This is a genomic window from Marinococcus sp. LNSP9103-4 (assembly GCF_056034345.1).
Map to the genome: position 1 here is coordinate 1 of NZ_JBQLIA010000010.1, position 57671 is coordinate 57671.

Below are 57671 nucleotides of genomic sequence, written 5' to 3' on the forward strand. Positions count from 1 at the left end.
CAATGAGGGGTGGAAAATAGAAAAAACCCGAATGATGGGCACTTTTTTATCGTGTCCATCATTCGGGTTATAGTTCAGGACGGCGGGTTTTTTTAAATATTGGACAAACGTTATTTTGGCGGACGTCCAGACGAAATAATGCGTTTTACCTGGTCACTGTTCGGATAATCGTTAGCGTCAAATTGTGCTAAAACTTCATCCGTATCATAAGGGACCCGGCGGATTTCCGGAATTATTTCCCCGTCTTCGATGGTCAGAAGAACATATGACGGTGTCGGGTCCCCGTCGAACGGAAGCCCGATACTTCCTGTATTGATTACCCATTTAGCCCCAATCTTTCGAATAGAGGGAGTGTGCACGTGCCCGTACACGTAAATGTCTGCTTCCTGCTTCTGGAAAAATGATTCCTCGAAAACGGAAGCCTCACTATCGACCGGAACCGGGGGAAACAGGTTCCCGGGTACCGCGTGAAAGGCGAACAAACGGAAGCCGTCGTATTCATCGAGAAATGATTCCGGAAGCTCTTCTAAGTATTTAACGTCATTCGCAGAGAGCCGCTCGAGCGCCCAGTCCCGTTCCTGGTTCATGATCGAGCGTTTGGCCTCGGGGACTTCTCCTTCCCGGACGCCACGGACAATCCATTCGTCTGCGTTTCCCTTCAATACTTTTGCAGGCAGGGACTGGACGGTTTCAATCGAATTTTTTGGCTCCGGGCCGCGAAAAGCAAGGTCCCCGAGCATATACATATGGTCTACCGATAAGGCGTGCAGGTCGTTTAAAACAGCTTTTAATGCACGGGCGTTACCGTGTACATCTGAAAGAAGTGCAATTTGCAACGTAATAACCTCCTCATAACTTTTGAAAACAGTCTTTATTACAGTGTATCAGAACAGCGGACTGGTTTGGAATGCAAATGCACAGCCGGTTGGCAGGAGAGGCTTCTCCTGTGCTATAATCAGACGTGCAAATTGGGACGTTATTTTAAAGGAGAGAGATTAATCATGCATATTACATCCATTGAGCCAACACCGAGTCCTCATACGATGAAGCTGAATGTTAACGAATCGCTGCCCGCCGGAACGAGCAGCAATTATAAACCGGAAAATAAAGAAGAAGCACCGGCTCCGATCCAGCAGCTGCTGGAGATCGAAGGCATAAAAGGTGTCTACCACGTTGCCGACTTCATGGCCCTCGAGCGCCACCCTAAAGCCGACTGGGAGCAGTTGCTGCCCCAGGTGCGCCAGGCGTTCGGCGAAAAGGTGGAGCAGCCGGATGAAGAGCCGGAGGAGCCCCAGGAAGCGTTCGGGGAAGTGCAGGCGCAGGTCCAGATGTTTAAAAACATCCCGATGCAGATAAAGCTGCTTTCCGGCGAGGAAGAAAAACGCCAGGGCCTGCCGGAACGTTTTCAGACCGCTGCTTTTGAAGCCCAGCTTGAAGATGACAACATTGTGATGCAGCGTAAATGGGAGGATTACGGGGTCCGTTACGGCCAGGACCTGGAACAGATCGGCAGCGATATGGCAGAGGAAATTGCTGCGGCCTACCCGGAGGAGCGGCTGAAACGGCTGGTACGGATTGCGAATACTCCGGAAGCAGAAAACACTGAGCCAAAATTTAAAAAAGTAACGATGGATATGATGGAGGAGCCGGACTGGAAACAGCGCTATGCAGCCTTTGACCAGATGGATCCTTCCATGGAAGACCTCCCGGTTATACAAAAAGGGCTTGCAGATGAAAAACCGGCCATCCGCCGGCTGGCAGTCGTGTATTTAGGGATGCTTGAAGATCCCCAGGTGCTGCCGGATCTGCAGAAGGCGATGCAGGACCCGTCTGTCACCGTTCGAAGAACAGCGGCAGATACGTATTCTGATCTGGGAGATCCTGCGGGTATCCCGGACATGATTGAAGCGCTGAAGGACAAAAACAAGCTGGTGCGCTGGCGTGCGGCAATGTTTTTATATGAAGTCGGTGACACTTCGGCTGTCGAAGCGTTAAAGGAAGCCAACGGGGACCCGGAGTTTGAAGTGGATCTGCAGATTAAGCTCGCACTGAAACGAATTGAAGGCGGGAAAGAAGCAAAAGGCTCCATCTGGAAGCAGATGAGTGAGAAAATGGAGCAGGAGCGAAAGCCCAGGTCGTAAATGAAAAGGGAAGGAGCCTGAACGATGACGAAAGCAGAAGTACGACAGCAGCTTGAAGAACGAAACATGGAGGAAGTGCTCGAGCTGATTGAAGACGCAGAAAACGGTGATTTAAAAGAGCTTGAACTGGCCGCTTCTCTCGGCCTTCTTCGCGATGAAAAACTGAACGATGCAGTGCTGAAAGTGCTGCAGGATGAAGGAGTCACGATTATTTACGTGGAGGATGAGGAATGAATGACGGCATCCATGAGGAAGAAAATGTAACAAGACCGGCACCGTCACAGCGCATATCTGAAGATGCGCTGACGGTCTGGCGCTTCAAGGGGATGATTGAAATGGCCGTTGTTTCTTTCATCCCTTTTGCTTTACTTGTGCTTGCCTTCTGGTTCGGGTGGTCCGAATGGGTCCGGTGGGCCCTTGGCGCGATTCTGGCATTTTTGGTTTTTTTTTCTGCCTGGTACGCATGGGTGCTGCCGAAATGGCAATGGCAGCGCTGGCGCTACGAGGTGTATGAAACAGAGGTGGAGCTTCAGTACGGTGTGATTATCTCTAAACACGTATTGATCCCAATGGTGCGTATCCAGCACGTGGATACAGCCCAGGGGCCGATATACAAGCGGTACGCGCTCTCCACCGTGACTATTTCCACCGCAGCCGGCATGCATGAGATTCCAGCGCTTAAAGAAGAGACGGCGCCGGAACTGCGCAACCGGATCGCCTTTTTGGCGGGAACGGATGATGACGATGAATGAATGGAGACGGATGCACCCGGCGGCCATTGTCACCGTCTTTTTCCGGCAGCTGAAGGATTTTCTTTTTCCGCTTATTATTACGTTCTTTGCTGGAGGTGCGGCTTCCGGACCGCTTCCAGTCAACTGGATCTTTTTGCTTTTAGTGCTGTTCATCGTCATCAGCAGCATCATGAAATGGATTTTTTTCCGCTACCGTTTGATTGAACGGGAGCTTCAGATCCATTACGGTATTTTTGTGAAAAAAGAACGATTCATCCGCAGCCAGCGCGTTCAATCGGTAGATATCACCGCCGGCATCATTCAGCGGATGTTCGGTCTTGTCCGTCTTAATATTGAAACAGCAGGCGGAGGCGCAGAGGCGGAAGCTTCGATTCAGGCGATCCGCCGGGAAGAGGCAGACATTATTCAGTCGGCTCTGATTCAAAAATCCTCTCATGCAGCTGAGGAAGAATCAGAAGATTTTTCGGGGAACGGCATAGCCGCGGAGCCGGCAGAACCTTCGTTTTCCTGGAAAGTGCCGATGCGTACCATTTTCACGGCGGGACTCACCTCCGGCCGGGCAGGTATTATTTTTGCGGCTCTTGCCGGGCTGTATTCCCAGGTGGGGAACTTTCTTCCCGATGCGTGGGTCGAGCAGTCGATTGGCGTGTTGATCGAGCTCAGCTACTGGTTTATTATCGGGGGCCTCCTAGTGACAGCAATGCTCAGCTGGCTCGTTTCGTCGGCGTGGACGCTTGTGCAGCATGGAAATTTCGAAGTGAACCGCACCGGAAATGATCTTGAGATTACCTGGGGACTTCTCGAACGAAAGCAGATTACACTTCAAATGCACCGCATAACGTGTATTCGTTTTATCAGTAACCCGGTCAGGCAGGCGCTCGGCATGTGGGCGGTTTATATAGACAGCGCCGGTGGAAGCACCGAACGGGGGCAGAATTCGATCATGCTGCTGCCGCTGATCCACCAGAAGCAGCTACATACCTTTATGGAGCAGATCGATGATACGGCATTGATTCCGGAAAAGGTAAACAAACTGCCAAAACGGGCGGCAAGAAGATATATGTTCCGGGCGTCGGTATTTTGGTGGCTGTTGTTTATCCCGGCGGCCATATGGGTGCCGTATGGCTGGGCAGCCGCAGCAGTGCCGCTGTTTTTCACCTGGTGGGGCTGGATATGCTACAAAGGCTCCGGCATGAAAGTGGAAGATAAGCAGCTGATTGTCCGGGAAAGAGCCTGGAGTGCCATTTATAATTTTGTACCTAAACGACGGATTCAATATTTGGAAAACACGCAGTCCTTTTTCCAGCGGAGACGAAGACTGTATACGATCTCGGCTTCGGTTATCAGCAGCGTTACCGGGCGGACGGTTTACTTAAGGGACGTGGATGAAAAGGACGAAGCTGCTTATTTTTCCTGGTATCAGAAAACATGGGATCATGATGCCAAATCACAAAAAAAAGGCTTTTGAACCGAGGTTCAAAAGCCTTTTTGTATACCATGCGGTTACTGTCCCCGGGCAAACGAATTTGTATAAATAAACAGGTTGCGGACACCCTTATCGGTCGTAATTTCAAAACGATCGAATACATAGTCCTCGTCCTCTGCGTGCAGGTTCCGTTCATAATGGTGCTGCACAATAAGTACGGACTGCTGTTTTCGGAAATAGAGAAAATTCACTCCGGTAAAAGAAGTTTCTTCGGGCTCCTGCATTAATTGATACAGCAAATGGTTATGGCATTCAATCAGATCGTCCTTGCTGAACCCGTTGGAATGAATATTTTTAACCAGACTGTAGCGGGAAGGGTCTTCAAGCTCATTTAAAAAGATGGCAAACGGCCGGAATTGATCACTGTGAATGCGGACATGATCATGCTCCTGCAGCTCAAATATCTGACCATGATCGTTACGGAAATACATATCGTAGTAATGGACCGCCCGGCGCCAGGGGAGGCCAGCCGGAGAAATTTCGAGTTCAAATGGGCAGTCCTCGATGTCAAGGGCCTGGCCATCCGGTGCCTCCCGCAGGAATACGTTTCCACACGAGCGGTGAATTTCATAATAAATATAAGACTCTTCCTGTGGCTCTTTTGGTTCTGGTGTAAACGTAACGGAAAGAGAATGCAGCAGGCGCTTCCATTCTTTTTTATCGCTGTAGGGTACGAGAGGGGAAGAAATCTCTTTTTCTAGCAGCTGCACGACAGAGTGCTCATAGGAAGCTGGAGTGCGGTCATCAGCAGCCTGAATTTTCGTTCCCGGTACAGTAATGGTTTTAAGGTTAAATTCATGCACCGCTTCTTTTTCGTCTACATCCGGGAGACGGTGGGCCTGCTGAATCCGGACACGTCCTTCCCAAATTTTCCGGGGAGCGGCGGACGTCTGCTCTAAAATACCGTAATAGGCCCCGGTTCTGCCGTAATCGACAACCACGGGGCGGCCTTGATGCTCGAATGCTTCTTGTCGTTTCATAATGGACCTCGCTTTATTCCTTTAAAATTTCTTTTCCTGACGGTATCTTTTTTCGTTTATCTTTAGCAGCTGGCGCATTTTACGGGCGTGCACATCATTTTGTTCCATGCGCAGCGAGCTGAGGCGCCCGCGCATCGCTTCAAGCGCCTGCAGCAGAGCACCGTGCTGCTCGTCCCTGTGCTTTGTTTCAAGCAGCCTGTACGTTTCGATTAGATCCGGTATTTCACGGCCAAGCATGCGTTCGACCAGATATTCATCCTCCACATCAAACTGCAGGGAAGGCGAAGAACGCAGTTCCTCAAGCTCCCTGTCAATCTGCTGCAGCTCCTGCTGGATATCTGCCGGGAGGCTGCTGTTTTGCTTTACGTAGTGCTGATGAAACCGGTCGAGTGCTTTATGCCATTTTATTGGCTCGTCTTCCGGCACTTCCTCCGCGTGGGCCGGTTCGGCTGTGTGCAGCTGAATGTCCCGGGGGGCCCGGCCCTGCAGGGTGTAATCGAGCACTTCAAGCTTGCGGAAAATGTGCTGAAAGTAGGACGACTTTTCAATGTTACGGGCATGCATTTTGCCGTTTTTCATGTAATGGACCAGCGCTTCTCGTAAAAAAGCCGGGGTGTGACCGTCAGTACTCCGCACATAGTCAATTGTCACCGTCTTTTGAATAGCTGCCTGGGAACGCTCTTTTTCGAAGCTTGTGATGCGGATGTGTCTGGCGGTCAGCTTCATACGGAACAAAAAAAGTTCGTTTTCACGTTTCAGGCGTTTGGACTGACGGAGTTCATCCGCCCGGGCAATCACCCGGTCGATCGCTGCCTCCATTTCCTCTACGATAAACAGCCCGTGGCTGTCGGAGAAAATATGATCATCCACCGGTCGCATATGGTCCGGCAGGAAGCGTTCAACCCAGGGATGTTCGAACCATCTGTTAGCCAAGTGATTCACCGTCCTATACGTTGATATCTATCAGTTTAACAATTTGTGCTTCATCTGGTTGTTTAATTCGTCCATTTCAGAAATGAACTGTTTACTGGAGGCGACAATACGTTCATTGGACTGCTCTGTCATCTGGATGGCTTCGTACACGTCCTGATAAGCCTGCTGGAACGTTTCAAGGGCGATCGCCGGCTCTTCGAGTGTCTTCAGGGTATCGGCCGTGTTTTCCTTAAGCATGCGTGCATTGTTGGTGAGCATACTTTCGGTAGATTCGTTAACGCTCTGCACCGCATTGATTACTTTCCGCTGGTTGCCAAGAGCAAGCTGGATGGAAGCGGTGACGGTAACGATATTTTTCGTCATGGTAATGGCGTTAAAAATCGCTTCTTCAAGCTTTCCATTGTTATCGACAATCAGGTCGATCGAAGCAATCGACTGCTGCAGCACCATAACCGCCTGGGTCATATTTTTCACCCGGGATATTACTTTTTGCTGCCCTTTTTGAATAGCGGCCGGGTTATCGCGCCACTGTTCTTCAAGCATTTCTTCCTCGAGCATGGCGTTCAGCTGTTTCCCGGTTTCAATCTGCATCTCAAGTTCCTCAATGCGCTTAATGGCAGTTTCCCGTAATTCTTCAAGCATGACGTTGTCTTCCTGCAGCTTGTCCCGGCCGGCAAGGAGACCGTGAATAATATTGTCCACCTGGGATTCCACTGTTTCGTATTTTTTCGCATACTGTTCGACCGGATCGCGGCGTAAAATTTTATTCATTGTTTTCTGCAGGCGGCCTTCTTTTAAATATTCCGGTTCAAGTTCGCCGACCACCGTTTTTAATTCATGAAGCTTATCGGGAAGCTCATTGTCCTTTTGATCCATCATTTCCCGGACGGGACGCTTTAATGCTTCAAGGGAGTCGCCGGCTTTACGCTGCTCCGCTTCCCCGAGGCCGCCGAGAGTACTTACGAGCTGGTCTGTATCTTTTTCATTTTTAAAACGTTCTATGAATTTTTCAGCTTCTTTCTTGCTTTTCCCTTCGTTATTGGAGGGAGTTAAATCTTCTTGATTTGTATTGGGTTCGTCAGTCATACGGATTCCTCCTCATGGTTAATTCGGCGGGGCCTTTACTTATATATCGTATGATCATTAACAATAGTTTATAAAAAGGAAGTATAATACTTACAGTTTAGCATTAGAGCGGGCAATAGTAAAAAAATGTCCATTAGAAAAGAAATCCCCGGGTGAACAGAATAAATCATTTTACTTTGCAATTTTGAAAATTTTTTGTAACATATTATAGAAGCAGTATATAATACAGGCGGCAGAAGCCAGAAAGCTTTTTTCAGGTAGAATTGCCAGGTACAGCAAATACTATTCAATAGAAAAAGCATTTGCTCCATTTATAAAACGAAAGCGGATAAACGACGAATCAGATCCAGCGTGCGGCAACCATCCGCAGGAAGAAGAAAGGAACGAATGGCATGTGTTTAATTGCTTTTGCGTATCAGATGCATCCATGGTTCCCACTTGTCGTGGTTTCCAACCGGGATGAATTTTTAGAACGGCCGACTGAGCGCCTTCATAAATGGGAAGGCGAAGGCATCGTGGCGGGAAAAGATTTGCAGCAGGGCGGCACATGGATGGGAGGCAGTCTTTCCGGACGGTTCGCAGCTGTGACAAATATCCGCAGGCCGGGCATGGAAAACGGGGAAAAATCACGCGGGCATCTGCCGCTGCGATTTTTGCGGAACGAATCGGGGCAGGCGCTTGAAGCAGTGAAAAAAGACCGAAACGAGTACAGAGGCTTCAATATGATCGCGGGCTCAGATAAGGAATTGTTTTATTTACATAATCACAAAGAAGGGCCGCATGCAGAGCGCCTTTCACCCGGTGTGCACGCGCTCAGCAATGCCTCTCTGAACACACCCTGGCCGAAGGTCGAAAAAGCAAAAAAGCATGTGGAAATGCTGCTTGCTTCTTCAGGGAATACGCTCGACCCTGACCCTTTTTTTAAAGCAATGCAAAATGCAGAGCCGGCCGACGACCAGGACCTTCCTGATACAGGGATAGACAAACAGCTTGAGAAACAGCTTTCATCGATGTTTATTGATCTCCCGGAATACAAAACGAGATGTCAGACCATGTTTATTGTGCGAAAAGACGGAAAAATTACAATGCTCGAGCGGATGACAGACGCCCGGACCGGTACAGGCCATTATGAATGGCATGTATAAAGGTGAATATTTATTCTTTAAATCGTATGAATATAAAGAGGCGCTAAAAGAATAAAATCGTGCAGTCCTGCTTATAAGCGTTTACATGACTAGTGAAACTCAAATCTTAATTTGTCGAATGTTTAGAAAAATGATATAATATGCAAACCAATTTAAATTTGGACACCATGGAGAGAGGTGGAGAGGGGTATATGTTATTGCCTAGAAAAAATTATAAAGAAGGCTTGTATGACTCCCAGTTTGAGAAGGATAACTGTGGGATCGGCTTTCTTGCGGATATTAAAGGGAAAAAATCACACGACATTGTTGAAAAAGGATTGCAAATTTTAAGAAACCTGGACCACCGCGGCGGTCAGGGAGATGAAGTAAATACCGGGGACGGCGCGGGAATGCTTCTGCAGATTCCGCACCGTTTCTTTAAAAATAAAGAAAATGAGCTCGGTTTTTCGCTGCCGGAGGAAGGCGATTACGGGGTTGGGATGCTGTTTCTGCCTGTAGATAACACCAGGCGTGCCCAGTGCGAACAGGCCATTGAAAAAATGGTTGAAGAAGAGGGGCTGCCGCTGCTCGGCTGGCGCGAAGTGCCTTCTGACGATTCGATGCTCGGAAACGCGGCACTCTCGGCTATGCCTGCCATCCGCCAGCTGTTTATTAAGCGCCCGGAAAATGTAAAAACGAGAGAAGATTTTGAGCGAAAATTGTATATTGTCAGAAAACGGTCTGAGCATGAGCACGGGGTTAAGCTTCATGACCAGGACAGCTTCTATTTTGCAAGTCTGTCCTCACGGACCATTGTGTATAAAGGGATGCTTACGACAGAGCAGCTGAACCAGTTTTATAAAGATTTAAATGACCGGCAGTTTGAAACGGCGCTCGCGCTTGTGCATTCCCGTTTCTCCACGAATACATTCCCAAGCTGGGAGCGGGCGCACCCGAACCGTTATCTCATCCATAACGGGGAGATCAACACGATTAAAGGGAATGTTAACTGGATGCATGCCAGGGAGCCGAAGTTTGAATCAGAACTGTTTGGCAGCGACATGGAGAAGGTTCATCCGGTTGTGGATGCTGAAGGCAGTGACTCATCGATGTTTGATAACGCGTTTGAATTTTTGACGCTGTCCGGACATAAAATGCCTCATGCTGCCATGATGATGATTCCTGAGCCATGGCAGAACAACCCGCTTATGAATGAAAAGAGACGTGCGTTTTATCAGTACCACAGCTGCTTAATGGAGCCGTGGGACGGGCCTACAGCCATCGCATACACGGACGGAAGCCAGATCGGTGCCTGTCTCGACAGAAATGGCCTGCGTCCGGCCCGTTATTACGTTACTAAAGACGACCAGATTGTTATGTCTTCAGAGGTGGGAGTGCTTGATATTGCTCCCGAAGACGTCTTATATAAAGAGCGTCTGCATCCCGGCCATATGCTGCTTGTGGATCTTGAAGAAGGGCGTATCGTTCCTGACGGAGAGATTAAGGACAAAATTGCCGGCGAGCATCCATACCAGGAATGGACAGACGAATACCTGACGGATTTAGAGGATATGCTGGAAAGTCAGGACGTTTACAACACTAATTTCGAAAAATTGGAGCAGCGTCAGCTTGCTTTCGGCTACACATATGAGGAATTGGAAAAAGTGGTCAAGCCGCTTGCCACAGGTTCAGGAGATCCGGTCAGCTCGATGGGCTACGACTCTCCGCTTGCAGTGCTTTCCAAAAAGCCGCAGCTGTTATACAACTACTTCAAACAGCTGTTTGCACAGGTGACAAACCCGCCGATAGACGCTATCCGCGAGGAAATAGTTACTGCTGTCGGCACGACTATCGGAAAGCAGGGCAACCTGCTCGATCCAAAGCCATCGCACGCCCAGCAGCTGTATTTAAAAAAGCCAATTGTCAACAACGAAGATTTAGCCAAGGTCCGCTCCAATAAATTGGAAGGATTTGCAGCTTCTACGCTTTCCATCGTCTTTGAAGCAGCAAAGGGAGCCAATGAAATGGAACGTGCTCTTGAACGTATATTTGAGCAGGCGGACCAGGTTATTGAGGAAGGCTCGACTATTCTTATTTTAAGCGATCGTGACGTGAACGGGACTTACGCTCCGATCCCGGCGCTGCTTGCGGTCGGCGGGCTGCATCACCATCTCATCCGTACGGGCCGCCGTACAGATGTCAGTCTGGTGCTTGAAAGTGCCGAGCCACGGGAAGTACACCATCTCGCGGTGCTGCTCGGTTACGGCGCAGAAGTAATCAATCCGTACCTTGTCTTTGATTCGGTTGACGACATGATCAAAGAAGGATTGATGGAAGGTTCGTATGTGGAAGCGGTAAGCACGTATATTAAAGGTGCTACAAAGGGTATCATGAAGGTCCTCTCAAAAATAGGCATTTCCACGGTGCAGAGCTACCGGGGCGCCCAGGTTTTTGAGGCTGTCGGTATTAATGACGAAGTAATCAACCGCTATTTTACATGGACGTCCTCAAGAATCGGCGGTGTAAGCACAGAAATTATTGCAGAAGACGTTCTTGAACGCCACTTCCGGGCCTACAATGACCGCGAAGGACTGGATATGACGCTTGACCCTGGGGACGATCTGCAGTGGAGACGGTACGGTGAACCTCATCAATACAATCCACATACGATCCATATGCTGCAGCATGCCGCTAAAACTAACGATTTTACGCTGTTTAAAAAGTATTCAGACGCTATCGATAAACAGGAACAGGAGCAGACAACGCTCCGCGGCCTGCTTGAATTTAACAAAGGTGTCCGCGAGCCGATCAGCATCGACGAAGTGGAGCCGGCAGAAAATATCTTTAAACGCTTCAAAACTGGAGCAATGTCATTCGGTTCTATCTCCGAGGAGGCTCATGAGGCACTTGCCATCGCCATGAACCGCATCGGCGGTAAATCAAATACGGGCGAAGGCGGGGAAAACCCAGAGCGGTTTACGCCGGATGAAAACGGTGATCTGCGCCGGAGTGCGATCAAGCAGGTAGCTTCGGGACGTTTTGGTGTTACAAGTCACTACCTGGTCAACGCCGACGAAATACAAATCAAAATTGCCCAGGGGGCAAAGCCTGGCGAAGGCGGACAGCTTCCCGGCAAAAAAGTATATCCGTGGATTGCAGAAGTGCGGGGCACGACGGCAGGTGTTGGCCTGATTTCGCCACCGCCGCACCATGATATCTATTCGATTGAAGATTTGGCAGAGCTGATCCATGATTTGAAAAATGCGAATCCGAACGCCCGGGTCAGTGTGAAGCTCGTTTCAGGAACCGGTGTCGGTACGATTGCCGCCGGCGTCGCGAAAGGCCGGGCTGACCATGTAGTCATCAGCGGTTACGATGGCGGCACGGGTGCCGCTGCCCGTACAAGCATTAAGCATGCCGGCCTGCCATGGGAAATTGGGCTCGCTGAGACGCATCAGACGCTTGTCATGAACAATTTGCGGAACCGGATTTCTGTGGAAACAGACGGCAAGCTGATGACAGGCCGCGATGTAGCGGTGGCGGCTCTTCTCGGTGCGGAAGAATATGCATTTTCCACGGCACCGCTCGTGGTACTTGGCTGTGTCATTATGCGTGTGTGTCATCTCGATACATGCCCGGTAGGTGTGGCTACACAAAATCCTGAACTGCGTAAAAAGTTCATGGGCAAACCGGATAACGTCGTAAACTTCATGACCTTTGTGGCCGAAGAGCTTCGTGAAATTATGGCAGAACTAGGCTTCCGCAGCATTGATGATATGGTTGGCCATACCGAAGTGCTGAAGCAGGTAGACTCGGTAAACAATAAAAAAGCACAGACGGTGAATCTGTCGAATCTGCTTCACCGTCCGAAAGCGAAAAATCAATCCAAGCACGTGGCCCATATTAAGCAGGACCATGAGTTGAATATCTCTCTTGACGAAACGTTGTTAAAGCATGCGGCAAAGGATGCCCTTGAATCACAGACACCGGTGTTTGGAGAGTTTGATATCCAAAATACCAACCGTGTGGCCGGGACGATGCTCGGAAGCGAAATTACGCAGAAGTACGGTGCCGAAGGTCTGCCTGAGGACACTATCAGATTTACTTTCTACGGTTCGGCCGGCCAGAGCTTTGGGGCGTTTATTCCTAAAGGCATGACGATGAGCCTGATTGGCGATGCCAACGACTATATCGGCAAAGGACTGTCAGGCGGAAAATTGATTGTCACGCCGCCGGATACTTCTACATTTGATGCGGAAGACAATATTATTATTGGAAACACGACCTTTTACGGAGCCACTTCCGGGGAGGCTTACATCCGCGGAGTAGCCGGTGAGCGTTTCTGTGTCAGAAACAGCGGGGCAAAAGTCGTAGTCGAAGGCGTCGGGGACCATGGCTGTGAATATATGACCGGCGGTGTTGTCGTCAATCTCGGTGTTACCGGTAAAAACTTTGCAGCAGGGATGTCTGGCGGCGTAGCGTACGTGTACGACCCTGACCATACGCTTGAAAGTAAATACAACAGCGAAATGGTAGGTCTTGAAGCGATCGAATCTGCCAGAGACGAGCAGGAGATCCAGCAGATGATTGAAGCGCACGGAAAACAGACGGGCAGCGAAGCAGCAGAGCGTATCCTGGCTGCCTGGGAGACCGAACGCAAACATTTCGTGAAGGTTATTCCGTACGACTACCAGGCAATGCTGCAGTCGATCCAGGAAAGAATAGACAACGGCTTGAGCGAAGCGGATGCTGTGCTTGAAGCTTTTCAGGAAGCAACGACGGAAGAAGACAAAGATAAAGAAAAAGTCACTGGAAATTAACAGTCCGGGAAGGCTTTCACAGCCTTCCTGGCTTTTCGAATAAAGGCGTTGAATGAACAGCATACAACGATTTCTAAAGTGGGAGTGAGGGAAATGGGGAAACCAACAGGTTTTCTGGAATATAAAAGAGAAGCTCCAAGTAAATTGGACCCGCTCGAACGGGTGAAAAACTGGCAGGAGTTCCAGATCATGATGCCGGAAGATAAGCTTCAGGAACAGGGCGCCCGCTGTATGGACTGTGCGATCCCGTTCTGCCAGGCTGGTACTTCCATGGTCGGTTCCGATGAAATTGGCTGTCCCGTATACAATTTGATTCCGGAATGGAATGATCTTGTCTATCGCGGAAAATGGCAGGAAGCATTGACACGTCTCCATAAAACGAACAATTTCCCGGAATTCACCGGGAGAGTGTGCCCGGCTCCGTGCGAAGGCTCGTGCACCGTAGCCATCAACGATGACCCGGTAACCATCAAATCCATTGAATACCACATTGTGGAAAAAGGATTTAAGGAAGGCTGGATTACAGCCGAGCCGCCAAAAACAAGAACTGGCAAAAAAGTAGCGGTAATCGGTTCCGGACCGGCAGGACTTGCAGCTGCCCAGCAGCTGAACCGGGCCGGCCATACGGTGACGGTATTCGAAAAAGACGACCGCATCGGCGGACTGCTTGCCTATGGAATTCCGGAAGTAAAGCTTGAAAATGAAACCATTACAAGAAGAACAGATATTATGGAAGAAGAGGGGATCGAGTTCCGGACGAGTGTCGATGTAGGAAAAGATATTACCTCCGAACAGCTCGATGAAGAATACGATTCAGTTATTCTCTGTACAGGCGCGCAGAATCATCGCGATGTTCCGGCAGAAGGACGCGGTTTGAAAGGAATTCACTATGCGATGGACTTTCTGCGTGGCAATACAAAATCCCTATTGGATTCGAACCTTGAAGACGGCAGATATATCAGTGCAAAGGATAAGCATGTGATCGTCATCGGCGGCGGGGACACCGGGGTGGACTGTATTACGACCTCACTCCGTCACAACTGCGCTTCTCTGACCCAGTTTGATATCAATAAAGAAAAAAATAATGAACGTCCGGAAGACAACCCGTGGCCGCTGTATCCACTTGTTTATAAGCAGGAAGACGGGCATAAAGAAGCAGCTGCTCTGCAGGGCGAGGACCCGCGTGCCTATAAAGTAATGACAAAGAAATTTGTCGGAAACGAAAAAGGGCAGGTAAAGGAAATTCATACGGTGGAAGTGGAAACGGTCTTTGAAGACGGCAAAAAAGTCCGTCACGAAGTGCCTGGAACCGAGCGTGTATGGAAAGCCGATCTCGTACTGCTCGCCGTTGGCTTTACAGGACCCGAGCAGGAGCTGCTTGAGCAGATGGAAATCGAACGTACAGAAAGAAGTACAGTGAACGCTGAATACGGAAGCTATGTTACAAATCATGAAAAAGTATTTGCAGCAGGCGACAACCGCCGCGGTCAAAGCCTTGTAGTTTGGGCTATCCATGAAGGACGTGAAGCGGCCCGCGAATGCGACCGTTTCCTGATGGGAACGACTAACCTGCAGTAGAATGAAAAAGTCCGGAGGGTCCGGGCTTTTTCAAGAAAAGATTATTAAATTTCACGTACTGTAATGAATTTTTATTAATAATCTGATACAATAGATTAAAACTTTGTTGGAGTAGGAGTCACATTGAAAAAAGTTGCAAAAGGGATTTTAACAGCAGTAATTATTTATGCAATCATTATCGTACTTATTCTAGCAACGGCGTTATTGTTTGTAATGGTTTCATTTTCCGGGGAGATGGCCCAGGTGCTTTTTGGATGGAACGAATACAATGAATGGACAAACACGCATCTGGTCCCCTGGGCAGAAAAGCTGTGGGAATGGTTTGTCGCTATAACGCCGGGAGGCTGACAGGAAAGGTGGAAAAAAGATGGAACAATATCGATTTCCTTATAAATCAGGAGTTTACGTTGGAATCCCTGTAAAAGAAAATCCCGAACAGTGGCTGATGGAAGTACAAGTGGTGCTCGAACACCCGCGGCAGGGAGACCTGCACCAGCCGAAGAAGACAAATGTGCCGATTTTCCATGAACGCCGGGCACTAGCGGAAAAAGAAAAAATCTGGGTGCAGAAAAAAGCGGTGAAGCCGCTTGAAACAGTACCGGACATGACGTATAAAGAGTCTCTTCGACAGGCGTTTGATGCTTACGAGCGGGAGCTCGAAAGCAAAGAGGACGAATTTTCCCAGAAATCGCTGAAAACGCTCCATGCGGTAAAAGCTGATTATGAACGGCAAAAACTACTATAACTCTGCCCGCGGGCAGAGTTATTTTTGTATTTATCCTTTTTATACATGAGGAGTGCGCTCATCGGTAACAAACAGGGCTCCGGCTGTATGGAGCCGAATAGACAGTTCAATTAAAAACAGGTCATCGGAATTATTCAAATCACAGCTCGTAAGGGATTCGATTTTTTTCAAACGGTATAGCAGGGACTGACGGTGGAGATTTAATTCCCGGGAGGTCTGACTGACATTGCCCTTGCATTCATTGTAGGTGCGGACCGTTTTCATTAAATCAATGCCCCGTTCGACGGAATAATGATGGAGGGGGGCAACTGTAGCTTCAGCGATCTGGCGGATTTCTTCATTTTTAGACAGAGACATCAGAGCCCGGTCAAAACGCGTGTCTTCATACGTATGAATGTAGCCGAATCCCCGCTGCCTGCGTCCGGCATCAAGAGCAGAGGAAGCCTCCGAAAAGCTTGTAACAAATTCCCAGGGTGCAGCTGTCTTGCTTACCCCCCAGGAAATGATGAGGTGGGGGATTTTTTGTTCGAGGCGGTACTGCACCGTTTCTGCAAAATAATATACCGTGTCATACATCATGGTTGGGTGCATTTCCAGATACACAATCAGCTCGGATTTTTGGAACGTGCTCATCACGCGTGCTTTTAAATAACGGCTCGCGTGGGAAACTTCTTCCTCAAACATATAGCCAATCTGTTCAAGCCAGTGATCATAGGAAAGCGGCGGGGATTCTGCGTGAAACACCCGTTCGACATTTTCAGGTTTGGCCACAAAGCAGATATAAGGGAGCTCAAGGTTATAGCCTAATGATTTACCCCGCGAAAGCGCCTGGTCCCGGGATTCGTAATTATCCTTTGCCAGGCTCCAGACAAAATCATCCTTCAGGCGCATCTCGGTTTCAAGCGCTGTCTGGTCATGCAAAAAGCAGAGAGCGGAAGTGGTGACCGAATGTTCAAGCAGAAGCAGGGTGTATTCTTCAAATACATCGTGCTTTTCTTTGTGGGTAGGCCACTGGAGGATCATATAACCCTGAATATCCTGGGTCGTCTGCACGGTTAGGCGCAGCAGGGTGCCGGTATCTGTATCCATCCATTCCATGTTGGCCGGCAGGCTTTTTTCGGGATCTGACTGCTGGAAAGGGGGGAAAAGTGGATTCCCTCCCTGGCTTAAATACTGGTTCCACCATTCGGCGAGGCCCGACGAACGGTCCGTCTGCGTTTTCAGGCGTCCGCGCTTATCGACTACAAGCATTGGTATATGCAGCTGTTCGTATACGTAAGAGGCAATTGCCTCCATGCCTTTGCCTTCAAGTATGATTTCGAGAAGGTCTGTGCGGATTTTATTTGAAACGTCGATGGAGCGGAGAGAGCTTTTATGAAGGGCTTCGGAAATCGCTTCTGTAATGTCCGAAAAACGGATCTCCCACGGAATTTCCACGAGCGGAAACGCTTTTGACTCACAAAAGTCGATCACGTTGTCAGGAATGGAGGAGATGTAGTGGCCTACAGACAAAATCAAACCGCTCGCTCCTGCTTCCATCAGCTCTTCAATAAACTCAAGCAGTTCCTTCTCGTTTTGACATCCGATCCCGGAACTTAAAATTAATTCCCGTGGCCGGACGAAATCTTCCACAGGTGTTTCTATAACCGATGCCCAGTAAACGGTAATAGAGCTTGAATCGGCATTCGATGTGAGTGGAAGGGCCGTGTTCATAATTGGAAGCTGTAATACTTGTTGCATAGAAATCATCGCCAGACACCCCTTTACAATACCAAAACGTAAATTCATCTTCTGATTATTATTTTACCATATTTGCATGGAAGATAATGTGTCATGCACATTGTGCAAAAGAAAGTGCGAAACTTCATACAATTGTGTGAATGGAATTTAAACAGATAATCTATACACTGAAGGTAGAGAAAAAATAGTAACAGGGAAGGTTGTGTTCAATCATGACAAACACACACATTAATCGTTCAACAAAAGCAGTATGGGCAGGAGAAAAAGAATACCGGGCATTTGGAGCGACTCAGGTTCCGGTAGTCCACAGTGTTGCCTATACGTACGACGATCTGGACCATTGGTATGACGTAGCAACAGGAAAGAAAGAAGGGCATATCTATGGTCGGAATACGAACCCTACCCTGCAATCGTTCGAAGAAAAAATCAGAATTTTGGAAGATGCTGAGGCGGCTACGAGCTTTTCGACCGGCATGGCTGCGATCAGTAACTCTCTGGCTACATTCCTCCGTCCGGGCGACCGGGTAGTATCCATGAAGGATACGTACGGTGGTACTAACAAAATCTTTACCGAATTTCTGCCGCACATGGATATTGATGTGTCGCTCTGTGAAACGGGCAACCATGAAGAGATTGAGGCAGAAGTCCGTAAAGGCTGCGATATTTTATACCTTGAAACACCAACCAATCCAACGGTGAAAATTACTGATATCGAACGAATGACTAGGGTGGCAAAGGAAGTGGGAGCGCTTGTGTTTGTCGATAACACATTTGCAACCCCAATCAACCAGAACCCGATCGAATTTGGTGTGGATCTTGTTATTCACAGCGCAACAAAGTTTCTGGGCGGGCACGCGGATGCCCTCGGCGGGGCAGTTTGCGGCCGTAAGGATCTGGTCGAAAAGATCTTCCATTACCGCGAAATCAACGGAGCGACGATGGATCCAATGGCTGCCTACCTGATGATCCGGGGCATGAAGACGCTTCATCTCCGGGTGCGCCAGCAGTGCGAATCCGCTATGAGGATCGCTGAACACCTGCAAAATCATGAGCAGGTGGACCAGGTATTCTATCCGGGGCTCAAAACTCATCCGGGTCATGATATTGCAGAGAAACAAATGAAACAGTTCGGCGGCATGTTCAGCTTCTCGTTAAAAGGCGGAATGGATGCTGTGCGCCAGTTCCTGCCAAAACTCGAGTACGCCAACCGTGCAGCAAATCTGGGATCGGTGGAAACGACGGTAGGACCGGCAAGAACGACGAGCCACGTAGAGAATACACCGGAAGAACGCGCAGCTCTCGGTATTCCGGAAAGCCTCGTGCGCTACTCGGTCGGAATTGAAGATACAGATGATCTTATTAACGATTTGGAACAGGCACTGGCTTCGCTGCCAAAAGCCGAAAGCGTGCAAAACTAAAGGGCGGTTGGAGCGATGACTATAGTGACCAAAACGATTAAAGAAGAAGCAGAAGCGATCCGGGAGCAGCTGGTGGAGTGGAGGCGCGGCCTGCACCGCCGTCCCGAGCTGAGCTTTGAAGAGCATGAAACGGCATCATTTATTAAAGCGACGCTTGCCGGACTTCAGGATTTAAGAATTTACAGCGGCAGAGAAGAAACGGGTCTCGATACGGCCGTAATTGCAGAGCTTAGGGCCGGTGACGGCCCTCTCGTCATTTTGCGCGCAGATATTGACGCCCTCCCGATCCAGGAGGAAAACGACTGTGATTATGCTTCCACGTATGAAGGGAAAATGCATGCGTGCGGGCACGACGCCCATACCTCCATGCTGCTCGGTGCCTGCTTTGTGCTTCATAAGCAGCGGGAGCTTTTAAGCGGAACCATCCGCTTCATTTTTCAGCCGGCAGAAGAAGATACAGATGAATACGGCAGCACCGGCAGCCCGTATCTGATCAGTCGCGGTTGGCTTGAAGGGGCCCGGGCGGCCTTTGCCCTTCATATGGACCCTGAGTTCACGCCTGGTCACGTAAGGCTGCAGGAAGGCCCGAGCATGGCAGGCATCGATACGTTTGAAGGGGTCATTCGTGCAAGCGGCGGCCACGGTGCTTATCCGCATCTTGCCACTGACCCGGTGTGGATCAGCACGTTTGTGATGCAGGCGATGCAGGGAATCGTTTCACGGCGGACGTCTCCGCTTGAGCCGGCAGTGGTGAGTATCGGCGAATTAAAGGCAGGAGCTTCTACGAACGTTATACCGGACGAAGTCCGTATCCGGGGCACAATGCGCAGCTATTCGGACGCCACCCGCAAGCGGCTGCGTGAGGAGCTGCAGCAGGCCTTCCGCATAGCCGAGACGATGAATGCCTCCCAGGAGGTAACGATCGCTGAAGGAGAGCCGGCGCTCGTCAACAGTCCCGAAGCAGTAAAGGCCTACCGGGCCGTACTTGAAGAACTATACCCGGAAACGGTTATTCACGAAGAATCCTATGGCATGGGCGGAGAAGATTTCAGTTACATGGCCCGCGAGGTGCCGTCCTGCATGATGTTTCTCGGCGCAGGCTATCCTGATCGCGCAGACAGCGGGCTGCACATGCCCCAGTTTGATATTGAAGAAACCATTTTACCAATTGGAGCTTCCCTGCTTGCAGGAGCAGCTGTACACTATATGACAAAGCACAAGACAGATTAGACTGGGAGGAAAAAATATGCCGCATAAATTAGACTTTATAGGGTTTGGCGGAGTGGGCCGGGGCCTTGCAGAAATACTATTGGAACGGGGAAGCTGGCTGAAGGAAACGTTTGGTTCCGACTTTGTGGTAGTTTCTGTTTCCGATTTGTACAAAGGCTCCCTTCACCACCCGGACGGCCTTGACATGCAGAAGGTGCTCGACTGCCTGAAAAAAGACGGGACAGTCGAAAACTACCCTGATACCGAAGGGCTCGTTCGCGGGTGGGACAGCATCGAAACGATTACCCAGTCGAACGCTGATACCGTGATCGAAATTACGTTCACCAATGTGGAGACCGGCCAGCCGGCGATTGACCACTGTAAAACGGCGTTCAAGGCCGGCAAAAATGCTGTTCTTACGAATAAAGGCCCCGTAGCCCTTGCCTACAAAGAGCTTCAGGCACTGGCGGAAGAGAACGGGGTACGGTTTTTATTCGAAGGAACGGTCATGAGCGGAACACCGGCAATCCGGATGCCGCTTACAAGCCTTTCCGGAAACCGGATTACTTCCATTAAAGGAATCATGAACGGAACGACCAATTACATGCTTACCCAGATGGAGCAGGGCATGGAATACAGCGAAGCTTTAAAAGAGGCACAATCCCGCGGATACGCGGAAGCAGATCCCACGAGCGATGTTGAAGGCTATGATGTATTGTATAAAGTAGTCATTCTAGCCAACGTGGTTATGGGAGCAGATTTGAAAAAAGAGGATGTGGAACGCCAAGGAATTACATCTCTTTCTGCAGAAGATATGCAGCAGGCAAAAAATGAAAATAAGCATTGGAAGCTGATCGGGCGCGTTGAAAACGTCAACGGCACAATCAAGGGGTCTGTAAAACCAGAGCTCCTCTCTGAAGATGACGCCCTCGCTAACGTCGGAGGTGCGGTAAACGCGGTCACTTATGAATGCGACCTGAGCGGTCCGATTACGCTGATGGGCGCCGGGGCCGGCGTGCCGGAAACAGGATTTGCATTGTTGATCGATTTGATTAACATGGACCGAAATACTATATAAAGGCGGGATAATATGACAACAAAAATCACAGAGCAAAAGATGCTGCTCGGCGGAGAATGGGTCGGCCGGGAACAAACGCTGGACGTCGTCAATCCCGAGGATCAGTCCGTTATCAGCACAGTGCCGATGGCAAGCAGTGAAGATGCGCGCGAAGCTGTGCGGATTGCTGTGGAAGGAAAGGAAATCGCCGAAGCGCTGAGCGTCCGGGAACGTATGGATATATTAAATAAAGTAGCGGATTATGTGCTTGATCAATCAGAGGAGTTTGCGGAAATCATTGCTCTTGAAGGAAGCAAAACGATAGCGGAAGCTTCCGGTGAGGCACGCAGGACCGCTGAGACGATACGTCTTGGAGCGGAAGAAGCACGCCGTCTTTCCGGGGAATCGATTAATTTCGACCAGATGGAAGGCAATACGAACCGGATGGGGTACTATTATCACTTCCCGGTAGGCGTTGTAGCAGCTATCACGCCGTTTAACGATCCATTGAATCTAGTGGCACACAAGGTAGCACCGGCGATTGCCGCCGGGAATGCTGTGATTGTGAAGCCGGCAACAGAAACACCGCTCAGTGCGTTAAAGCTGGCCGAAGCGTTTATTGCCGCCGGTCTGCCGAAAAAAGTACTCACAGTAATTACAGGAAGAGGCCGTGACATCGGCGACATTCTGGTTGAAGCAGAAGACGTTCAGATGATCAGCTTTACCGGTGGCTATGAAACAGGAAAAAGCATTGCCCATAAAGCAGGACTGAAAAAGCTGTCCATGGAGCTGGGCTCGAATTCCCCGTTTATTATCTGGAAGGACGCAGACATTGAAAAGGCGGCCCAGTCAGGCGTGGACGGAGCGTTTGGAGCCGCCGGCCAGAACTGCCTGAGTGTCCAGCGGGTGTATGCACACGAAGAAATTTACGAAGCGTTTGAAGCATCGTTTGTAGATAAAGCCAAACAGGTGCGTGCAGGCAGAAAGATGGATAAGGATTCGGATATCGGCCCGGTAATCAATGAAAAAGAAGCCAAACGGATTGAAAGCTGGATTGAAGAAGCAGTGGAGGCAGGAGCCAAAGTGCTTGCCGGCGGCAAACGGCACGGCGCCTTTATCGAGCCGACTGTTCTGTCGAACGTGCCGGAGGATATAACGATTGTAAAAGAAGAAGTGTTCGGCCCGGTAGTAATACTTGCTTCTGTGGCAACGTTTGATGAAGCAGTCACACGCTCGAACAGTGTGCCTTTCGGTCTGCAGGCCGGCATTTATACGAATGATATCAATTTAGCGCTGAAGGCTGTACGCAAGCTTCACGTCGGCGGTGTCATGGTAAACGACAGCAGCGATTTCCGGATCGATGCCATGCCATTTGGCGGCGTTAAGCATTCAGGCATCGGCCGCGAAGGCGTAGCATTTGCCATTGAAGAAATGTCGGAAAAACGGCTCGTATGCTTTACCATTGATGAATAATTAAATGTAAACGGGATAAAAGGGGGGATCAGCTCATGTTATTTGAAAAAGATGAGTACCTGACGAGAATGAACCAGACGAAAATGAAAATGATGGAATACGGTATTGAAGTGCTATTGGTCTCCAATCCATCGAACATGTACTATTTAACAGGATATAACGCATGGTCGTTTTATGTGCATCAAATGGTGATTGTGATGATTGACGAAGATCAGCCATTATGGATCGGTCGGGAAATGGATGCCCACAGCGCTACCGTCACTACATGGCTTGACGAAGACCATATCATTCCGTATCCTGATGAATTTGTGCAGTCGACGATCAAGCACCCTATGGATTTCGCAGCGAACATCCTGACCGAGATCGGCCAGGGCAACCGTAAAATTGGACTGGAGATGGATGCATTTTATTTTACCGCCATGTGCTATGAACGAATCCAGGCTGGTCTCCCAAATGCCGAATTCCGTAATTTCAGCACGCTTGTCAACTGGGTCCGGCTAGTAAAATCAGAAGCGGAAATTGAGTGCATGTACCGCGCCGGACGTATACTCGAAAATGCCATGCAGGCTGGTTTTGATACGGTAGATGTCGGCGTTCGTGAAAATGAAGTAGCTGCGGCTATCACCAATGCCCAGATTCTTGGAACAAAGGAATTCGGTGGAGATTATACGTCGATTGTGCCGATGATTCCCGCGAACGAAAATACAGCTACCCCGCATTTGACATGGACGGACCGGAAATATAACTACGGGGACTTTTTAACGATTGAAATTGCCGGGGCGTATATGCGCTATCATACTCCAATGGCACGGACGATGGCAATCGGCCAGGCTCCTGAAAAAATGTATGATCTCTCGGAAACGGTCGTTGAAGGCATCGAAACTACGATGGATTCAATTAAGCCGGGGATGACGGCAGAAGAAGTGGAAAGCGTGTGGAGCCGGACGATCGCAAGACGCGGGTATTTTAAGGAATCCCGCCTCGGCTACTCCATCGGGCTCAGCTATCCGCCGGACTGGGGCGAGCATACTGTCAGCTTCCGGAAGGGTGATCACACTATTTTGCAGCCGAACATGACGTTTCACCTGATGCCTGGCATCTGGCTTGATGACCACGGGGTAGAGATTACAGAATCGATCCGCATTACGGAAAATGGCTGTGAACTGCTCAGTCACGTGCCACGGGATATGTATGTAAAAGAACCCGGGGTACTCGGTGACGGTTTTGCGGAAAACCGATTGAACGCCCACTATAGATAAGAAACAGGCAGCGGACTTCCAAAAAAGGAGTCCGCTTTTTTATGAATGATATGCGGGTGTTGGCTATTTTTTCCGGATAGTGGTAGCATAAAGGTGTTTGCAATGAAGATTTGACTAAAACGGGGAATGATCATGAACCGGCAGGCTTACATAAAACCAACACTGGGAGCTGCAGCTTTTGCAGCTGTATTTTGCTATTTTTTAGAAGTGCTTTTAAACGTTCCGTTTGTCGACTACGGATACAGTTTTATTGCCGGGGTGCTGCTAGTGGCATCCCTGCCTGTGATGCCGCCCCTGAACCGGCGTGTGGTTTACGTGCTGATTGCTGTCGGCATTGCTTTGTTCTGGACGTACGGTGTTTCCTGGCAGACGGTGTGGACAAGCTTCGGGGAAAACCTGCCGCTGCTTGCCCTCTTTTTAACGGTGCCGCTGATTGGGACGTACATGTCGGAAGCGGGGCATCTGCATGCCTTTCAACAATATCTCGAACAACAGAACGAAAAAAGAGGAGTGCCGCCGCACCGGCTTGGCTACGGCGTGACAGCAAGCATTGGTGCCATTCTGAACCTCGGCTCCATGCCGCTTGTGTACGGCATTGCTAAAGAAAGCTTTCCATCTTTTGAGAAAAAAAGAATGGCATTAACGGTACTCAGGGGATTTGGCTCGTGTATGCTCTGGTCGCCGTATTTTGTAAATATGGCCCTGATTTTAAGCATCTATGATTTGAGCTGGGGAGAAGTCGGACCCTACGGGATCGTGATGGCTGCTGTGTTGACAGCTCTGGTCGTTGTATTTTTCCGCTCGTCAGCATTCGACGATGATGCCTGGACGGTTCCAGAGAAAGAAAAAGAAGCCAATCCGCCGGTGTCTTCGATGCGCACGTTTTTACTATTTTTAGGCATTCTGCTTGCTGCTTCTTTTTTGCTTGAAGCACTGCTGCCATACAGCATGCTGACAATTGTTTCGGTGCTCGCCCTTTTGTATCCGTGGGTGTGGGCCTTTGCGCGAAAACAGGCTGTCTCGTTTGCACAGTCAACGTGGAAACACGTAAGCGGTTCGTTTGAACGCCTGTACAACGAAATTGGTATTTTTGTGACGGCTGGATTTTTCAGTGTGGCGCTTCGAAGCAGCGATGCCGGAAGATGGCTTTCTGAAGCCATCAGCTTTTTGTCCCAGGGCTATATGATTCTGCTGATTGCCTGGGTGGTCGCTATCGTAATGGGGCTCTCTGCGGTAGGTATTCACCCCGTAATAATTGTCACTGGTCTCGGCGGGGCTCTTTCGCCGGAAATCTTTGGGGTTGGGGCTCCGTTTATGGCCGTGCTGCTGCTCATGTCGTGGATGCTCGGCGTTCAGGTGTCTCCATTTACAGGAGCGATACTTATGACATCTCATTTAATGGGGGCGACTACCATTCAGGTAATCAGGAAAAATACAGCATTTATTCTAAGCGCTGCCGTCGTGTTGAGCCTTGTATTATTTGTACTGGGAGAAACGGTAATGTAAAAATGAAGGAGAGAATGCGGCATGCGTCCACTCGAAGCTGGAAAATTATACGGGTCCGTCATGCTTGTTATGCTGATGTGGGGACTTAATGTCGTGGCGCTGAAGGTGCTGGTGGCTGAAATAAATCCGGTTTATATGCAGGCGGCCCGCATTTTGCTCGCCGGCCTGTCTGTCGCCTTGTTTGTTTTTCTGCGCAAAGAGCATGAGCGGGTGCCGAGGGCTGCTTTTATGTATATTCTGCTGGCTGCAGTGTTTGGCATGACCGGTCACCATACGTTTTTAGCTATAGGACTGAGTGAAACAACTGCTGTAAAAAGCTCGCTCATACTGGCTCTTCTTCCTATTACAACAGCTCTTTTGTCCATGCTGTTTTTGGGAGATGCCTTTACGAAGCTTCGCTGGCTCGGGGTGTTTGCCGGGTTTGCCGGGGCAGTACTTATTAATCTCACCGGAGAAGGCGGGGGAGCTGTTCAGGGAGCAGCGAGGGGAGATGCGTTTATTTTTGCAGCAATGACTGCCCAGGCCGTGAGCTTTTTATTCATTAAAAAAGCGTCTGAACTGGTGGCACCGAGAGTATTAACGATCTACACGCTGATGCTCGGCTCTGTTGGTTTGTTCGCAGTCAGTTTTGTGCTGTCCCCGTCCGGGTGGGAGTCGTATATTACAGCTCCTGGCTGGGTGTGGCTCGTGTTTTTACTTTCCGGAGTATTTGCTACCGGCCTCGGCCAGATTTTATATAACGCGTCGATTTCGAAAATCGGCCCGGGGAAAACTGCCATATTTAATAACTTTGTGCCTTTTTTCGGCCTGTTAAGCTCGGCGCTTATCCTCGGAGAAAACGTATCACCGGCTCAGCTTGGAGGATTCATATTCATTGTGGCCGGAGTGCTGCTTGGCACCGGGTGGGTGGACCAGCTGCTGTTAAAAAAACGAAAACAGGCGCCTGCTAAGTATGATGCTTAGCGGACGCCTGCTTTTTTTTCGGAACTTCATCAAAGCCCCCGGGGTGAAATGGATGGCATTTGACAATGCGCCGAACTGTCAAAAAGGCCCCTTTCCAGAATCCGAAGCGCTCAAAGGCAGTAATGCTGTACTGCGAACAGGTGGGATAAAAACGGCAGGAGGGGGGCGTGAACCGGGAAATATAACGTTGATACAGCCGGATCAACGCCACTATCAATTTTTTCATACATACGCACTCCTATAGTCTTTTTTGCACTTAAAGCGTAGCATAAATAAAAGCAGAACTAAAAAACCCCGCCTGAACCGGCGGGGTTAAAACCTTACTTCTGTATTAACCGACATAAAAGGAGGCTGCTGGTTCAACCACCTGGCGAAGAAGTGCTTCTTCTTCCGCGTTTAAACGTACCATTGGAAGGCGGACATCGCCGGAAATGATACCGCGCATCTCAAGAGCTGCTTTTACCGGAGTCGGACTAGGCGCTGCGAACATGGATTTCATCAGCGGCAGCAGATCGCGGTGCCGGGAAGCGGCATAAACCGGCTGTCCGTTAAAGAAGCTCTGGATCATGTCCTGCATGCTCTCTCCGGCCACGTGCGCAGAAACAGAAACGACGCCGGTAGCTCCAACAGACAGCAGTGGCAGCGTCAGACTGTCATCGCCGCTGTATAAGGTAAAGTCCTGCGGTGCATGCTGCAGAATATAGGCCGCAGCTTCGAGATCACCGCTCGCTTCTTTGATGGAGCAGATGTTTCTGACATGGGAAAGCCGTACAATAGTTTCCGGTGTCATACCGGCCGCGCTTCGCCCTGGAATGTTATAAAGCATAACCGGAGTGTTAATTCCTTCAGCAATTGTACGGAAATGCTGGTACATGCCTTCCTGGGAAGGCTTGTTATAATACGGAGTTACAAGCATGACGGCATCAATGCCGGTTTTTTCAGCTTCAAGGGACAAAGCGAGTGAAGCTCTTGTATCGTTGGAGCCTGTGCCTGCAATAACCGGCACCCGGCCGTTTACAGTCTGGACAGTATGACGGAACAACGAGATTTTTTCCTCATGGGAGAGCGTTGGGGATTCGCCGGTCGTACCTGCCACCACAATGCTTTCTGTTCCTGTGCTGATCAAATGATTAATCAGTCTGGTTAATGCTGTGTAATCTATATCTCCGTGTTCATCAAATGGAGTCACCATTGCTGTACTCAATCTGCCAAAATTCATGTTTACTCACCCTCTTAAAAGTATAGTCTTGCCTAAAAAGAGAGGGCTTGCGGTTTCACGTCTTCGTCTCCGTCCGGACACGAAAAAAGCAACCATGGAAAGAGCCCATCGTTGCAGGAACGCTTCAGCTGTTAAGCAGAACCGCACGTGCGTGAGATAGCCCTCCATACAGAAAATCTGTATGACAGTCCCGCATTTATTCAATACGAGACCAGCGTTGAACGATTGAGTCGTCCGCAGCTTCGGCAAAAACCCCTTTCCGCTTTAATCACCAGAGCTCATTCTCTTCCTAAAGCGTACTAATAGTTTTCGCAGCCTCTAACCTCACTTCTCAAATAAAGAAGCAGGATATGAAATTAATTAACTACACCATAGCAGATAACGCCCCGAAAGACAATAGTACGGCAGAAAATCAATTATCTTTTCTATATTGCCTGATTTTAGCGTGAGTAAACATAATTAAATATTGTCTGTTTATCCCTTCTCCGCAACTGTTTTAGCGGATTCCGCCCGCGGCGGGCAAAAAATTTTTAAAAACACGTTTCATTTTAGTGAATCTTTCTTATATAATGAGAGAGGGAAAACAGAACATTAGGGGGCCAATTACGTATGTCGCAGCTTCAGCAGATCGCTCTAGAACTTCCAAAAGAACTCTATACGGAAATCGAACATCTGTCCCAGTCAGAAAAGGATTCTTTTTTTCATCAGGTATTAAAAGATCAAATTGAAAAACAAAAATCCACAGACATGCAGGAACAATTGAAGAACGGATATGCAGAAATGGCTGCACTAAATGCTGAAATATGCGCTGAATTTGAATATGCCGAAACAGAATCTACACAGACGACAGAACGACGGCTGCATGAACAAGACTAGCTGTTCATCCTGTCCGGCAGCATAAGCGCGCAACCGGAAAAGGAGGTGAATGGGTGGTTTGAGTGATTCGAAACAAAACAATCAGCATCATAAAAAAGTAGTTAAACGGGGGGACGTATTTTTTGCGGATCTGTCTCCGGTAGTTGGATCAGAGCAGGGAGGCGTCCGCCCCGTACTTATCATTCAAAATAATATTGGTAACCGCTTCAGTCCTACGGTGATTGTAGCTGCTATTACGGCACAGATTAAAAAGGCAAAAATGCCGACACACGTAGAAATTGATGCAGCCAAGCATCGATTTGACCGTGACAGCGTTATCCTGCTCGAGCAGCTTCGTACTATTGATAAGCAGCGGTTAACTGATAAAATTACCCATCTCGATGATGAAACCATGGAGCAGGTACGTAAAGGTCTGGAAATAAGCCTTGGCCTGCATGAGTTCAATTAATCCATCATACATAACGACTGCGGGCCCCCGCCTGCATTTCGATACTTAAAACCTTTCCGGACTGGAAAGGTTTTTTTGCTGCAAAAAAAAGAAATGAATGCCTTTGTAATGTGATATATCCTTCTGTGAGTCCAATAAAAGCACTCAGTAGCGTAAAGGTTTAAATTCATACGAAAAACTTTTAAATGCTCTATTTTATTTTAAGTTGTGATGTGATACACTGCTCTAGGAAATAAAGAGAGGGTTGGATAAACCAGCCTATAAGAGAGAGGATAAGGAAGGGAGGCTTTCATATGCTAAAAGCAATGAAGCAAAAATGGATGGACAAGCGCGATCAGCTTGCCCGGCAAACAGAAGAACGGATTCAGGATTACAATACGGATCTGCAGGTACAGATGAGGCAGAGACGTGAAAATGATGATTGGACTGATGAACTTCTCAATAAAGATATTGAAAAATATTTGTATACGATCCATCCGTCATTTCTTTTAAACGACCGTGTGAACCGGGCGCTTTACAACCGGCTTCTTGCCCGTGCGCAGGGGAAGTATTCGCTGACACTCTCTGTCACAAGTGAAATGAAGCTTGCGCTCGACTTTTACAACACGGATCTTGCTGTATTTCTTCGTTTGATTGAGAAGAAAGGCTTTCAGCTTCAAGGAAATGAGGAACGTTTTCTGCTGACGCTTATGAACCGCCTCAGTGAAAACAATTACCGCATGTATAAAGAACGTTACAGCGAATTGGATGCTCACAACGCCTCCTTATCAGATGCGGTCAGTTCGTACCTGCAGCAGGTGCCGCGTGCTTATCAGCTGGAAACCGGGCGACTCGATTTCTTTTACAAGTTTCTGATCAGTGAGGGCCTTCTTCCGGCAGGGACAACGAAGAAAAAGCTGAAGAAAGTAATTAAAGCCTCCAATAAAAAGAGAGCGGGAGACCATCAGCTTGAGCGGATGGAACGCCGGCTTGACCGGATTGGTTAATAGACGAACAAAACGCTGCAGAGCTGCAGCGTTTTTTATTGCTTTGAAAACCCAGTGAGAACATAATTCTTTTCGATTAGGCGTTTCTGTGGCAGAATGTAGGTAAATATACAGAAGGGATGGAGAGCTGATGAGTCAAAACGAAACGAATCTCAGCACGTTTTTTGCCGGTAAATTGCAGGAAGCCAAAACTCAATTTGAGCGCACCATCGACTGTAAACACACCGCTTTTGACGATTTATATCCGTATATGAATGAACAGCCGCAGTTTTTCTGGTATAAGCGGTATGTAGCCTGGCAGGAGCTGCTTACTACGGTAGAGCTCGCAGAGGAACTGAATATCGACTGGCAGAAAGAGTTCAAAACGAAGCAGCAGGAGTTTATTGAAAGTAAAATACTCGATGCAAAAGTACTCGATGACTGGTACGGAAAACAGCGTACTGAAGCATAAAGAAAGCCGGCGGACCCCCGCCGGCTTTTTACGATTTCTTCTATATGTCTGCTGGTTTGTTAGAAGATAAAATGAGCGATCAAAACAATAACTGGAAGTGAAATAATGGTTCTTTCGAGAAAGATGAGTATAAGGTCGATAAAGCGTACCGGAAGCTTGCTCCCGAGCAGCAGACCGCCAACTTCGGACATGTAAATGAGCTGACTGACCGACAGGGCCCCGATAATGAAGCGGGTCATTTCGCTTTCAATATCCGTACCAAGAATAGCCGGCAGGAACATATCCGCAAATCCGATGAGCATTGTTTCGCTGGCTGCTACTGCCTCCGGCACCTGCATCAGCTGCAGGAGCGGCACGAACGGAGCACCGAGCCAGGCGAACAACGGCGTAAATTCTGCAATAACAACTGCGATGGTGCCAAGGCCCATGACAATCGGAATGACGCTGATCCACATATCAAGCACGTTTTTTGTACCGCTGATCAGCACGGAAGACCAATGAGTGCGTGAAGCTTTATCGAGTGCTTTTTCCCACCCGGAGGACACAGGATTTTTACCTGTATGGCCGTTCGCTATTTCCTCTGCAGGCTGTTGGTTGTAATACTCGTTTTTCTTCCGCGACAGCGGAGGAATCCGAGGCATAATGAGTGCGCAGGCCACGCCGGCTGCAACGATGGTGAGGTAATACGGCAGCGTGTAGGCAAGCAAATCCAGTTCCCCAAGGATTGTAATGGTGAATGTGATACTGACTACCGAGAACGTCGTACTGATAACAGCAGCCTCGCGCTGCGTGTAGTGGCCGCTTTCATACTGCTGACTTGTCAAAAGCACGCCGATGGTGCCATCGCCTAACCACGAAGCGAGACCGTCAATCGAGGAGCGGCCCGGAAGGGTAAATAACGGGCGCATTAAAATCGTCAGGATCGAACCAAAAAATTCGAGCAGACCGAAATTAAGCAGAAACGGCAGAAAATAACCGGCAAAAAAGAAGACGGTAATTAAGAGAAGAATCAGGGAATAGAGCAGAAGACCACCGGTAGCGTCTCCGATAAGCCAGCCCGGGCCAATTTGAAAAAGGGTTAAAAAAGCAAAAATAAAGCCTAAAATGCGGATGAGAAGCCACCCGTTGGTTACATGAAACAACGACACGGCGATACCTGAGGAAAACGGACGGAACCGGGCAATAATGGCACCGACTACGGAGATGCCGATAAAAATGACGCCCATCGCAGGCAGTATACCGCTCAGTAAGCCTTCGAGCCATCCGGCAAGAAGAGCCACCGGAACGGTTAAGCCATCATCAGTAGAAATGGGGACCATAAATAAAAAGATCCCAATCAATGAAGGAATAATAAATTTAAGGGCGCTCGAGGCCCTGGTGGATGGAGTGGAACTCATTTTCTTCACCTCGATATTCATACAGTTTTATGTATAATTACTACAAACATTGTACTAAATTAACACGAAAACCGCCATTTGCAAAGCACATTTTTATCCGTCTCAAGGGAAAGGAGAAACGACCAAACTATGCCGCAATATATCTTTGACGTTGAATCCGTGTATTTAAAAGAGCCGGAAGATGAGCTCAGGACGCATATAGCGGAGGTGAGAACGGAAGTAATACACCGTGAAAAGGGCGATATTTTATTTGAAGCTGTTATTCCGGTGGCTTACCACGCTTACGGCGTCTACCCTGACGTGAAAGCAGTAGCCTCCCAGATTCCCCGGGCCGCGCTGCAGCGGGAGGTGCTGTTCCGTGTGAAGAGCTACGTCAAAAAACTTCGTCCGTTTTTATGAACCGGAAGATGCGGTGCGGGCGTTTGCTCAGCGGAGCAGAGGCAGCAGATCCCCGAGAGCCGTCAGCTCATGTTCTGCCCGGAATTCATGAGTCGGGACGCTCCCGTCATGGTTGATCCAGGCGCTGCTGATACCGGCTTTTTTTGCCCCTGCGATATCGGTATTCATATTGTCCCCGATCATCAGTGTATCTTCAGGAGAAGCGTCTGCGAGGCGCAGCGCATGAGTAAAGATGGCAGGATCAGGTTTTCCCACGCCAAATTCGCCGCTGATAATAATATGGTCAAAGAAAGGCACGAGCGCCGGGGTCAGGGACAGCTTCAGCCGCTGAAGACTGGGGGAGCCGTTTGTGAGCATCAGCAGTTGATAGTCATCCTTTAGGGTATGAAGGACTTCAAACGTATCAGCATATACATAGGGGAGGTGACGCCGGTGCATAATAAAGCGGTCCTTAAGCCATTCTCCTGTTTCCGGCTGGTGGACGCCGTGGGCTGCAAGCGCCCGCGTCCATGTTTCTTTTTGATAGGAGGAAATAAGCCGGCTCATTTCCTGGAAGCGCCGGTGCTCAATATCGTCAAAGTGCCCCCAGAGGCCTTCGAATGCGTTAATGCCTATCGTTTTAGTGAAGTCATATACAGAAAGGTTCTTATACAGTTCGGGTGCAGTCTGCTGCACGGTTTCCATGAGCAGCGGTGCGTGCACCCCAGTGCGTATCTCGGCGTCAAAGGCCGTGGCCCGCAGCGCTTCATTGATGCTTTTTTTATCCCAGAGCAGGGTGTCGTCTAAATCAAAAATAAGTGTTTTCATGAAAATCCCCCTGTGAAAGTGAAAATGTATGTATAAATCATAGCACAGCGATTAATGTTTAAGAAAAAGAAATATGCCGTTCTGCCTGGAAAAGCAAATAATTCAGTTTAGGGACTGTCAAGTGAAAAGAATTAGTGTACAATGTAGGTGTGTGAGAACGCTTCATAGGAGATCGCGCTTTAAAGATGCCGGAAAGTGAAAATCAATCGGATTTTCGGCCTCCTGCAGCGAGGAGCATACATATTTTTCGTATACTTGGCTGGGTAAGGTTTTGAGTACCTGCTATAAGCATGTTAAAATATGTCTGATTTATGAAAAGGCATGTTCTCGAAGAATTGGTTGAGTCGAAGAAGGGAAGTGATGGTGGAAACTCCATTCCAAATGGTTCACCTTCATAGATATTAAACGACTAATATGATAGTTTAGAAAACTTATTGATCACATAAGCTGGGGGTATCACTCGATGAGTAAGCATCAATCCAGGGCTGAAGAAGCCTGGCAGGAATTTTATGGTCCCAATCTGGGTTATATGTGGGAACAATACGACGTGTACAAGGAAGATCCTGACGCTGTGGAACCGGAGATTAAAAGCTGGTTTGACCAGTACGGACCGCCATCGTCAAATGGGGAAGCATCAGCCGGATATGCTCCTGCTGTGGATGAAAAAGACCAGGCAGTCGGTGCCGGACTTAATATGGAAAAGATCGCGGATGCAGTTAAACTTGCTGAAAATATCCGTATTCACGGCCATCTTTCTGCAGACATCAACCCGCTTCAGGAACCAAACGGAGAAACGTCATTTCTTCGCATAGAAGAATACGGACTAAGTGAAGAAGATCTTCGGACCATTCCGAAGGAAATTCTATGTCCGGACGCTCCGGAATCAGTATCTGACGGACTCGAAGCAATCGAGCATTTAAAACAGATGTATACAAAAACCATCGCTTTTGAATTCGACCACGTCCATGATGTGGAAGAGCACCGCTGGCTCAATCGCAAGGTGGAGTCAGGCGAAATATACAGCGCTGTGTCAGATGATAAACGCAAAGCTTTGCTGAAAAGCCTTACGGAAGTAGAAGCCTTCGAGCAATTTCTGCAGAAAACGTTTGTCGGCCAGAAACGCTTTTCTATAGAAGGAATTGACATTCTTGCTCCTATTATGGAAGAGCTTACCCACAGCGCGATGCAGGACGGGGCAAGAAACATTATGATCGGCATGGCCCACCGCGGGCGTTTGAGCGTTCTGGCCAAAGTTATCGGGAAGCCTTATGACCTGATCTTCTCCGAATTTCAGCACTCCCCCAACAAAGATCTCGTACCTTCGGAAGGTTCCGTTGGGATCAACTACGGCTGGACGGGAGACGTAAAGTATCACCTGGGAGCAGATAAAAACATTAATCAGGAATCGTTTGAATCCCGTATTTCCCTTGCCAACAATCCAAGTCACCTGGAATACGTCAATCCGGTCGTGGAAGGCTATACACGGGCCGCGCAGGATGACGTCAGTGAGCCGGGCTTTCCGCAGCAGGACGGCTCTAAGGCCATGGCTATTTTAGTGCACGGCGATGCGGCTTTTCCAGGCGAAGGAGTCGTCACAGAAACCTTGAACATGAGCCGGCTGAAAGGGTATCAGACGGGCGGTACCGTGCACGTTATTGCCAATAACCAGCTTGGCTTTACCACCGATACGCACGATGCAAGAAGTACGACCTATTCAAGTGACCCGGCCAAAGGCTACGAAATCCCGGTTATTCACGTGAACGCAGACGAACCGGAAGCCTGTCTCGCGGCCGTGCAGCTGGCTTATGAATACAGAAATAAATTCAATAAAGACTTTGTGATCGATTTGATCGGCTACCGCCGTTACGGCCATAACGAAACAGATGAGCCGGCAGCAACCCAGCCATACTTATACGGACTGATTCGTGAGCATCCGTCTGTTCGTGAGCATTACGCGGATCATCTGGACCAAATCGGATTCTGGAAAAAATCCGAAACCGATCAGCTGAAAGAGGATACGCTGAATCATCTGCGGGATCAGTACAACAAAGTAGCAGAGGATAAAGAAGCGGAGACGGAGCTTGGACCGGTGCCGGAAGAAGTGGAAAAACGTCTTCCTAAAGTCGAAACCGGCTATGATTTAAACGAACTGAAGGAAATTAACCAGGAGCTTATTACCTGGCCCGAAAACTTCAATGTCTTTCCGAAATTAAGAAAAATTCTTGAACGCCGTGGACCGGCTATGGAAGAAGGCGGCAAAGTGGACTGGGGCCATGCCGAAGCGTTAGCCTTTGCAACAATTCTCGCAGACGGCACACCGGTGCGTTTAACCGGTCAGGACTCCCAGCGCGGCACGTTCGCACAGAGACATCTGGTGCTCCATGACCATAAAAACGGAGATATTTATTCCCCAATGCATGCGTTCTCGAAAGCAAATGCCGCCTTTGCACTTTACAACAGTCCGCTTTCAGAAAACGGTATCGTCGGCTTTGAATACGGATATAATGTGCAGGCACCGGAAACATTGACACTCTGGGAAGCCCAGTTTGGTGATTTCGGTAACGCTGCACAGGTAATATTTGACCAGTTTGTTTCTGCGGGCCGCGCTAAGTGGGGACAAAAGTCCGGTATGGTCTTTCTGCTCCCGCACGGCTACGAAGGACAGGGGCCGGAACACTCAAGTGCAAGACTCGAACGTTTTCTGACGCTCTCAGCAGAAAATAACTGGAATGTCGCTTACCTCTCGAGTTCAGCGCAATACTTCCACCTGCTCCGGCGGCAGGCGGAATTTCTCGGAAAAGACGAAATGCGTCCGCTTGTGCTCATGACACCAAAAAGTCTGCTGCGTAATCAGACCGTCGCTAGCGAGCCGGAGGCTTTCGGGGAAGGTGCTTTCCAATCCGTAGTGGAAGACCCGCTGACGGGCAAAGACAAAAAGAAAGTAAAACGTCTGCTCGTAGGTACTGGAAAAATGACCATCGACCTGCATGAAGCACTGGCCGACGGTGAAGTGCCGAGCGATATCCATATCGTCCGGATTGAAGAGCTCTATCCGTTTCCGGAAGAAGAAATCCGTGACATCTTAGAAGCGTATCCAAACGTAAAATCGATCCAATGGGTTCAGGAGGAGCCGAAAAACATGGGCGCATGGTATTACATGTACCCGCTCCTGCATAATCTGGCACCAAAAGGAGCATCGGTGGATTATATCGGGCGCCGCAGAAGGTCAAGTCCGGCGGAAGGCGACCCTACAATCCATAAAAAAGAACAGAACCGTATCATTCAGGAAGCCCTAAAAGGAAACGAATAAGGAGGACGCAGTCATGGCAGAGATCAAAGTACCAGAACTAGGCGAATCCGTTACAGAGGGAACAATCGCAGAATGGTTAAAAAAACCAGGGGACAAAGTCGAACAGGGAGAAAACATCGCTGAACTTGAAACCGATAAAGTGAATGTGGAAATCCCATCGGAGAAAACTGGTGTCCTCCAGGAACTGTTAAAAGAAGAGGGCGACAACGTAGAAGTCGGCGAGGTAATTGCCGTAGTGGACGAAAACGGTGAAGCCGGAGGCGGAAGCTCAGAAGAAAAAAGCTCAGAGGAAGCAGCTCCGGAAAAGGAAAGCGAAGAAAAGCAGGAAGCTTCCAAAGAGCCGGCAGCGGATAAATCGGAAGAAGGTACGAAAGAAGAATCGAAAGAAGATTCCCCGGCAGACCGGCCGGTTGCTTCTCCTTCTGTGCGCAAATACGCGCGCGAGCAGGGCATTGACTTGAACGAAGTGTCCGGGAGCGATCCGAAGGGGCGCGTCCGCAAAGAAGATGTGGATAATGAAGTAAAAGGAAGCAGCAAAAAAGAGGAAAAACAGCCTGAGAAGCCTGCTGCCAAAAGCGAGAAGGATGAATTCGAAGGCAAGCCGGTTGAACGGGTTAAAATGTCCCGCCGCCGTCAGACGATCGCGAGCCGGCTGAAGGAAGTCCAGCAGGAAACAGCTATGCTGACGACGTTTAACGAAGTGGACATGTCAGCAATCATGGACCTGAGAAAACGCCGGAAGGATACGTTCCAGGAGCAGCACGACGTGCGCCTAGGATTTATGTCCTTCTTTACGAAGGGTGTTATTGCAGCACTGAAAAAATACCCGCTGCTGAATGCGGAAATCCAGGCTACAGAAGTGATCAAAAAGCAGTTCTACGATATCGGCATGGCTGTTTCCACTGACGATGGCCTCGTCGTACCGGTAGTCCGGGACGCCGATCGAAAAACGTTTGCTGAAATCGAACAGGAAATTATGGACCTTTCATTAAAGGCCCGCGATAATAAATTAACCTTGAAAGATCTTCAGGGTGGTACCTTTACAATCACGAACGGCGGCGTTTTCGGTTCGCTGCTGTCGACACCGATTCTGAACGCTCCGCAGGTAGGTATACTTGGAATGCACACGATCCAGTGGCGTCCGGTGGCCATTGACCAGGATACGATGGAGAACCGGCCGATGATGTATACGGCTCTTTCCTACGATCACCGCATTGTGGACGGAAAAGAAGCAGTAAGTTTCCTTGTAACGCTGAAGCAGCTGCTTGAGGATCCAGAAAACCTTCTGCTCGAAGGATAATACAATATGATCAAAGCCCGCTTTCCGGCGGGCTTTTTTCTTTGCAGAAACGCAGAAGGTATGATTTCTGTCGGTGCCAGCCCGGCGATAAGAAAACACACATTTTTTGATATTTCGCGATAATCTCTGATTTTCAGCCATTTTATCGTAAAAATAGAGATGAAATGAAAATAAATGATTTTTTCTTCGTTTAACGCTTGCGTTCCGTTTCTATCTATTGATATAATCACATATGTGATCGTTGAGAGAACACGATATACCAAGGAGGGATAGTATGAGCAATATTAAAATGGACCGAAAAACAGCTGCGCGTATTAGAAGAGATGGAGGCGTAGTTACGCTGGACCCATTTTATTTTTGGAATCAGAAAAAAGACAAAGGTCCAGTCGATACAGTAGTACAGGTAGGCACACCTGCTGAAACTGCCATGTATACGCGTTACCAGTTTGAAGACATCTCTGTGTACGTCCATGAACGCCTGCAGCTGAAAAAAGAATTGCGCCTATTCCTCCATGGATTTGGTCCGTTCGAACATCTCAACTGCGCGGGAGTGAAACGATTCAGCAAACCACAAAAAACAGCAGATGCTGTTTCCTAATAATTTGAAGAACGTCCTGGCAGCAGGGCGTTTTTCTTATCAAAATTAATTAATTTCACATACTGTATTAAACAAAAAAATAAAAATCTGATATAATAAAACCAAACATATGATCCGGTTTTTAATCCGGCAGAGGAGAATGTTCATGAGCCTACAATTTTATCTTGGGCGTTCCGGGACGGGTAAGTCCACCGCCATGCATCAAGAAATTAATGAGATGATTACCCGTGATCCCAATGGACCGCCGGTAATTGTTATTACCCCTGACCAAATGACTTTTCAGGTAGAACAGCAGCTTGTCCGCCTGTCGGAAAAAGGGATGACAAGAGCCCAGGTCTACAGCTTTCCGCGACTTGCGTGGAAGATTTTTCAGGAAACAGGTGGAGCGGCCAAAACCGCGCTTCAGAAAACAGGCAAACAGATGCTGATTCGCAAAGTGATCAGTGAACAGCGCAAGCATTTTCGGCTGTATGAAACGTCGAGCTATACGGACGGCTTCATTGACCAGGTGGATGAAGTAATTACAGAATGGAAAACCCACAATGTGTCCAAAGCGGCTATGCACGATATGGTGGAGGGGCTGGAAAAAAGCGGGGCAACCGGGGCTGATCGTATTCTGACAGCGAAGCTTCAGGATCTTCTGCTGATTTGGGAAGAGATGGATAAGGTCATCGGTGACCGCTACATTGGAAGCGAGGAGCAGCTGTTCTGGCTGACTGAAAAAGTGAGTTCCTCTGCTTACATTGCAGAAGCAGTCATTTATATTGACGGCTTCCACCGCTTCACCCCGCAGGAGCTGTCGGTAGTTGAGCAGCTGCTTCAGTACTCGCAGGATGTGCGGATCGCATTGACGCTCGATGATTTGACGAACAAGGAAGACGCACATCCGGCTCCGGATATGTTCAGACAGACAGCAAAAACATATTACCAGCTGAGTGCGCTGGCAGAAGACCATGCTGTATCGGTGAATAGGCCGTACTGGTTTAATGGCGGCACGACAAATAAACACGAAGCACTTCAGCATTTAGAGAGGTTCATGGAAAACCGTTCCTATAAAACTAGTTCGGGCGGAGATGCTATTACGGTTAAAAATGCGGTCAACCGCCGGACCGAAGTCGAGGAATGCGCGCGGGATATTGCAGCGCTTGTACGGGATCATGATTACAGGTATGAAGACATTGCCGTCGTAGCCAGAAATCCGGGGGACTATAATCATATAATTGAGACCGTATTTCAGGATTACCGGGTCCCGGTGTTTGTGGATGAAACGCGTCCGGTGCTGAATCACCCGGTAGTGGAATTTATCCGCTCGGCGCTTGAGACCATTGCAGAACGGTGGAGATACGAGTCGGTGTTCCGGACGTTCAAAACAGATATGCTGTTTGATGTGCATGAGTCCTGGCCAGAAGCGAGAAAACAGGTGGATTTCCTGGAAAATTATGTACTCGCGCGAAACGTCAGAGAAAAAGACTGGAAAAGCGAAGAACAGTGGGTCTACCGGTATCATGCCACAAATGTAGAGGACGACTGGGAGCATAAAGATAACCACGAGATCGAAAGAGATATTCATCAAACAAGAATGCGGTTAAGCGCCCCGTTGTTCTCCCTGCAGGCACGACTAAAAAAAGCCCGTACTGTGCGGGAAAAAGCGGGGGCCTTGTTTACATTTTTAGAGGAGCTCCGGATACCGGAAAAGCTCGAAATGATGCGCGATGACTGTCTCAGGCATAACCGCCTGGAAATGGCAAGAGAGCATGAGCAGATCTGGGACATGACCGTAGACCTGCTTGAACAGATGGTAGAGGTGGCCGGCGATGATAAAGCAGGTATGCAGACCTTTCAGCAGATGATGGAAGCAGGCTTTACGAAAGCTACTTTTTCGATTGTACCTCCTTCTCTGGACCAGGTAACCGCGGCTGATATGGAACGTTCGCGGCTGCTGGGTATTAAAGTGGTCTACCTGCTCGGCGTAAACGAAGGCATACTTCCGGCTGCCCTTGAAGAAAGCAGCATGCTGCAGGAGTCCGACAGGGCCTGGCTGGAGCAGCAAGGCGTTGAACTTGAAGAAAGCGGGGAGGCAAAGCTCCTGAATGAAAACTTTCTCATTTACCGCACGATGAGTCTGCCCTCCGACAGACTGATTGTCAGCTATCCGATGGCTGATGAGGAAGGAAAGCGGCTCCAGCCTTCAATCGTCATCCAGCAGCTGCTCGACATGTTTCCGGATCAGGCGCCGGTGCTGATTCAAAACGAACCAGGGGGTTACAGTAAAGAGGGACAGCTGCATTTTGTGAATGCCTCCATGAAAACGATGAGCTTTTTGATTGGGGAACTCGAACGCTGTAAACAGGGAGAAGATGTGGCTGATCTTTGGTGGAGTGTGTACAATGTTTTTGTCAAAAACAACCGTTTGGAAAAACTGACGAAAAGCCTGTTTTACCGTAATGAGGCAGTAGCGCTTTCCAGGGAAACGACCCGGGAACTCTACGGCCGGAAAATGAAAACGAGCGTATCGCGGATGGAGCAGTATGAAGCCTGTGCTTTCCGGCAGTTTGCTTCATACGGGTTAAAGCTGAAGGAGAGGCAGCTGTACAAGCTCGAAGCACCGGATATTGGCCAGCTGTTTCACGCAGCTTTAAAGGACGTAACAAAAGCCGTCTACCGGGACGGGCGGACGTGGGAGGAGCTTTCCGAGCAGAACGCCCGTGATTATGCTGAAGAAGCGGTGCATGAACTGGCTCCGGCTATTCAGCGCCAGATTCTTTTAAGCAATTCCAGACACCAGTATTTACTGAAAAAGCTCGAAGAAACCGTGCAGCGGGCCTCAATGATTCTGAGCCAGCAGGCGAAATCCAGCCGGTTTTCGCCTATCGGACTTGAAGTAGGCTTTGGGCCAAGCGAAGAAATTCCGCCTCTCTTATTTGAGTTGGCTGACGGAACCCAGATGGAAGTAGCGGGAAGAATTGACCGCGTCGACCAGGCGGTGTCAGACAGCGGGGTGCTGCTGCGGGTGATTGATTACAAGTCCAGTGCCAAGGACCTGCGTCCGGAAGAGGTGTTTTTCGGACTGGCGCTGCAGATGCTCGTCTATTTGGATGTAGTGCTCTCCTTCTCCGAAGAATGGCTCGGAACGAAAGCAGATCCGGCCGGCGTACTGTATTTCAACGTGCACAATCCTATTATTCAGGCGGGAAGATCATGGTCTCCAGAGGACATTGAACAGGAGATGATGAAACAGTTCCGCATGAAAGGCATTCTGCCGGATGACCCCGGCATCGCCAAAATGATGGATGAACGGCTTGAGGCGGGCGTCGATTCGTTTATCGTCCCTGCGCGACTGAATAAAGGTGGAGGGTTTAATAAACAGTCACCGGTCGTTTCAAAAGAACAGTTTGAGCGTCTTCGCGGCCATATTCGTGACAAAATCCGCCATATCGGCGAACAGCTGAGAGCAGGCGATACGAGTATCCAGCCTTTTCAGATGAAACAAAAGAAAGCATGTGACTACTGTGAATTTCATTCTGTATGCCAATTTGACCGCGGATTTCCGGGCAACGAATTCCGGAGCTTTCGGAGCGGCGGCATGAAATGGGAAACGCTGTTCCAGGAGAAGGAGGAAAACGATGAGTCTGAGGACCATTCCTGAAAAACCAACAGACGTCCGCTGGACGGAGAGCCAGTGGGAGGCAATACACGCGGAAGGATCTAATATTTTAGTTTCTGCCGCCGCAGGGAGCGGGAAAACCGCTGTGCTTGTGGAGCGGGTTATCCGGAAAATCACCCAGGCAGAAGCCCCGGTGGACGTAGACCGGCTTTTAATCGTAACGTTTACAAACGCAGCCGCTGCTGAAATGAAAACAAGGGTAGGCAAGGCGCTCGAGGAAAAGTTAAAAGCAGACCCTGCCAATCTGCATATCCGCAGACAGCTGGCATTGTTAAACCGGGCGTCCATCTCCACGCTTCACTCGTTCTGTATGAACGTTATCCGAACGTATTATTACCTTGTGGATGTGGATCCGCAGTTTCGTATCATGGACCAGAATGAAGGGGCCATGATTCAGGAGGAGCTGCTTGAGGAGCTGCTCGAGGAAAACTATGCGGCCGAAAATAATGACGAGTTTGTTTTGCTTGCCGATCGGCTGAATAAAGACCGGAGCGATGATTCGCTTCGTGAAGCAGTGCTGCGTCTGTTTCAGTATTCCCGGGCACACGCGGATCCGGCGTCATGGCTGCAGGAGGTGGCTGAACAGTACCGTACAGATGGAAGCAGGTCGATCGAAGAGCTCCCGTGGGGACGTGAAATGATGCAGCAGGCAGAGACTGCTCTTGCCGGTGCTGTGCTCAAATACGAAAATGCGATTGCAGCTGCCGGACAGCCGGACGGCCCAAAAGTAAACCTTGGGCTTCTTCAGGAGGAGCTTGATACGTGCCGGAAGGCTCTCGAAGCCGCTACGTGGAAAGACATGCAGCAGACGCTTGCCGGGTTCACCTTTAAAAAACTGGCCAGCAAAAAGGAGGAAGACGCGACGCCGGAGCGGCGGGAACAGATAAGAAACAACCGGGACGGAGCCAAAAAGGTTATTCAGAAGCTTCAGGAGGACATGGTGGCGGAAAACCCGGAGGATGCGTTGAGCGATATTGCGGATCTTTACCCATCAGTCCGGGAGCTCTGTCAGCTCGTGCAGACGTTCAGCGAGCGGTACTACCAAGTGAAGCAAAAGCGGGCCATGATGGACTTTTCCGACTTGGAGCACACTTGTCTGCAGATTCTGGCTTTTGAAGAAGCGTCGGAACATTACCGCGAATTTTTCCAGGAAGTGCTCGTGGACGAGTATCAGGATACCAACTTTGTGCAGGAAAAAATCGTCACCCAGCTTTCTTCCGGTGATAACCTGTTCATGGTCGGAGACGTCAAACAGAGCATTTACCGTTTTCGTCTGGCAGAGCCGGATCTGTTTCTGGAAAAATTCAAGCGGTACGGGGGAAGCGATGACGGGGAACGAATTATGCTCGATAAAAATTTCCGCAGCCGCAGGCAGGTGCTTGATGCCGTTAACTACTTATTCCGCCAGCTGATGGATAATGACCTTGGCGGCATTGCCTATGACAGCGAGGCAGAGCTGAAGTGGGGCAACGATCAATACCCGGACATCGGGGACATAGTGACCGAGGTGGCCGTAATTGATCAGGAGGATGTCGTCGAGAATGATCCTCAGGCAGCGGAGCTGACCAACGCCCGGGCGGAGGCCCGGTGGATCGCGCAGGCAGTCAGCCATTCGATGCAGAACGGCTGGGTGACCGATCAAAAGACGGGTGAAAAGCGCCGGCCGGTGTACCGGGATCACGTGATTTTAATGCGCTCGATGCCATGGGTGAATGAAATGATGGAAGAAATGCAGGCGTATGGCATACCGGTCTACGCAGAAGTGTCCGGCGGGTATTTTCAGGCAGTTGAAATTCAGATTATGATTTCCCTGCTGCAGATCATTGATAATCCGCTGCAGGATATTCCGCTCGCCTCTGTGCTCCGCTCGCCGATTGTCGGCTGGGATGAAGAGATGCTCGCAGAAGTGCGGCTGGAGGACAAAAATGCTTCCTTTTATCAGTGCGTGGAACTGGCCGCTGCCGGCACCTCCAGTATGCAGCCCCGGGCCCAGGCGTTTCTGGAACAGCTGGAGGGCTGGCGCAGCCGGTCCAAATATGAGCCGCTGTCAGAGTTTATATGGGCACTGCTCGAAGAAACCGGATACCTGGACTTCTGTTCCGGCCTGCACGGAGGTAAACAGCGGCGGGCGAACCTGCTTGCGCTGTATGACCGTGCCCGTGTGTATGAATCGACGTCGTTTCGCGGCGTATTCCGCTTCCTTCGTTTTATTGAAGGCATGAAAAACCGAAAGGAGGATTTGGGCACTGCGCGGGCGCTTGGGGAGCAGGAAGATGTTGTGCGGTTTATGAGCATTCATAAAAGCAAGGGACTGGAATTTCCGATTGTTTATGCTGCTGGACTGCAGAAGGGCTTTAATGTGCAGGATCAGCGGCAGCCTCTTCTGTTTCATAAAGAGCTTGGCATCGGCATGAAATATGTCGATCCAAAGCAGCGTGTCAGCTGGCCGACACTGCCGCATGCGGCGATAAAACACCGCATGAAAACAGAAAGCCTTGCTGAAGAACTGCGTGTGCTGTACGTCGCGTTTACAAGGGCAGAGGAACAGCTGATTCTCGTAAGCTCGATGCAGCGGGTAGAAAAGAAATTTGAAGAATGGGAGCAGAAAAGTGCCCAGGCCGGAAACACTCTTGAACTGCATGACCGCCTGGAAGCACAGCACGCATTTGACTGGCTGATGCCTGTTTTGTTGCAGCACGCGCAAGTCGACCCGTTAGAGCAGCAGACCTCAAAGAACCTGTCCGATCATTCCTCCTGGAAGGTTCATATTATACCGGCCTCAAACCTGCAGATCGGGTCAGTGCAGGAGGAGACGTCAGCGGAGGACTGGATGCAGGCGGTAAAAAATAAAGAAGAGGTGCCGGCGGGAGAGGAATGGGACGAAGAAGTCAGGCGCCGCATGTACTTTCGATACCCTTTTGAGGAAGATACCCGGCATGCGGCCAAAATTTCGGTGAGCGAATGGAAACGGCGCTCGGAAGACCCCCAGGCGGAGCAGCGGCATGCCGTTACCTTTACCTCCTCCTATGCACGAAGGCCGTCATTTATGATGGAAGAAGCCGTAAGTCCGGCAGAAAAAGGAACCGTTCTTCATATCGTCATGGAGCAGCTTTCCTTTACAGGCGTCCCGGACGAAGAACGGGTGCAGCGGCTGCTTCGCAGGCTGACGGACGAGGAATACATTACTGCCGCCCAGGCGGAAAGCGTTGACACCACTGCAGTCACTGCTTTTTTCGAAACTGAATTGGGCCGGCGCGTCCTGGCTGCCGAAGCAGTTCAGAAGGAAGTTCCTATTACAGCTGGAGTAACCGGGAGCGGCCTTGAGAACCGGCAGCTGCTTCAGGGAATTGCAGATCTCGTAATAAAGGAAACAGACGGCCGCTGGGTGCTGATTGATTATAAAACGGACCGGGTGCAGTCCCGGTTCCCGGGAAATCCCAAGCAGCAGCAGGAATTTTTGCGGGAACGCTACCAGACTCAGCTGGACTTATACCGCTCATCCCTTGAGAGCATATGGGGAACGGCCATACCCGAAGTATACATTTTTGCCTTCGACGGCATGCAGACCATTTCAATGAACGGCCGATAAGAGAACGAAAAGGAGGCAGTAGTTTATGCGCTTACTGCACACCGCCGACTGGCATTTAGGACGGACGCTTGAAGGGCGTTCGCGGCTCGAAGAACAGCAGGCAGTACTTGATGAAATCATTCAGATTATCGAAGAAGAAAATATTGATGCGGTCCTGATGGCAGGGGATGTGTTTGACTCCGTCAATCCGCCTGCGGCTGCAGAGGAAATGTTTTACGAGGCAATGGCCAGGATGAGTGGTAATGGACGGGTTCCGGTCATTGTTATTGCCGGTAATCATGATCATCCGGAACGGCTGGCGGCCTCGCGGACGCTTCTGCAAAAGCATGGCATTCATTTACGTGGATATCCGGGCATCGACCCGGTGATTGTCCCGTTTTCAGAGGAGCGGCTGTATGTGCAGACGCTTCCATATCCTTCGGAATCGCGGCTGAAGCAGGCATTTATGCAGGAGGCAACAGAAGTAGATCTCCGCGAGGCCTACAATCAAAAAGTGCAGGAGATTTTTCAGCGGCTTGCATCTTCCCGGCAGGCGGGGGATACGCTTGTGGGGATGAGTCACCTGTTTATCGCCGGAAGCGATGCCAGTGATTCTGAACGACCGATTGAAGTTGGCGGGGCGTATACTGTGACTGCCGACAGCCTCCCCGAGCACGCAGTTTATACGGCTCTCGGCCATATGCACCGGCCCCAGGATGTACGCGGAGCAGGCGGGCCGGCGAGGTACTCCGGTTCCCCGCTTGCCTACAGCTTTTCTGAAGCAGGACAGCAGAAGTCGGTGACGATTATTGACACAAACGACCACGAGAAGGAAGCCCGTATTTCTACTATTCCTTTAACGGCGGGTAAGCCGCTCAGCATATGGAAAGCAAGAAACGGACTCGCAGAGCTTCAGCAGTGGGTGGAGGAAAAGCGGGACTGGAATGCATGGGTAGAGGTGGACGTGTACGTGGAAAACCAGCTGTCCATTGAAGATATTCATGCCCTGCGGACAAAGCATACGGGCCTTCTGACGATTCGTCCGGTGTATTCGCGGCAGGAGCTTGAACCTGTGGAAAGTAAAAAACATATCCCCATCGATCAGCTGTTTGAACGCTTTTATGAAAAGCAGTCCGGCGGAGCAGTGCCTGACCCGTCGGTGACCAATCTCTTTTTAGAACTTATTCAGCAAGAGGACGGATAAAATGAAGCCATTACAACTGCAGATACAAGGACTGCACAGCTTCCGCCAAAGACAGACGGTAGATTTTAAAACGCTTTGTGAAAACGGGGTATTCGGTATTTTCGGTCCGACCGGCAGCGGAAAATCATCGCTGCTCGATGCCATGACTTTAGCCTTATACGGAAATGTAGAGCGGGCTTCCAAAACCGAAGGAATCATGAATCAGTCAGAAAACGAGCTTCGCGTCTCCTTTACGTTTTCGCTCGGCCCGTCGGTGTATCATATCGAGCGGCACTATAAACGCACCGGGGAAGCGACCATGGCAGGAAAGCTGTGCCGATTGACCGATCAGACCGGGGAGCCGGTAGTGCTTGCAGAAAAAACAAAAGCAGTCAATCAGAAAATCGAAGAACTTCTTGGCCTCACCCTCGATGATTTTACCCGTGCGGTCGTACTTCCTCAGGGGAAATTTGCCGAATTTCTCCATCTCGGAGGCAGCGACCGAAGCAAAATGCTCGAGCGGCTTTTTCATCTCGAGCGGTACGGCAATCAGCTGATCGCCTCCGTAAAATCCCGGAAAGCATCTGCCGAGCAGGACGTACATAACATCGAAGCAGAACAGCAGGGACTCGGCCCGGCTTCCAAGGAGGATCTAAAAAAAGCCCGGGAAGAGCATGCCCGTTGGATTCAGCTTGTTCAAAAGCAGCAGAAGCATGTGGAGGAGCGAAGGAAACAGTACGAAGAAGCGAGGCAGAAGTTTCACTGGACCGAAGAGCTTAAGCTTTTGGAAGCTACCATGCGGGAATGGGAAGAAACGAGACATACAATTGAACAAAAACGGCATACATTAAAAGAAAACGAAATGTATGAAGCGCTGTATCCTTACGCGGACAGCTTTCAAAAATCAAGGCAGGAGCACGGGGAGCAGGAACGCGACTTAGAAGAAAAACAAAAGGCGTACGAAGAGGCAAAACGCAAAAAACAGCAAGCCGGAAAAAAAGCAGAGCAGAACGAAAAACGATGGGAAGAGGAAGAGGGTCTGCTTCAGCATTGGCATCGCCGGTTCGAGCAGATCGAAACGCTTGAAGCTGAATATCAACGGCACAATGAGCTGGAGAAACAAAAGCTTCAGGAGGTCGAAACACAGCGCAGATTATACGAGGAAGCTTCCGCTCAGGTGACCGACCTGCGAAATAAAGAGAAGGAAGCGCGTGAGCTGCTCGAAAAGCTCAAGCAGGAATATGCCGATGCCCGGCAGAAAGAAGAGCACCTGCCGGATATGGGGGAGGCTTCGTCGGAAAAGCAATGGCTGGATGCCCTTCATCAGCAGCTGAATGAACAGCGTGCCGGGGAAGCTGCGGCTAAGGAAAAATTGGCGGAAACATTTAAAGAAACCAATGAGGCAGAAAAAGAAAAACAGGCGCTTCAAAAACGCACGAAGGAGACGGCGCATAATATCTACTACTGGTATAGCCGGGCGGCAGTGCATATCCGGCTTATTGAGCAGGAGTTAAAGCGTTTTGAAAAAAAGCAGCAGGCTGAACAGAAGCGGCAGCTGCATGCGTTAGCAGAAGAACTAAAAGACGGAGAAGCGTGCCCGGTATGCGGAGCTGTAGAGCACCCGGCCCCGGCTGCCAGCCCGGAAGAAGAAGCAGAGGAGCATACAGAAGAAGAAATCGAGGCATTGCGTCAGTGGAAAACGACCTGGGAGCATACGAAAGTTGGCCTCCAGCATGTGGCTTCATCGCTTTCGTACAGAGAAGAGCAGAAAGAGGAGGATCACCCGGAGGAGACAGAGGAAAGCATCGCGTTTGCCCGGTGGGAAGCAGAGATGAAGACGATCGACCGGCTAAAGGAGCAGACGCAGGCAGTGAACCGTTCCTGGGAAGAGTGGAACCGGTGGAAAGACCGTCTTTCTGTGAAAGTCTCTGAGCAGGAAGCGGAGGTTAAAGAACAGGGAAATAAGCTTGAACAGCTCCAAAACCAGTGGCAGGAGAAAAAAAACCAGTGGGAACAGACATTCACTCCTCTTCGCCTGGACCAATTTGATGAGGAATACAGACGGGCGAAAGAGCGCAGGGAGACCATTAAAGGTATCCAGGAGCGCATTGATAACGGCCAGAAATATCTGGAGGAAAAAAGGGACGAACGAGCTGTCCGGGAACGCCAATTTTATGAGGTTAAAAGCCGGGAGGCCGTTGCCTCGTCAGAATGGAAGCAGACTATAGAGGCCAGGCAGGAAGCGGAACAGAAGCTGAATGAACAGCTTGGGGGAAGGACCAAGCAGGAATGGAAAGACGCGGTGGCCAAGCGGGAGGATGCGCTTAAATCAGAAAAAGAAAAGCTGCAGGAGCTGCAGAGAGAAGCTGAAAGAGCATACGAGCGCACGAAAGCCTCAAGCAAAGAAAGCGCTGAATCGCTGCAAAAATCTGAAGTTAAACGAAAAGCAGCCGAAGACGAATGGCTTCGCCAAAAACAGCAGAAAGGCTCAACTGTTTCTCCAGAAGAGGTACTTGCCTATTCGTTATCGGAAGATCAAAAAAGAGAGCTGCAGCGTCAGGTAGAAGAGTTTGACACGAAACAAAAAGAATTGCGGTACGAACAGAACCGGCTGCAGGCAAAGCTTCAAAACGAACAGGTGAACGAAGAGGCATTTAATAAAATAGAGCAGCAGTACAACGAAGCTTCGGATAAGTGGGATAATTACAAAGAAACACTCGGCGGCATCAAAGAAAAGCTTGAAGATATTGAACGAAAAGTAGAACGTTATCAGGAACTTGAACAAAACCGGATCGAGAGACAGGCAGAAAAAGAGCGGCTGGCAGATCTCGATCAAATTATGAAGGGAAGAAAATTTGTCGAGTTTCTGGCTGAAGAACAGCTGATGCAGGTGACAAGAGAAGCCTCCCAGCGGCTGCATGCCTTAACGAGAGGTCGCTATGCAATTGAAGTAAACGAGCAGAATGCTTTCGTTATTCGTGATGATGCAAACGGAGGAGTGTACCGTCCGGTTTCCACGCTCTCCGGGGGAGAAACTTTTTTAACCTCCCTTGCTCTTGCCCTTTCGCTCTCAACATCCATTCAGCTGAAAGGGCAGTATCCGCTGGAATTCTTCTTTTTGGATGAAGGATTTGGCACGCTTGATCAGGATCTGCTCGATACGGTAATGGAGGCTCTGGAAAACCTTCACGGGGAATATTTATCGGTTGGGGTTATCAGCCACGTGCCGGACATGCAGCAGCGTGTGCCAAAACGGCTGATGGTGACTCCGGCAAGCCCTGGAGGTAATGGATCGACTATCATGATGGAAACGATGTAGTCCCTGAGAAATCAGGGGCTTTTTTATAGAAGAAACAAAAATTTCATTTACTGTAATTTAATGATTTTAAAATTCACAATAAAAAAATACCTGCCAGTTTAAAACCGGCAGGTGTACAAAGATCATTTTTATTAATTTTGAGTACTGTTCTGGTTGCCATTTTGCTCCATGCTGTCAACTACATTGGAGTGGTCTGCTTCAAACACAAGGTGTTCTCCGTTTTCCACAATAGCATCTTTGTTTTGTGTATCCTTCGTCAGCTGACGGAAGATCCGCTCGCGGTGGAACGCGCTTTCAACCGGACGAGGTGATGCTTCAAATACCCGGAATGGCTGCATCTCGAGATGAGCTGTACCATCGGAGGCGAGAGAGTAGTTCGCGATAACGCTGTCTCTCGTTCTTGTCCAGCCCTGGTCAAATACGAAGTTACCAATGGAGTGCATGATGAATGTATCATTGTATACTTCCGCAGACTGAAGCACGTGCGGGTGAGTTCCTACGATAACGTCAGCACCTGCATCAGCGATGGCTTCTGTCATTTGAAGCTGACGCGTCGTCGGCGTACTGTCGTACTCCTGACCGAAGTGGACGTTCACAATAACCAGGTCCGCCTCTTGATCAGCCTGCTGCACAGCGTCAATGTAAGCACTCGGATCCTGGCTTGTTGAAATCCCCGGAGAACTCGGACCAGCCTGTTCCATGTTCGCATACGTAATATCGTTTACGCCCAGAGTTGCCACATCCATGCCATTGTGCGTGCTCAGCGTATAGCCGTGGGCCTCATCCTCATTGGTACCGGCACCAACGATATCGATGCTGGAATTTTCAAATGCCTGCAAGGTTTCATTCAAGCCTTCATACTGGTAATCCATCATATGATTGTTCGCCAGATTAACGGCGTCAAAGCCGGCATCTTCCATTCCCTCAATCGCTCCTGATTTCGAAGAAAGGTTAATAATCTTATCGGCTTCTTCGGTTTCATCCGGATTATCTACAATTGGGTTTTCAAAATTACCAAGTGTATAATCAGCAGCTTCGAGCGTTGGTTTTGCATATTGGAAGAGTGACTCGTATCCTTCCTGCTCAGCTACTTCCTCTACGTGGCGGCCGGTCATCATGTCGCCGACCATAGCAGAAGTAAAGATGGTATCCTGCTCCTGCTCATACTCGCTTTCAGCAGCAGAGGGTTCTACAACACGGATCAGGGTCATTGCCACCAAACAAATGATAATGCCGAGTAAAGCATGTTTACCAGCTTTCCGCCGCTGGCGTTTGGTATAGGCTAAATATTTTTCTTTGAAGTTTAATAATCGCTTGGCCATATGTAAGAACCCCTAAATTAAATAGTATAGCGTGATGATTACAAATGTCGCAGCGGTCAGAACCAGTGTACTTGCTACGGTAGGGACGACGCCCTGGCGCTGCATCGCGTTTGCAATCAATCCCGGTACGATAACCCCGAGACCACGAAACTCGTATATTTCAAAAGGCAGGATAGGGTAAAAGTAGTCAAAGATCAGCTTTAATACAATCCCTGTAGACAACATGGCCGCAAATTTCCGGCGTCCGTAAAGAATCATAATACGGGACAATCCGTGGGCAACAATCAAATACGTTAGAAAACTGATAAGAAAAATCGTTAACAGAAAAACAGGCTGATCAAAAACAATGGCCAAATAGCCGGGCGCAATCAGCCCGGCCGGCATAATTCCTGTCTTTTCTGCGTATATCAAACTAATAATAACTCCTACGACTAATGCGATATAAAGATCTGTACCAAACAATGTTACATGGCCTCCTCGCCGACTTTACTAATGAGTGTTTCCGGTGAATCATAAAGTTTTTCCATAAATTCTTCAGCAGCACCGTGAATGTTTCCAATTCCGAAAATAAGTGAATGGGAAGCTTCCCGTTTTACCCGGGCTAAAATGGCATCTGCATCTTCGCCTTCCAAATTGATAACGGAATTAAATGGCAGTTCGCCCTGGTCAAAAGCCTGGGTGATTGGGCGCACGCTTCCGCCGATAAGAATTAGTTTCTCTGCCGGTAAATAAGGCAGAACATACTTTGTGAATTCTTCGGTCCGGTCTACCCGGTCTTCACGACAGTTCATAATGATAATTGGGTTGTCGGTCATGTAGCTTGACGAACGCACACGTGACCAGATCTCAAGTGTGGAGCGGGCATCGTTTGCCGCAAAGCCGTTCACGAAGTGGGAACGTTCCCGGCTGCCGTCTTCAAGAGTAACGATTCGAAGAGCACCAGGATCCGGATTGGCATTAAGCATACCGGAAAGAGCCGTGCGCTTATCGATATCAACCGCGCGAGCTACAGCCAGGGCGGCAGCAATGTTTTCCGGGAAAAGCATGTAATCGAATTTGTCGATAAAGCCGTCCGGAATTTCCTCCGGATTGGCAAGATACACTTCCGTATTTCTTTTTTCGGCTATTTCACTGAAGTAGTGGAAGTAAGGGCCGTTGGACAAAATAAGTTTGCCATTGTATGGAATCGTGGAGCTGAATGCTTCTGCTACGTATTTCAGCGTTGGGCCAAGAGTTTCCATATGGTCTTCGAATACGTTTAAAATAACGCTGACGTTTGCCTGGAGGAATTTCTCCTGCAGTACGCGCTGATAATCCGGATTGATCGCCATGCATTCACTGACAAATGCATTGGATTCAAGACTTGAAGCATGCTTCAAAATCTCTTTCTGTTCCCGGATATTCGGCCCCTCGAGTGAACGCTCGATGGGCTTTTCCGTTCGGTCCCAGTAAATTGTCCGTGCCTGTGTTCCTGTCGTTTTTCCAACTACTTTGTAATCAGCCTCGCTCAGCATCCCCGTAATCAGGCGGGTTACTGTTGATTTGCCGCGAATGCCGTTCACATTAACGCGGAGCGGAATCTGCTCGACCCTTTTCTGGTGCCGGCGCAGTTCAAAAATGCCTACTGCCGCGATCGCTATACATGAACCGTATAATAATAACATCCGACGCTTTACCTCCTTGGTACTCTCTAATATTGTCTCCCTTTGAATGTCAAATAACACCAACAGTATTCCATACCCGCTTCTGTCCAGAGTAATCGTCTCATTGCAAGCGTAGAGTGTCTCTCATGTTCAAGAGACACTCCTGCAAACAATGCCTTTACTAAGACGCTAATTTAAGAAAATAGTTACTGTGTATCTGAACTTTCCTGTAATTCTTCTTCTGGTGGGGTATTCAATGCATTGTTGATTTCAAGTTCTTCGGTCGTAGACAACTCAGCATCCACCTTAAAGAAATACATAAACAGTACTAAAGCAAACAAAAAGAGGTAAGGGCCGATTTTCTTTAAAATGTTCACATTCACTTCTCCTTTATTGAGTCTGAGCAGAGCCTCCACGGCGCTGGTCAATGATACCCTGCATCTCTTCATCGTCGTAATCTTTAATCAGTGCCGTGACGTTTCCGAAATAGGAAGGGCCTTTGTCCGGGGCTATAAAGTAGCGATCCCCGTATTTGTTATTGATTTCTTCAATAAGCTCAGCATTTTCTGCCTGATCGCCATTTTCTACTGCCAGTGTTGCCTGGCCTTCCACAACGTCTACAAAGGAACGGTTTGCTGCGAAAGCTTCTTCGTAGCTCTGGTCAAGGTATTCCATGCGGAAGATAACTTCTGCCATAACTACTGGGATTCGTGATCCGCCCGGGGACCCAACACCCATTACTGTACCTTCCTCAGGGTCCTGAATGATGGTCGGAGCAATAAAGCTTCTCGGACGCTTGCCAACTTCGATATTGTTCGGGGAAGCCTCAGTTTCGTTATAGTTGTTCAGCTGGTTGTTTAAAAACATACCGCCGGACGTCTGTCCGCTGCCAAAGAAATTACCAAGCGTGTTTGTAAGAGCTACTGTGTTTCCGTCTTCATCCATCACATTCACGTGGGTGGTACTGGAGTGGGTGATCGTATTTTGCCCGTCGGAAGACTCGTACCCTACCTCGGTTTCAAGTTCTTCGGTATCAAGGCGCTCTTCCCGGACATTTTGTGCCAGGTCGTCGATCGTACCCTCACTCACGTATTCCTCAGTGGAGATTTCGTTAAACGCCGGATCCCCTAAGTTTTCAAGGCGTTGATAATAAGCTTCCCGGGTAATGGCGCTCATCGTGTGAATATAATCCGCTTCATTTCCCTGCAGCGCTTCGCCGATATTCAGGCGTTCGCCCATGCCAAGCATTTGGATTAAAGTCACACCGGACAGAGGGGAAGGAGCGCTGTAAACGTTTTGCCCTTCAAATGTTCCCTGAGCCACATCCGGCGTCTGTACGTCATACTGCTCGAGGCTCTCCGGGGTTATGTGTGAATAATCCGTGGTCAGCTGCTGAGAAATAGCTCCATCTGCACTGTAAAAGCTCTCCGGTCCCTGCTCCTGAAGCGTGCGGAGCGTCTGGGCGTATTCTTCCTGGACGAGTGTATCACCTTCAGTAAGAATGTTTCCATTTTCATCGAAGAAGTCAGGAGAGTTTTGTTGATTTAACCTCGGTTGAGCATAATACATGCGGCTGGCAAGATAGCTATTAATCTCATAGCCATTCTCAGCATAATCAATAGCCGGTTCCATCAATTCAGCGAGCGTAAATTGACCGCTTCCCTGGTCTTCGTGCAGAGCAGCCATACCTTTGACAAAGCCAGGTACTGCTGCGTTCAAAGCCCGGTTAGTGGTGGAAGCTTCCTCGCGGTAATCATATACTGAAGGGTCGGCGTTCGGTCCATTCATCACAAGAGCTGAACCACCGCCACCAATGCCGGAACCGTATGGTTCAGTTACCGTTAGGGCGAAGGAGGTGGCAACTGCAGCATCCGCTGCGTTTCCTCCCTCTTCAAGGATTTCCATGCCGGCATCTGTGGCGAGTTCGTTATCCGTACTGACTCCGTATCCTTCATAGTCGGATCCGGAGGCTATGTCACTCGAAGCGCCTGAGCTGGAGTTGGAATCGTTTTGAGCGCTTTCTTCTTCTGAACCGGAGCCGCTTTGGTCGCTTCCTCCAAAATTTGTTACTCCTACGTAAATGAGTAGTCCTGCAACGACTACCGCAGCAAGTATGTACGTTATTTTTTGTGCATTCACGGGTCGGGTCAAACTCCTTTCTGGATGATCTAAGTAGTTTTTGAACGTCATTTGACTCCGCCAGCGTCTCATCTATTGACGACTAATCTATAATAAAGGCATTTATACTGAAAAGAAAGGTTAGGAAGACCTAATGGTTTTCAAAAATTTCTCAGCCCTATGACAGCGAAAAATAGATGGAAGCATGGCGCTGGCATCCTGGGTTGAATGCCGCCTGACAATTCGGGCATCGATGATCAGCATGAAGATAAGCAGATACGCTCATAGTGCGCCGGCACCTTCCGCACAAAACTGCCTCTTCGGCAAACAATGAAGAGGGCCATGGTTTAATGGGGTGGCTCTCACTTTCTTCATGGCAGGCGTGGCAGCTGTACCAGCGGCCGCAGCAGTAAAACTTCATGGCAACAATATCGACAGATGTATGATAATGGGCGCATCTTGTTTCTTCATCTAAAGAAACGCCTCGAACTTTCACCTTTGAACAGCTCAAAAACTCATCTCCTTATATTAACACTCTCTATCGTATTCTAACAGTAAAAGTACGATTTTTACGAGATGTTTTAAAAGTATGAAAATAAGGTATAAATAAAAGCATTCTCATTGAATGCATTAAAGAACATTGTTTGAATTTTCTTTCATTTTATCGACAACCGCTTTCGATTATGATATATTTATTTACACACATGGACGAATGTATATCGTGGGGAGTGGTAAGCGAACCAAACGGTGAAACGAGATTTTAAGGAGGCTATAAAATGGAAGTACAGGAAAATCAAATGACATTCGTTCAGGAAAAGGCGAAAGAATTGTCAAATGCGATGGAATTAAGAGGATGGGCCAGTACAAAACTCGTCCCAACTCCTCCGTATGGATATACGTTAGTAAGTATGACCGGCTGCCGGGCCTGGTTCGGAAAACGCTGGGGCATGATTAATGATGACAGGGAAAACTTCCTGAAAGTGGTACTTGATATTCCTAAAGGAAGGACTTCCATTGAAGATGTAAGTAAACGCCTGGATCTCGATATTGTGAAAGGTAACGAAGGGAAAACTGGCGTAGAAATGATTGACAACCGGGACCGCCATACAATTGTCATCTATCTGTTTAAAGAAACGCTAGAGCAGACTTCCTTCCGCGACAGCGAAACCCTTGAACTTATCAGTGACGTACGACGCTGGTCCTGCCTGTAAAATTTAAAAATTTCTTTCAAACGCCCGTATTTTGGGCGTTTTTTTATGCTGATGTGCATATGATTCGATAATTGGGTCTGTTTTTTCTATACTTAAAAGCGAACAGAAAAGCAGGACAAAGGAGTCCACAAGATCGATGAAAAATATTCATGTTGACGTAAAAGCATACAAAGGAACCTACGCAGACATCGGTTATCAGCAGGGCCGCTACTTAAAACATACACCGCTTGTTCGCTACCATTATAATGAACGTTTGAAGCGTTCACTCGCAAAATTTGAGGTGCCGGTGGAAGACGTAAAAAAACTTTATCAGCTGTATGTACCCGGTTTATGGGAAGAATTAAAGGGGCTGGCCGAAGGGCTCGAATGGTCGTTTCATGATGTGCTCCATGAGTTCAGCGGTTATCAGGCATCGAAGGTGCGCTCCGGCTGCAGCGGACTAATGGCAAACGGCATGTATATTCGAAATTATGACTACCTGCCGAGTACGTATGAAGGGCGGTTTTTGTTCACAAAGCCAGTCAATGGACCAGCTACAGCGGGGTTTGCCCAGCGGATTATCGGCCGATCGGATGCAATGAATGAATACGGCCTTTCTATCGGGTATCATTTCGTCCACCGCATTAAGCCAAAACCCGGAATTGTCTGCTCCAACCTGCTCAGGATTGTACTTGAAACGTGCCGCACTACAGGAGAGGCGGTGCGGCTTCTGCAGGAGCTTCCGCACCGACACTCGTTCAACTACTCCATGATGGATGCCTCTGGAGAGAGCGCAGTAGTGGAAGCGTCTCCCCGGGGTACAGCTGTGCGTCCTGGAGGGGAAGTAGCATGCACCAATCATTTTAACGTGCCGTCCATGCAGGAGGAAAATCGCCACTTAATGGGCAATTCCCGGGAACGTGAAGCCCGCATCCGCTCCATTGACTGGGAGCATGAAACAGCTTACAGCGCATTTGCCCGCTTTAATCATGATACCGACTCCATTTATTCGAATGACTACGAGCATTGGTCGGGCACTATTCATACAGCCCAGTACATTCCCGCGGAAAAAAAGATATACGTCGGAATCGGCGGAAATCGGTATCCGGTGCTTCTGCCGTTTGCAGGATGGCTGAACGAAGAGCCGCTGCGTATCACGAAGATCCGGGGGGCTGTGGATACGGACATGCCTTTTTCCTTCGAATGGTAAATAAGCCACGGCGAATCTGAAAAAAGTAAGGGAAAACAGTAGGAAACACTGGAGCAAGATGTTATAATATTTTAAAATATGCTCGAAAATAGTAGAAAGACGGGGTGCAGCATGAAAGCGTATCGTCGCAAATTCTTTTATCTGCCTTTACACCAGGAGAAGATGGAACCAATGAGTATGGATCGTGTCCGCCAGGCAGGCTTTGATATCGTTATTACGCGGGACGATCTTCCGTACATGATCAGCTTCTGCCGCGAATGGCGCTCGTATTTTGAAGAAAAAGCAAAAAGTGTTCAATCCGTGTACCGTCCGTACGTGGAGGACGCAGCTGCTTTTTTTGACGATCAGGTAGAGCAGATGACACTGTGCACATCTCCGCATCACGGCACTGAT

46 protein-coding genes and 1 riboswitch (1 of these 47 running past the window's edge) are annotated in these 57671 nt (G+C 49.1%); of the genes, 31 read left to right on the forward strand and 15 right to left on the reverse strand.

Features of this window, described 5'->3' with window-relative positions:
• Positions 1–110: 110 nt before the first annotated feature.
• Complete coding sequence (locus tag ACTRXG_RS08605; RefSeq protein ID WP_474284662.1) at positions 111–836, reverse strand: metallophosphoesterase family protein; 726 nt, start codon at positions 834–836, stop codon at positions 111–113.
• A gap of 165 nt (positions 837–1001) precedes the next feature.
• On the opposite strand from ACTRXG_RS08605, the gene ACTRXG_RS08610 reads away from it, so the two are divergent.
• Genes ACTRXG_RS08610 through ACTRXG_RS08625 form a run of 4 tightly spaced genes read left to right on the forward strand, consistent with a single transcriptional unit; the run spans position 1002 to position 4361 of the window.
• On the forward strand, positions 1002–2141 hold the full coding sequence (locus ACTRXG_RS08610) for a conserved virulence factor C family protein (RefSeq protein WP_474262097.1): 1140 nt from the start codon (positions 1002–1004) through the stop codon (positions 2139–2141).
• 24 nt (positions 2142–2165) lie between these two features.
• On the forward strand, positions 2166–2375 hold the full coding sequence (locus ACTRXG_RS08615; RefSeq protein ID WP_322525099.1) for a hypothetical protein: 210 nt from the start codon (positions 2166–2168) through the stop codon (positions 2373–2375).
• The gene (locus ACTRXG_RS08620; protein ID WP_474262096.1) at positions 2372–2893 is read left to right on the forward strand and encodes a PH domain-containing protein; all 522 of its coding nucleotides are present in this window, start codon (positions 2372–2374) and stop codon (positions 2891–2893) included. Before ACTRXG_RS08615 ends, ACTRXG_RS08620 begins: the two co-directional genes overlap by 4 nt.
• On the forward strand, positions 2877–4361 hold the full coding sequence (locus tag ACTRXG_RS08625) for a PH domain-containing protein (RefSeq protein ID WP_474284663.1): 1485 nt from the start codon (positions 2877–2879) through the stop codon (positions 4359–4361). Before ACTRXG_RS08620 ends, ACTRXG_RS08625 begins: the two co-directional genes overlap by 17 nt.
• A gap of 35 nt (positions 4362–4396) precedes the next feature.
• Here ACTRXG_RS08625 and ACTRXG_RS08630 read toward each other — a convergent pair whose 3' ends face one another.
• From ACTRXG_RS08630 to ACTRXG_RS08640, 3 genes are read right to left on the reverse strand one after another with little or no spacing between them, the layout of a single operon-like run.
• On the reverse strand, positions 4397–5359 hold the full coding sequence (locus tag ACTRXG_RS08630; RefSeq protein WP_474284664.1) for a DUF2777 family protein: 963 nt from the start codon (positions 5357–5359) through the stop codon (positions 4397–4399).
• 21 nt (positions 5360–5380) lie between these two features.
• Positions 5381–6292, reverse strand: coding sequence for a hypothetical protein (locus ACTRXG_RS08635; RefSeq protein ID WP_474284665.1), 912 nt, complete (start codon positions 6290–6292; stop codon positions 5381–5383).
• A gap of 30 nt (positions 6293–6322) precedes the next feature.
• Entirely contained in the window at positions 6323–7378 is a 1056-nt protein-coding gene (locus ACTRXG_RS08640; RefSeq protein ID WP_474284666.1) for a toxic anion resistance protein, read from the reverse strand.
• A gap of 392 nt (positions 7379–7770) precedes the next feature.
• Between ACTRXG_RS08640 and ACTRXG_RS08645 the strand changes: the two genes are divergently transcribed.
• The 5 genes from ACTRXG_RS08645 to kapB all read left to right on the forward strand — a co-directional run bounded on the left by ACTRXG_RS08645 (position 7771) and on the right by kapB (position 15645).
• Positions 7771–8523, forward strand: coding sequence for an NRDE family protein (locus ACTRXG_RS08645; RefSeq protein ID WP_474262091.1), 753 nt, complete (start codon positions 7771–7773; stop codon positions 8521–8523).
• A gap of 191 nt (positions 8524–8714) precedes the next feature.
• Positions 8715–13322 (forward strand): glutamate synthase large subunit, encoded by a 4608-nt coding sequence (gene gltB, locus ACTRXG_RS08650; protein ID WP_474284668.1) that lies wholly within the window; start codon positions 8715–8717, stop codon positions 13320–13322.
• Positions 13323–13415: 93 nt separating this feature from the next.
• A complete protein-coding gene (locus ACTRXG_RS08655) occupies positions 13416–14900 on the forward strand; it encodes a glutamate synthase subunit beta (RefSeq protein WP_474284669.1) in 1485 nt (494 codons plus the stop codon).
• 123 nt (positions 14901–15023) lie between these two features.
• A complete protein-coding gene (locus ACTRXG_RS08660) occupies positions 15024–15248 on the forward strand; it encodes a hypothetical protein (protein WP_474284670.1) in 225 nt (74 codons plus the stop codon).
• 19 nt (positions 15249–15267) lie between these two features.
• Positions 15268–15645, forward strand: a complete 378-nt coding sequence (gene kapB / locus ACTRXG_RS08665) for a sporulation phosphorelay system protein KapB (RefSeq protein WP_474281469.1) — start codon at positions 15268–15270, stop codon at positions 15643–15645.
• A 39-nt stretch (positions 15646–15684) separates the two neighbouring features.
• On the opposite strand, the gene ACTRXG_RS08670 is transcribed toward kapB, so the two are convergent.
• Positions 15685–17394: a PucR family transcriptional regulator gene (locus ACTRXG_RS08670; protein ID WP_474284671.1), complete on the reverse strand. Its 1710-nt coding sequence runs from the start codon at positions 17392–17394 to the stop codon at positions 15685–15687.
• A 203-nt stretch (positions 17395–17597) separates the two neighbouring features.
• Here ACTRXG_RS08670 and ACTRXG_RS08675 point away from each other — a divergent pair, with 203 nt between their 5' ends.
• The 7 genes from ACTRXG_RS08675 to ACTRXG_RS08705 all read left to right on the forward strand — a co-directional run bounded on the left by ACTRXG_RS08675 (position 17598) and on the right by ACTRXG_RS08705 (position 26270).
• The gene (locus ACTRXG_RS08675; protein WP_474284672.1) at positions 17598–18803 is read left to right on the forward strand and encodes a cystathionine gamma-synthase family protein; all 1206 of its coding nucleotides are present in this window, start codon (positions 17598–17600) and stop codon (positions 18801–18803) included.
• A 15-nt stretch (positions 18804–18818) separates the two neighbouring features.
• Entirely contained in the window at positions 18819–20033 is a 1215-nt protein-coding gene (locus ACTRXG_RS08680; protein ID WP_474284673.1) for a M20 metallopeptidase family protein, read from the forward strand.
• Between the two features lie 16 nt (positions 20034–20049).
• On the forward strand, positions 20050–21090 hold the full coding sequence (locus ACTRXG_RS08685; RefSeq protein ID WP_474278910.1) for a homoserine dehydrogenase: 1041 nt from the start codon (positions 20050–20052) through the stop codon (positions 21088–21090).
• A 12-nt stretch (positions 21091–21102) separates the two neighbouring features.
• Positions 21103–22542, forward strand: coding sequence for an aldehyde dehydrogenase family protein (locus tag ACTRXG_RS08690; protein WP_474284674.1), 1440 nt, complete (start codon positions 21103–21105; stop codon positions 22540–22542).
• Positions 22543–22577: 35 nt separating this feature from the next.
• The gene (locus tag ACTRXG_RS08695; protein WP_474262081.1) at positions 22578–23801 is read left to right on the forward strand and encodes a M24 family metallopeptidase; all 1224 of its coding nucleotides are present in this window, start codon (positions 22578–22580) and stop codon (positions 23799–23801) included.
• Positions 23802–23933: 132 nt separating this feature from the next.
• Positions 23934–25307 carry a hypothetical protein gene (locus tag ACTRXG_RS08700; protein WP_474284675.1) on the forward strand — a complete coding sequence of 458 codons (1374 nt, stop codon included), beginning with the start codon at positions 23934–23936 and terminating at the stop codon, positions 25305–25307.
• Between the two features lie 21 nt (positions 25308–25328).
• Positions 25329–26270, forward strand: a complete 942-nt coding sequence (locus ACTRXG_RS08705; protein ID WP_474284676.1) for a DMT family transporter — start codon at positions 25329–25331, stop codon at positions 26268–26270.
• On the opposite strand, the gene yidD is transcribed toward ACTRXG_RS08705, so the two are convergent.
• Both yidD and dapA read right to left on the reverse strand, forming a co-directional pair.
• On the reverse strand, positions 26254–26496 hold the full coding sequence (gene yidD, locus ACTRXG_RS08710) for a membrane protein insertion efficiency factor YidD (protein WP_322525080.1): 243 nt from the start codon (positions 26494–26496) through the stop codon (positions 26254–26256). The two genes, ACTRXG_RS08705 and yidD, sit on opposite strands and share 17 nt — an antisense overlap.
• Positions 26497–26601: 105 nt before the next feature.
• A complete protein-coding gene (gene dapA / locus ACTRXG_RS08715; protein ID WP_298785836.1) occupies positions 26602–27489 on the reverse strand; it encodes a 4-hydroxy-tetrahydrodipicolinate synthase in 888 nt (295 codons plus the stop codon).
• 149 nt (positions 27490–27638) lie between these two features.
• Positions 27639–27818: riboswitch (Lysine riboswitch) on the reverse strand.
• 280 nt (positions 27819–28098) lie between these two features.
• On the opposite strand from dapA, the gene ACTRXG_RS08720 reads away from it, so the two are divergent.
• The 4 genes from ACTRXG_RS08720 to ACTRXG_RS08735 all read left to right on the forward strand — a co-directional run bounded on the left by ACTRXG_RS08720 (position 28099) and on the right by ACTRXG_RS08735 (position 30250).
• On the forward strand, positions 28099–28365 hold the full coding sequence (locus ACTRXG_RS08720; protein WP_322525078.1) for a hypothetical protein: 267 nt from the start codon (positions 28099–28101) through the stop codon (positions 28363–28365).
• 58 nt (positions 28366–28423) lie between these two features.
• Positions 28424–28813 (forward strand): type II toxin-antitoxin system PemK/MazF family toxin, encoded by a 390-nt coding sequence (locus tag ACTRXG_RS08725; protein WP_022792199.1) that lies wholly within the window; start codon positions 28424–28426, stop codon positions 28811–28813.
• 293 nt (positions 28814–29106) lie between these two features.
• Positions 29107–29799, forward strand: coding sequence for a hypothetical protein (locus ACTRXG_RS08730; protein WP_474263465.1), 693 nt, complete (start codon positions 29107–29109; stop codon positions 29797–29799).
• 130 nt (positions 29800–29929) lie between these two features.
• Complete coding sequence (locus tag ACTRXG_RS08735; RefSeq protein ID WP_322525076.1) at positions 29930–30250, forward strand: hypothetical protein; 321 nt, start codon at positions 29930–29932, stop codon at positions 30248–30250.
• A gap of 59 nt (positions 30251–30309) precedes the next feature.
• On the opposite strand, the gene ACTRXG_RS08740 is transcribed toward ACTRXG_RS08735, so the two are convergent.
• Positions 30310–31647: a YjiH family protein gene (locus tag ACTRXG_RS08740; RefSeq protein WP_474284677.1), complete on the reverse strand. Its 1338-nt coding sequence runs from the start codon at positions 31645–31647 to the stop codon at positions 30310–30312.
• Between the two features lie 129 nt (positions 31648–31776).
• Between ACTRXG_RS08740 and ACTRXG_RS08745 the strand changes: the two genes are divergently transcribed.
• Positions 31777–32046 carry a hypothetical protein gene (locus ACTRXG_RS08745; RefSeq protein ID WP_474284678.1) on the forward strand — a complete coding sequence of 90 codons (270 nt, stop codon included), beginning with the start codon at positions 31777–31779 and terminating at the stop codon, positions 32044–32046.
• Between the two features lie 27 nt (positions 32047–32073).
• Here ACTRXG_RS08745 and ACTRXG_RS08750 read toward each other — a convergent pair whose 3' ends face one another.
• Positions 32074–32853, reverse strand: a complete 780-nt coding sequence (locus ACTRXG_RS08750) for an HAD family hydrolase (RefSeq protein ID WP_474284679.1) — start codon at positions 32851–32853, stop codon at positions 32074–32076.
• A 463-nt stretch (positions 32854–33316) separates the two neighbouring features.
• Between ACTRXG_RS08750 and ACTRXG_RS08755 the strand changes: the two genes are divergently transcribed.
• The 7 genes from ACTRXG_RS08755 (at position 33317) to ACTRXG_RS08785 (ending at position 49795) form a co-directional block, all read left to right on the forward strand.
• Complete coding sequence (locus tag ACTRXG_RS08755; RefSeq protein ID WP_474263455.1) at positions 33317–36163, forward strand: 2-oxoglutarate dehydrogenase E1 component; 2847 nt, start codon at positions 33317–33319, stop codon at positions 36161–36163.
• 13 nt (positions 36164–36176) lie between these two features.
• Positions 36177–37463, forward strand: a complete 1287-nt coding sequence (gene odhB, locus ACTRXG_RS08760; RefSeq protein WP_474284680.1) for a 2-oxoglutarate dehydrogenase complex dihydrolipoyllysine-residue succinyltransferase — start codon at positions 36177–36179, stop codon at positions 37461–37463.
• A 274-nt stretch (positions 37464–37737) separates the two neighbouring features.
• Positions 37738–38061 (forward strand): hypothetical protein, encoded by a 324-nt coding sequence (locus tag ACTRXG_RS08765; RefSeq protein WP_322525069.1) that lies wholly within the window; start codon positions 37738–37740, stop codon positions 38059–38061.
• 145 nt (positions 38062–38206) lie between these two features.
• Positions 38207–41707: a helicase-exonuclease AddAB subunit AddB gene (gene addB, locus ACTRXG_RS08770; protein ID WP_474284681.1), complete on the forward strand. Its 3501-nt coding sequence runs from the start codon at positions 38207–38209 to the stop codon at positions 41705–41707.
• Positions 41685–45314, forward strand: a complete 3630-nt coding sequence (gene addA / locus ACTRXG_RS08775; protein WP_474284682.1) for a helicase-exonuclease AddAB subunit AddA — start codon at positions 41685–41687, stop codon at positions 45312–45314. The genes addB and addA overlap by 23 nt, the downstream gene beginning before the upstream one ends.
• A 25-nt stretch (positions 45315–45339) precedes the next feature.
• On the forward strand, positions 45340–46497 hold the full coding sequence (locus ACTRXG_RS08780) for a metallophosphoesterase family protein (RefSeq protein WP_474263447.1): 1158 nt from the start codon (positions 45340–45342) through the stop codon (positions 46495–46497).
• A 1-nt stretch (position 46498) separates the two neighbouring features.
• Positions 46499–49795, forward strand: coding sequence for an AAA family ATPase (locus ACTRXG_RS08785; protein WP_474263445.1), 3297 nt, complete (start codon positions 46499–46501; stop codon positions 49793–49795).
• A gap of 131 nt (positions 49796–49926) precedes the next feature.
• Here the strand turns inward: ACTRXG_RS08785 and ACTRXG_RS08790 are convergent, their stop codons facing one another.
• The 6 genes from ACTRXG_RS08790 to ACTRXG_RS08815 all read right to left on the reverse strand — a co-directional run bounded on the left by ACTRXG_RS08790 (position 49927) and on the right by ACTRXG_RS08815 (position 55374).
• Positions 49927–51117, reverse strand: a complete 1191-nt coding sequence (locus ACTRXG_RS08790) for a CapA family protein (RefSeq protein ID WP_474284683.1) — start codon at positions 51115–51117, stop codon at positions 49927–49929.
• A 12-nt stretch (positions 51118–51129) separates the two neighbouring features.
• Entirely contained in the window at positions 51130–51579 is a 450-nt protein-coding gene (gene pgsC / locus ACTRXG_RS08795) for a poly-gamma-glutamate biosynthesis protein PgsC (RefSeq protein ID WP_022792185.1), read from the reverse strand.
• Between the two features lie 2 nt (positions 51580–51581).
• On the reverse strand, positions 51582–52781 hold the full coding sequence (gene pgsB, locus ACTRXG_RS08800; protein WP_474263441.1) for a poly-gamma-glutamate synthase PgsB: 1200 nt from the start codon (positions 52779–52781) through the stop codon (positions 51582–51584).
• Between the two features lie 185 nt (positions 52782–52966).
• Positions 52967–53137, reverse strand: a complete 171-nt coding sequence (locus tag ACTRXG_RS08805; RefSeq protein ID WP_474263439.1) for a hypothetical protein — start codon at positions 53135–53137, stop codon at positions 52967–52969.
• Between the two features lie 13 nt (positions 53138–53150).
• Positions 53151–54899, reverse strand: coding sequence for a gamma-glutamyltransferase (locus ACTRXG_RS08810; RefSeq protein ID WP_474284684.1), 1749 nt, complete (start codon positions 54897–54899; stop codon positions 53151–53153).
• Between the two features lie 157 nt (positions 54900–55056).
• Complete coding sequence (locus ACTRXG_RS08815; protein WP_474284719.1) at positions 55057–55374, reverse strand: CHY zinc finger protein; 318 nt, start codon at positions 55372–55374, stop codon at positions 55057–55059.
• 280 nt (positions 55375–55654) lie between these two features.
• Here ACTRXG_RS08815 and ACTRXG_RS08820 point away from each other — a divergent pair, with 280 nt between their 5' ends.
• From ACTRXG_RS08820 to ACTRXG_RS08830, 3 genes are all read left to right on the forward strand, one after another.
• Complete coding sequence (locus ACTRXG_RS08820; RefSeq protein WP_474284685.1) at positions 55655–56089, forward strand: hypothetical protein; 435 nt, start codon at positions 55655–55657, stop codon at positions 56087–56089.
• Positions 56090–56225: 136 nt separating this feature from the next.
• A complete protein-coding gene (locus tag ACTRXG_RS08825; RefSeq protein ID WP_474263431.1) occupies positions 56226–57278 on the forward strand; it encodes a C45 family autoproteolytic acyltransferase/hydolase in 1053 nt (350 codons plus the stop codon).
• A gap of 171 nt (positions 57279–57449) precedes the next feature.
• Positions 57450–57671, forward strand: the 5' portion of a protein-coding gene (locus tag ACTRXG_RS08830) for a hypothetical protein (RefSeq protein WP_091610979.1). The gene runs 207 nt beyond the window's last position; the window shows 222 of its 429 coding nt (coding positions 1–222); it begins with the start codon at positions 57450–57452; its stop codon lies off the right edge, out of view.

Excerpts from the sequence above, each read along its gene's own strand:
- ACTRXG_RS08780 (WP_474263447.1), top strand. The coding sequence starts at position 45,340 with ATGCGCTTACTGCACACCGCCGACTGGCATTTAGGACGGACGCTTGAA.
- ACTRXG_RS08620 (WP_474262096.1), top strand. The coding sequence starts at position 2,372 with ATGAATGACGGCATCCATGAGGAAGAAAATGTAACAAGACCGGCACCG.
- ACTRXG_RS08645 (WP_474262091.1), top strand. The coding sequence starts at position 7,771 with ATGTGTTTAATTGCTTTTGCGTATCAGATGCATCCATGGTTCCCACTT.
- ACTRXG_RS08790 (WP_474284683.1), bottom strand. The coding sequence starts at position 51,117 with ATGGCCAAGCGATTATTAAACTTCAAAGAAAAATATTTAGCCTATACC.
- pgsB (WP_474263441.1), bottom strand. The coding sequence starts at position 52,781 with ATGTTATTATTATACGGTTCATGTATAGCGATCGCGGCAGTAGGCATT.
- ACTRXG_RS08655 (WP_474284669.1), top strand. The coding sequence starts at position 13,416 with ATGGGGAAACCAACAGGTTTTCTGGAATATAAAAGAGAAGCTCCAAGT.
- ACTRXG_RS08630 (WP_474284664.1), bottom strand. The coding sequence starts at position 5,359 with ATGAAACGACAAGAAGCATTCGAGCATCAAGGCCGCCCCGTGGTTGTC.
- ACTRXG_RS08820 (WP_474284685.1), top strand. The coding sequence starts at position 55,655 with ATGGAAGTACAGGAAAATCAAATGACATTCGTTCAGGAAAAGGCGAAA.
- ACTRXG_RS08730 (WP_474263465.1), top strand. The coding sequence starts at position 29,107 with ATGCTAAAAGCAATGAAGCAAAAATGGATGGACAAGCGCGATCAGCTT.
- ACTRXG_RS08745 (WP_474284678.1), top strand. The coding sequence starts at position 31,777 with ATGCCGCAATATATCTTTGACGTTGAATCCGTGTATTTAAAAGAGCCG.
- odhB (WP_474284680.1), top strand. The coding sequence starts at position 36,177 with ATGGCAGAGATCAAAGTACCAGAACTAGGCGAATCCGTTACAGAGGGA.
- kapB (WP_474281469.1), top strand. The coding sequence starts at position 15,268 with ATGGAACAATATCGATTTCCTTATAAATCAGGAGTTTACGTTGGAATC.
- ACTRXG_RS08720 (WP_322525078.1), top strand. The coding sequence starts at position 28,099 with ATGTCGCAGCTTCAGCAGATCGCTCTAGAACTTCCAAAAGAACTCTAT.
- ACTRXG_RS08750 (WP_474284679.1), bottom strand. The coding sequence starts at position 32,853 with ATGAAAACACTTATTTTTGATTTAGACGACACCCTGCTCTGGGATAAA.
- ACTRXG_RS08680 (WP_474284673.1), top strand. The coding sequence starts at position 18,819 with ATGACTATAGTGACCAAAACGATTAAAGAAGAAGCAGAAGCGATCCGG.
- ACTRXG_RS08670 (WP_474284671.1), bottom strand. The coding sequence starts at position 17,394 with ATGATTTCTATGCAACAAGTATTACAGCTTCCAATTATGAACACGGCC.
- ACTRXG_RS08690 (WP_474284674.1), top strand. The coding sequence starts at position 21,103 with ATGACAACAAAAATCACAGAGCAAAAGATGCTGCTCGGCGGAGAATGG.
- ACTRXG_RS08685 (WP_474278910.1), top strand. The coding sequence starts at position 20,050 with ATGCCGCATAAATTAGACTTTATAGGGTTTGGCGGAGTGGGCCGGGGC.
- ACTRXG_RS08615 (WP_322525099.1), top strand. The coding sequence starts at position 2,166 with ATGACGAAAGCAGAAGTACGACAGCAGCTTGAAGAACGAAACATGGAG.
- ACTRXG_RS08765 (WP_322525069.1), top strand. The coding sequence starts at position 37,738 with ATGAGCAATATTAAAATGGACCGAAAAACAGCTGCGCGTATTAGAAGA.
- addA (WP_474284682.1), top strand. The coding sequence starts at position 41,685 with ATGAGTCTGAGGACCATTCCTGAAAAACCAACAGACGTCCGCTGGACG.
- addB (WP_474284681.1), top strand. The coding sequence starts at position 38,207 with ATGAGCCTACAATTTTATCTTGGGCGTTCCGGGACGGGTAAGTCCACC.
- ACTRXG_RS08740 (WP_474284677.1), bottom strand. The coding sequence starts at position 31,647 with ATGAGTTCCACTCCATCCACCAGGGCCTCGAGCGCCCTTAAATTTATT.
- ACTRXG_RS08695 (WP_474262081.1), top strand. The coding sequence starts at position 22,578 with ATGTTATTTGAAAAAGATGAGTACCTGACGAGAATGAACCAGACGAAA.
- ACTRXG_RS08705 (WP_474284676.1), top strand. The coding sequence starts at position 25,329 with ATGCGTCCACTCGAAGCTGGAAAATTATACGGGTCCGTCATGCTTGTT.
- ACTRXG_RS08640 (WP_474284666.1), bottom strand. The coding sequence starts at position 7,378 with ATGACTGACGAACCCAATACAAATCAAGAAGATTTAACTCCCTCCAAT.
- yidD (WP_322525080.1), bottom strand. The coding sequence starts at position 26,496 with ATGAAAAAATTGATAGTGGCGTTGATCCGGCTGTATCAACGTTATATT.
- ACTRXG_RS08755 (WP_474263455.1), top strand. The coding sequence starts at position 33,317 with ATGAGTAAGCATCAATCCAGGGCTGAAGAAGCCTGGCAGGAATTTTAT.
- gltB (WP_474284668.1), top strand. The coding sequence starts at position 8,715 with ATGTTATTGCCTAGAAAAAATTATAAAGAAGGCTTGTATGACTCCCAG.
- ACTRXG_RS08735 (WP_322525076.1), top strand. The coding sequence starts at position 29,930 with ATGAGTCAAAACGAAACGAATCTCAGCACGTTTTTTGCCGGTAAATTG.
- ACTRXG_RS08675 (WP_474284672.1), top strand. The coding sequence starts at position 17,598 with ATGACAAACACACACATTAATCGTTCAACAAAAGCAGTATGGGCAGGA.
- ACTRXG_RS08825 (WP_474263431.1), top strand. The coding sequence starts at position 56,226 with ATGAAAAATATTCATGTTGACGTAAAAGCATACAAAGGAACCTACGCA.
- ACTRXG_RS08785 (WP_474263445.1), top strand. The coding sequence starts at position 46,499 with ATGAAGCCATTACAACTGCAGATACAAGGACTGCACAGCTTCCGCCAA.
- ACTRXG_RS08625 (WP_474284663.1), top strand. The coding sequence starts at position 2,877 with ATGATGACGATGAATGAATGGAGACGGATGCACCCGGCGGCCATTGTC.
- ACTRXG_RS08610 (WP_474262097.1), top strand. The coding sequence starts at position 1,002 with ATGCATATTACATCCATTGAGCCAACACCGAGTCCTCATACGATGAAG.
- ACTRXG_RS08700 (WP_474284675.1), top strand. The coding sequence starts at position 23,934 with ATGAACCGGCAGGCTTACATAAAACCAACACTGGGAGCTGCAGCTTTT.
- dapA (WP_298785836.1), bottom strand. The coding sequence starts at position 27,489 with ATGAATTTTGGCAGATTGAGTACAGCAATGGTGACTCCATTTGATGAA.